This is a genomic window from Pseudoduganella buxea, assembly GCF_009720835.1.
In the GTDB taxonomy this organism is placed as follows: domain Bacteria; phylum Pseudomonadota; class Gammaproteobacteria; order Burkholderiales; family Burkholderiaceae_D; genus Rugamonas; species Rugamonas buxea.
The window spans coordinates 1-55,161 of record NZ_WNKZ01000037.1; the positions used below are offsets into that span (position 1 = coordinate 1).

The 55,161-nt window shown below is 64.3% G+C and carries 48 protein-coding genes, 1 tRNA gene and 1 pseudogene; 7 read left to right on the plus strand and 43 right to left on the minus strand.

Annotated elements, in window-relative coordinates; genetic code table 11:
• The 28 genes from GM672_RS14030 to GM672_RS14160 all read right to left on the minus strand — a co-directional run.
• Positions 1-364: IspD/TarI family cytidylyltransferase (locus tag GM672_RS14030; RefSeq protein ID WP_155471158.1), on the minus strand; the 364-nt coding region annotated here is incomplete at its 3' end.
• A gap of 53 nt (positions 365-417) precedes the next feature.
• A complete protein-coding gene (locus GM672_RS14035) occupies positions 418-1,125 on the minus strand; it encodes a hypothetical protein (RefSeq protein WP_155471159.1) in 708 nt (235 codons plus the stop codon).
• Position 1,126: 1 nt separating this feature from the next.
• The gene (locus GM672_RS14040) at positions 1,127-1,687 is read right to left on the minus strand and encodes an NUDIX domain-containing protein (RefSeq protein ID WP_155471160.1); all 561 of its coding nucleotides are present in this window, start codon (positions 1,685-1,687) and stop codon (positions 1,127-1,129) included.
• 95 nt (positions 1,688-1,782) lie between these two features.
• The gene (locus GM672_RS14045; RefSeq protein ID WP_155471161.1) at positions 1,783-2,109 is read right to left on the minus strand and encodes a DUF2818 family protein; all 327 of its coding nucleotides are present in this window, start codon (positions 2,107-2,109) and stop codon (positions 1,783-1,785) included.
• Positions 2,109-3,596 (minus strand): NADH-quinone oxidoreductase subunit NuoN, encoded by a 1,488-nt coding sequence (gene nuoN, locus GM672_RS14050; RefSeq protein WP_155471162.1) that lies wholly within the window; start codon positions 3,594-3,596, stop codon positions 2,109-2,111. The genes GM672_RS14045 and nuoN overlap by 1 nt, the downstream gene beginning before the upstream one ends.
• 22 nt (positions 3,597-3,618) lie before the next feature.
• Positions 3,619-5,121, minus strand: a complete 1,503-nt coding sequence (locus GM672_RS14055) for an NADH-quinone oxidoreductase subunit M (protein WP_155471163.1) — start codon at positions 5,119-5,121, stop codon at positions 3,619-3,621.
• 25 nt (positions 5,122-5,146) lie between these two features.
• Complete coding sequence (gene nuoL / locus GM672_RS14060) at positions 5,147-7,246, minus strand: NADH-quinone oxidoreductase subunit L (RefSeq protein ID WP_155471164.1); 2,100 nt, start codon at positions 7,244-7,246, stop codon at positions 5,147-5,149.
• Positions 7,247-7,283: 37 nt separating this feature from the next.
• Positions 7,284-7,592 (minus strand): NADH-quinone oxidoreductase subunit NuoK, encoded by a 309-nt coding sequence (nuoK, locus tag GM672_RS14065; protein ID WP_028104269.1) that lies wholly within the window; start codon positions 7,590-7,592, stop codon positions 7,284-7,286.
• Positions 7,589-8,230, minus strand: coding sequence for an NADH-quinone oxidoreductase subunit J (locus GM672_RS14070; protein ID WP_155471165.1), 642 nt, complete (start codon positions 8,228-8,230; stop codon positions 7,589-7,591). Before GM672_RS14070 ends, nuoK begins: the two co-directional genes overlap by 4 nt.
• Positions 8,231-8,258: 28 nt before the next feature.
• On the minus strand, positions 8,259-8,747 hold the full coding sequence (gene nuoI, locus GM672_RS14075; protein ID WP_155471166.1) for an NADH-quinone oxidoreductase subunit NuoI: 489 nt from the start codon (positions 8,745-8,747) through the stop codon (positions 8,259-8,261).
• 12 nt (positions 8,748-8,759) lie between these two features.
• The gene (gene nuoH / locus GM672_RS14080) at positions 8,760-9,839 is read right to left on the minus strand and encodes an NADH-quinone oxidoreductase subunit NuoH (RefSeq protein WP_155471167.1); all 1,080 of its coding nucleotides are present in this window, start codon (positions 9,837-9,839) and stop codon (positions 8,760-8,762) included.
• Positions 9,839-12,181: an NADH-quinone oxidoreductase subunit NuoG gene (nuoG, locus tag GM672_RS14085; protein ID WP_155471168.1), complete on the minus strand. Its 2,343-nt coding sequence runs from the start codon at positions 12,179-12,181 to the stop codon at positions 9,839-9,841. Before nuoG ends, nuoH begins: the two co-directional genes overlap by 1 nt.
• A 9-nt stretch (positions 12,182-12,190) precedes the next feature.
• Entirely contained in the window at positions 12,191-13,489 is a 1,299-nt protein-coding gene (gene nuoF, locus GM672_RS14090) for an NADH-quinone oxidoreductase subunit NuoF (protein ID WP_155471169.1), read from the minus strand.
• On the minus strand, positions 13,486-13,962 hold the full coding sequence (gene nuoE / locus GM672_RS14095) for an NADH-quinone oxidoreductase subunit NuoE (protein ID WP_155471170.1): 477 nt from the start codon (positions 13,960-13,962) through the stop codon (positions 13,486-13,488). The genes nuoF and nuoE overlap by 4 nt, the downstream gene beginning before the upstream one ends.
• 16 nt (positions 13,963-13,978) lie before the next feature.
• On the minus strand, positions 13,979-15,232 hold the full coding sequence (locus tag GM672_RS14100) for an NADH-quinone oxidoreductase subunit D (RefSeq protein WP_155471171.1): 1,254 nt from the start codon (positions 15,230-15,232) through the stop codon (positions 13,979-13,981).
• The gene (locus tag GM672_RS14105) at positions 15,232-15,825 is read right to left on the minus strand and encodes an NADH-quinone oxidoreductase subunit C (protein ID WP_155471172.1); all 594 of its coding nucleotides are present in this window, start codon (positions 15,823-15,825) and stop codon (positions 15,232-15,234) included. Before GM672_RS14105 ends, GM672_RS14100 begins: the two co-directional genes overlap by 1 nt.
• 17 nt (positions 15,826-15,842) lie before the next feature.
• Positions 15,843-16,319, minus strand: coding sequence for a NuoB/complex I 20 kDa subunit family protein (locus tag GM672_RS14110; RefSeq protein WP_107143097.1), 477 nt, complete (start codon positions 16,317-16,319; stop codon positions 15,843-15,845).
• Positions 16,320-16,322: 3 nt separating this feature from the next.
• Positions 16,323-16,682, minus strand: coding sequence for an NADH-quinone oxidoreductase subunit A (locus tag GM672_RS14115; RefSeq protein ID WP_107143098.1), 360 nt, complete (start codon positions 16,680-16,682; stop codon positions 16,323-16,325).
• A gap of 175 nt (positions 16,683-16,857) precedes the next feature.
• A tRNA-Leu gene (locus GM672_RS14120) sits at positions 16,858-16,942 on the minus strand.
• A 96-nt stretch (positions 16,943-17,038) separates the two neighbouring features.
• Entirely contained in the window at positions 17,039-17,470 is a 432-nt protein-coding gene (secG, locus tag GM672_RS14125; protein WP_155471173.1) for a preprotein translocase subunit SecG, read from the minus strand.
• Between the two features lie 74 nt (positions 17,471-17,544).
• Complete coding sequence (gene tpiA / locus GM672_RS14130) at positions 17,545-18,294, minus strand: triose-phosphate isomerase (RefSeq protein WP_155471174.1); 750 nt, start codon at positions 18,292-18,294, stop codon at positions 17,545-17,547.
• Positions 18,295-18,388: 94 nt separating this feature from the next.
• A complete protein-coding gene (locus GM672_RS14135) occupies positions 18,389-19,375 on the minus strand; it encodes an NAD(P)H-quinone oxidoreductase (protein ID WP_155471175.1) in 987 nt (328 codons plus the stop codon).
• A gap of 73 nt (positions 19,376-19,448) precedes the next feature.
• On the minus strand, positions 19,449-19,715 hold the full coding sequence (locus GM672_RS14140) for a PAAR domain-containing protein (RefSeq protein ID WP_155471176.1): 267 nt from the start codon (positions 19,713-19,715) through the stop codon (positions 19,449-19,451).
• 3 nt (positions 19,716-19,718) lie between these two features.
• Entirely contained in the window at positions 19,719-20,825 is a 1,107-nt protein-coding gene (locus tag GM672_RS14145) for a T6SS immunity protein Tli4 family protein (RefSeq protein ID WP_155471177.1), read from the minus strand.
• A complete protein-coding gene (locus tag GM672_RS14150; protein WP_155471178.1) occupies positions 20,822-22,234 on the minus strand; it encodes a T6SS immunity protein Tli4 family protein in 1,413 nt (470 codons plus the stop codon). The genes GM672_RS14145 and GM672_RS14150 overlap by 4 nt, the downstream gene beginning before the upstream one ends.
• Complete coding sequence (locus GM672_RS29225) at positions 22,231-22,800, minus strand: hypothetical protein (RefSeq protein ID WP_229417734.1); 570 nt, start codon at positions 22,798-22,800, stop codon at positions 22,231-22,233. Before GM672_RS29225 ends, GM672_RS14150 begins: the two co-directional genes overlap by 4 nt.
• A 27-nt stretch (positions 22,801-22,827) precedes the next feature.
• Entirely contained in the window at positions 22,828-24,000 is a 1,173-nt protein-coding gene (locus tag GM672_RS14155) for an esterase/lipase family protein (RefSeq protein WP_229417735.1), read from the minus strand.
• A gap of 35 nt (positions 24,001-24,035) precedes the next feature.
• Positions 24,036-26,786 (minus strand): type VI secretion system Vgr family protein, encoded by a 2,751-nt coding sequence (locus GM672_RS14160; RefSeq protein WP_188915853.1) that lies wholly within the window; start codon positions 26,784-26,786, stop codon positions 24,036-24,038.
• A 99-nt stretch (positions 26,787-26,885) separates the two neighbouring features.
• Here GM672_RS14160 and GM672_RS14165 point away from each other — a divergent pair, with 99 nt between their 5' ends.
• A complete protein-coding gene (locus GM672_RS14165; protein WP_155471179.1) occupies positions 26,886-27,614 on the plus strand; it encodes a hypothetical protein in 729 nt (242 codons plus the stop codon).
• A gap of 508 nt (positions 27,615-28,122) precedes the next feature.
• Here GM672_RS14165 and GM672_RS14170 read toward each other — a convergent pair.
• Both GM672_RS14170 and GM672_RS14175 read right to left on the minus strand, forming a co-directional pair.
• Positions 28,123-28,722, minus strand: coding sequence for a tetratricopeptide repeat protein (locus tag GM672_RS14170; RefSeq protein WP_229417736.1), 600 nt, complete (start codon positions 28,720-28,722; stop codon positions 28,123-28,125).
• Between the two features lie 94 nt (positions 28,723-28,816).
• Complete coding sequence (locus tag GM672_RS14175) at positions 28,817-29,575, minus strand: GIN domain-containing protein (protein WP_155471181.1); 759 nt, start codon at positions 29,573-29,575, stop codon at positions 28,817-28,819.
• Between the two features lie 381 nt (positions 29,576-29,956).
• On the opposite strand from GM672_RS14175, the gene GM672_RS14180 reads away from it, so the two are divergent.
• The gene (locus GM672_RS14180; protein ID WP_229417737.1) at positions 29,957-32,629 is read left to right on the plus strand and encodes a TonB-dependent receptor; all 2,673 of its coding nucleotides are present in this window, start codon (positions 29,957-29,959) and stop codon (positions 32,627-32,629) included.
• Positions 32,630-32,726: 97 nt separating this feature from the next.
• On the opposite strand, the gene axe2C is transcribed toward GM672_RS14180, so the two are convergent.
• From axe2C to fucP, 6 genes are all read right to left on the minus strand, one after another.
• Complete coding sequence (gene axe2C, locus GM672_RS14185; protein ID WP_155471183.1) at positions 32,727-33,779, minus strand: bifunctional acetylxylan esterase/glucomannan deacetylase AxeC2; 1,053 nt, start codon at positions 33,777-33,779, stop codon at positions 32,727-32,729.
• Between the two features lie 16 nt (positions 33,780-33,795).
• The gene (locus GM672_RS14190) at positions 33,796-34,530 is read right to left on the minus strand and encodes a GDSL-type esterase/lipase family protein (protein WP_211517368.1); all 735 of its coding nucleotides are present in this window, start codon (positions 34,528-34,530) and stop codon (positions 33,796-33,798) included.
• Between the two features lie 73 nt (positions 34,531-34,603).
• Positions 34,604-35,815, minus strand: a complete 1,212-nt coding sequence (locus GM672_RS14195) for a glycoside hydrolase family 27 protein (RefSeq protein WP_155471184.1) — start codon at positions 35,813-35,815, stop codon at positions 34,604-34,606.
• Positions 35,812-37,143, minus strand: a complete 1,332-nt coding sequence (locus tag GM672_RS14200) for a glycoside hydrolase 5 family protein (protein WP_155471185.1) — start codon at positions 37,141-37,143, stop codon at positions 35,812-35,814. The genes GM672_RS14195 and GM672_RS14200 overlap by 4 nt, the downstream gene beginning before the upstream one ends.
• A gap of 32 nt (positions 37,144-37,175) precedes the next feature.
• Entirely contained in the window at positions 37,176-39,395 is a 2,220-nt protein-coding gene (locus tag GM672_RS14205) for a glycoside hydrolase family 3 C-terminal domain-containing protein (protein WP_155471186.1), read from the minus strand.
• 84 nt (positions 39,396-39,479) lie between these two features.
• The gene (gene fucP / locus GM672_RS14210; RefSeq protein ID WP_155471187.1) at positions 39,480-40,814 is read right to left on the minus strand and encodes an L-fucose:H+ symporter permease; all 1,335 of its coding nucleotides are present in this window, start codon (positions 40,812-40,814) and stop codon (positions 39,480-39,482) included.
• A gap of 349 nt (positions 40,815-41,163) precedes the next feature.
• Here fucP and GM672_RS14215 point away from each other — a divergent pair, with 349 nt between their 5' ends.
• The 5 genes from GM672_RS14215 (at position 41,164) to GM672_RS14235 (ending at position 47,945) form a co-directional block, all read left to right on the plus strand.
• Complete coding sequence (locus tag GM672_RS14215; RefSeq protein ID WP_155471188.1) at positions 41,164-42,162, plus strand: LacI family DNA-binding transcriptional regulator; 999 nt, start codon at positions 41,164-41,166, stop codon at positions 42,160-42,162.
• Positions 42,163-42,410: 248 nt separating this feature from the next.
• Positions 42,411-43,616 carry an AGE family epimerase/isomerase gene (locus GM672_RS14220; protein WP_155471189.1) on the plus strand — a complete coding sequence of 402 codons (1,206 nt, stop codon included), beginning with the start codon at positions 42,411-42,413 and terminating at the stop codon, positions 43,614-43,616.
• Position 43,617: 1 nt separating this feature from the next.
• Complete coding sequence (locus GM672_RS14225; RefSeq protein WP_155471190.1) at positions 43,618-44,541, plus strand: carbohydrate kinase family protein; 924 nt, start codon at positions 43,618-43,620, stop codon at positions 44,539-44,541.
• 52 nt (positions 44,542-44,593) lie between these two features.
• On the plus strand, positions 44,594-45,997 hold the full coding sequence (locus GM672_RS14230) for a PQQ-dependent sugar dehydrogenase (RefSeq protein ID WP_155471191.1): 1,404 nt from the start codon (positions 44,594-44,596) through the stop codon (positions 45,995-45,997).
• A gap of 328 nt (positions 45,998-46,325) precedes the next feature.
• Positions 46,326-47,945: a methyl-accepting chemotaxis protein gene (locus tag GM672_RS14235; protein ID WP_155471192.1), complete on the plus strand. Its 1,620-nt coding sequence runs from the start codon at positions 46,326-46,328 to the stop codon at positions 47,943-47,945.
• Between the two features lie 29 nt (positions 47,946-47,974).
• Here GM672_RS14235 and GM672_RS14240 read toward each other — a convergent pair whose 3' ends face one another.
• The 7 genes and pseudogenes from GM672_RS14240 to GM672_RS28360 form a co-directional block, all read right to left on the minus strand.
• Positions 47,975-48,559, minus strand: a complete 585-nt coding sequence (locus GM672_RS14240; RefSeq protein WP_155471193.1) for a PEP-CTERM sorting domain-containing protein — start codon at positions 48,557-48,559, stop codon at positions 47,975-47,977.
• Positions 48,560-48,714: 155 nt separating this feature from the next.
• On the minus strand, positions 48,715-49,776 hold the full coding sequence (locus GM672_RS14245; protein WP_155471194.1) for a zinc ribbon domain-containing protein: 1,062 nt from the start codon (positions 49,774-49,776) through the stop codon (positions 48,715-48,717).
• Positions 49,773-50,858: an AAA family ATPase gene (locus tag GM672_RS14250; RefSeq protein ID WP_155471195.1), complete on the minus strand. Its 1,086-nt coding sequence runs from the start codon at positions 50,856-50,858 to the stop codon at positions 49,773-49,775. Before GM672_RS14250 ends, GM672_RS14245 begins: the two co-directional genes overlap by 4 nt.
• On the minus strand, positions 50,855-52,204 hold the full coding sequence (locus GM672_RS14255; protein WP_155471196.1) for a phenylacetate--CoA ligase family protein: 1,350 nt from the start codon (positions 52,202-52,204) through the stop codon (positions 50,855-50,857). The genes GM672_RS14250 and GM672_RS14255 overlap by 4 nt, the downstream gene beginning before the upstream one ends.
• 13 nt (positions 52,205-52,217) lie before the next feature.
• A complete protein-coding gene (locus GM672_RS14260; RefSeq protein WP_155471197.1) occupies positions 52,218-52,802 on the minus strand; it encodes a hypothetical protein in 585 nt (194 codons plus the stop codon).
• On the minus strand, positions 52,799-54,595 hold the full coding sequence (locus GM672_RS14265; protein WP_155471198.1) for a VWA domain-containing protein: 1,797 nt from the start codon (positions 54,593-54,595) through the stop codon (positions 52,799-52,801). The genes GM672_RS14260 and GM672_RS14265 overlap by 4 nt, the downstream gene beginning before the upstream one ends.
• A pseudogene (locus GM672_RS28360) lies at positions 54,592-55,161 on the minus strand (hypothetical protein); the annotation flags it as partial. The pseudogene GM672_RS28360 and the gene GM672_RS14265, both read right to left, overlap by 4 nt.

Here is a 55,161-nt window from a genome sequence, read left to right on the forward strand (position 1 = left end):
GGCGCGCGGCGTCGTGCACCAGCACGCGGTCATGCGGCGCCACGGCGCCCTGCATGGCGCGCAGGCCGTTGCGGATCGATTCCATGCGCGTGGCGCCGCCGCAGCGCAGCACCGTCGCGCGCGCGCCGCAGTCGGCAACGACGGCATCGATATAGCCGTCGTCGACACTGACGACGACATAGGTGTGCACCACCAGCGGACTGTCGAGGAAGGCCTGCAGGGTGTGGCGCAGCATGGGGCGGCCCGCCAGCGGCAGGTACTGTTTCGGGCCTGCCGCGCCCATGCGGGCCCCGACGCCGGCGGCAGGGATCAGGGCAAAATAGCGGGGAGCCGCGCGCGGGGCGGATTGTGTCGGATCGGTCATGTTTGCAACCAGGGGCTGGGATCGAGGGTGCCGAGTGCAGCAAAACCGGCAACTTAACGCAGTGCGCGCGTCCTGACAAGCACCTTCTGGATCTCGCCGCCGCACACCTTGCCCAGCCGGGCGTATTCGGCCGGCGAGTCGATCTGCGCCTGCACCGCTTCCACCTTGGCCATTTCCGCCTTGATGTAGGGCAGCCAGCCGCTGTCGATCTCGAAGGACAGGGCCGAACGGGCCGTGCCGGCCGGCGCGTACAGGGGTTTGCCCTCGAAGCGCTTCGCCAGCGCGGCCGACACGGTCTTTTCCACCTTCGGCAGGTGCGCCATGTAGGCCTGCATATGGCGCATCTCGTGCGCCAGGATCTCGTTGTAGCCGCAAGTCCCGACCGGGAACTCGCTGCCCACGTACACCTTCACGGGCGCATAGGTCAGCTCCACGGAGATCTTCGGCGCCACGCATTCGTAGCCCGTTACGGGGTCCTGCAGCATGGGGCCGGCCAGGCCGATCTGCACGCGCGATTCGGTGCGCGTCAGCCCCAGCACGAACTGGTTGCGCGAGGCCACGCCCTTCATCGCCGTCAGCATCTTGTACGACAGCTGGGTATTGATGGTGTAGCCGTTCTGCCGGGCCGACAGCACCGAGATGGTCTTGCTGATCGAATCCTCGCAGCGCACCTGGAACGGCGTGCGGGCCGCCGGTGCAGCTTGTGCGGCGATGCCGGCAAGGCAGCCCAGCACGCCCAGCACGGCCCGCGACGGCTTCATGTCAGGCCAGCTTCCAGTCGTTGCGGCGCAGCTTGTCGAGCCAGAAGGTGCCGATGATGGTCTTCACGTCCGTGATGCGCCCCGCCTGGACCCAGTCCAGCATCTCGTCCAGGGTGGCCGTGAAGCACTCGACGAATTCGCCTTCGTCCAGCCGCGCCTCGCCCGCCACCAGGCCCTTGGCCAGGTACAGTTCCAGGTGCTCGTCCGAATAGGCGATGGCGTTGTGGATGGTGGTCAGGTAGTGCCATTCGCGCGCCGTGTAGCCCGTCTCCTCGACCAGCTCGCGCTTGGCGCAGGCCAGGTGGTCCTCGCCCTCGTCGATCTTACCGGCGGGGAATTCGATGAAGACCTGTTCGTTCGGGTAGCGGAACTGGCGCTCCAGCAGGATGCGGCCATCGTCCAGCACGGGCAGGATGACCACTGCGCCGGGGTGGCGGATGTACTCGCGGTTGGTGATGCTGCCGTTCGGCAGCGTGACGCGGTCCTTGTGGACCTTCAGGAAGCCGCCGTCGTAGGCCAGGGCGCCGTCCACTTTCGTTTCCTTCAGGTGCGCATCGCTCATGCACGCTCCAATCAAAAAACGTCAGTGTAACAGCGCCGGGGCGTTGTTGCAGTTGCAACGGCGCCGGGGTCGGCGCTGGGTTCAGCGTGGGGGAATCAGTGGCGCTTGCGCAGGTAGCGGAAGACGAAGCCGGGGAAGGCCAGCACCAGGAACAGGCAGGCGCTGATGGCGTAGAACTCCCACGTTTGCGGGAAGACGGTGCCGATGCGCCCTTCCAGCGCCAGGCCGGCGAAGCCGACCAGGAAGTACAGCACCGCCAGTTCCGCGAAGCGCAGGATGAAGGGCTTGCGCCAGCCATCCGGGTGCTTGCCCGCCCCGCCTCGCAGCGGGACCAGGGCAAACACCTTGTCGTTCAGGAACGGCAGGTTGGCGCCGGCCAGCGCCAGGACAATCACCAGCCAGGCCGCAGCGCCGACGTCCATCAGGAAGCGAGCGTGGTGCGCATCGCCGTGATGCACGCGTCCAGCAGCGGGCCGGGCATCACGCCCAGCACGATCAGCAGCGCTGCGTTCAGGCCCAGCACGACGTTCTTGTCCAGCGCGACCTTGATCGGCGCGGTGTCGACAGGCTCGTCGAACCACATCGTCTTGATGACGCGCAGGTAGTAGAACGCGGCCACCAGCGAGGCCATGACGGCGAACACGGTCAGCCACAGCTGGCCCGTGGCCAGCACGCTTTGCAGCACGGCCAGCTTGGCGGCGAAGCCCATCAGCGGCGGCACGCCGGCCAGCGAGAACATCAGCATCGTCATCACCAGGGCGAACCACGGCGAACGCTTCGACAGGCCCTTGAAGTCGGCCAGTTCTTCCGCTTCATGGCCGGCACGCGACAGCACCATGATCAGGCCGAAGGTACCCAGCGTCGTCAGCACGTACGTGATCGAGTAGTACATCGCGGCGCTGTAGGCTGCCGGTGCGTTGGTGCTGTCGCCGCCCGTGACGCCGGCCATCAGGCCGAGCAGCACGAAGCCCATCTGCGCGATGGTCGAATAGGCCAGCATCCGCTTCAGGTTGGTCTGGGCGATCGCCGTCAGGTTACCCACCACCAGCGACAGCACGGCCAGGATCATCAGCATCTGCTGCCAGTCGAAGGCCAGCGGCAGCAGGCCTTCCACCAGCAGGCGCATCGTGATGGCGAAGGTCGCCAGCTTCGGCGCGGCGCCCAGCAGCAGGGTGACGCTGGTCGGCGCGCCCTGGTAGACGTCCGGTACCCACATGTGGAACGGCACGGCGCCCAGCTTGAAGGCCAGGCCGGCGACGATGAATACGACGCCGAACACGAGGATCTGCGGATTGATCGAACCGCTGGCGATGGCCTTGGCCATGACCGTCAGGTCCAGCGTGCCGGTGGCGCCGTACAGCATCGACATCCCGTACAGCAGGAAGCCGGAGGCCAGCGCGCCCAGGATGAAGTACTTCATCGCCGCTTCGGTCGACATCGAATGGTCGCGGCGCAGGGCCACCAGGGCGTAGGTCGCCAGCGACATCAGTTCCAGGCCCAGGTAGATGGACAGGAAGTTGTTCGCCGAGATCATCACCATCTGGCCCAGCATCGAGAACAGGGCCAGCACGTAGAACTCGCCGCCGAGCGAGCCGCCCAGCATGCCGCGCTCGTGGGTGTACTGGCGCGAGTAGATGAAGGTGACGCCGACGGTCAGGTAGGTAAACAGCTTGAGCAGGTTACCCATCGGGTCGGACACGACCATGTTGTAGAAGGTGTACGTGGTCGTGCCCGCGCTGAAATCGGCGAAGGTGAACCAGGCGCAGCCCACCAGGGCCAGCAGCGACATCGCATACGTGATGCCGCGCTTGGCCTCGGACAGGAACATGTCGATCAGCAGGATCGCCGAGGTGGCGACCACCAGGAAGATCTCTGCATAGATCGGGATCAGGTTGGGATTCTCGGTCATGAAACTAGGGTCCTATCTGCGATCATTGTGCAATGGCGAGCTTGCTCTGGGCGACATGCTTGAGCAGGTCGGCCACGGAGGTCTGCATCGTGTCGGTGAACGGCGCCGGATACAGGCCCATCACCAGCACCGCGATCGCCAGGATGCCCAGCATCAGGAATTCGCGGCTGTTGATATCGGTCAGCTCGGCCACGTGGTGGTTCGTCACCTTGCCGAAGATGACGCGCTTGGCCATCCACAGCGAGTAGGCGGCGCCCAGGATCAGCGCGGTCGCGGCCAGGATGCCCGTCACGAAGTTGAACTGCACGGCGCCCAGGATCACCATGAACTCGCCGACGAAACCGGAAGTGGCCGGCAGGCCGCAGTTGGCCATAGAGAACAGGATGAAGAAGGCGGCGAAGCGCGGCATCTTGTTGACGACACCGCCGTAGTCGGCGATCTGGCGCGAGTGGGCACGGTCGTACAGTACGCCGATGCACAGGAACATGGCGCCGGAGACGAAGCCGTGCGAGATCATCTGCATGATCGCGCCCTGGGTGCCCATGTCGTTGAACATGAAGAAGCCCAGCGTGACGAAGCCCATGTGGGCAATCGACGAGTAGGCCACCAGTTTCTTCATGTCCTGCTGCACCATCGCCACCAGGCCGACGTAGATGACGGCGATCAGCGACAGCACGATGACGACGGGCGCCAGGTAGTGCGATGCGTCCGGCACGATCGGCAGCGAAAAACGCAGGAAGCCGTAGGCGCCCAGCTTCAGCATGATGGCGGCCAGCACGGCCGAGCCGCCCGTGGGTGCTTCGACGTGGACGTCCGGCAGCCACGTGTGGACGGGGAACATCGGCACCTTGACGGCGAACGCCATGAAGAAGGCCACGAAGATGGCGATCTGCTCCGACATCGTCAGCGGCAGCTGGTGCCACGTCAGGATGTCCCAGCTGCCCGACTTGTTGTACAGGTAGATGGCGGCCACCAGGGTCAGCAGCGAGCCGAGGAAGGTGTACAGGAAGAACTTGAACGCCGCGTAGACGCGGTTGGCACCGCCCCAGACGCCGATGATGATGTACATCGGGATCAGGGTCGCTTCGAAGAAGAAGTAGAACAGCAGGCCGTCCATCGCCGTGAACACGCCGATCATCAGGCCCGACAGGATCAGGAAGGCACCCATGTACTGGGCCACGCGTTCCTGGATCACTTCCCAGGCCGAGATGACGACGATGATCGTGATGAAGGCCGTCAGCGGCACGAACCACAGCGACAGGCCGTCGATACCGAGCGAGTAGAAGATATTGAAGCGCTCGATCCACGGCGCCTTCTCGACGAACTGCATGCCGTGGGCGGCATTGTCGAACTGCGTGAACAGCGGGATCGTCGGCAGCAGCGAGACGATCGAGCCGACCAGGGCCAGCACGCGCACCAGCCCGGCACGCGAGTCACGGCCGATCGCCAGGATGATCAGCCCGAACAGGACCGGCAGCCAGATCGACAGGCTCAGGTAAGGAGTGATAGTTGTTGTTGACTGCATCTTTTATCTCTTTTGCGTGTCGGTGTTAGGCATGCCAGAACGGCAGGAAATACACCAGGAAGCCCAGGATGCCGATGATCATCACGAATGCGTAGTGATAGATGTAACCGGTCTGGCCCAGGCGTGCCAGCGACGAGAACCAGCCCACCAGCTTGGCGCTGCCGTTGACCAGGAAGCCATCGATGATGGTCCGGTCGCCGACCTGCCACAGGCCGTTGCCCAGCACGCGGGCACCCTTGGCGAACACGGCCTGGTTGAACGCGTCCATGTAGTACTTGTTGTCCAGCAGCGTGTGCAGGAACTTGAACTTGTCGTAGAACCAGGCGGGAACGCGCGGGTTGACCATGTAGCAGTAGTAAGCCGCGACCACGCCGCCCAGGGCCAGCCAGAACGGTGCCGTCATCAGGCCATGGATCGCCATCGCCAGCGGGCCATGGAACTCGGCCGCCAGTTCGCGCATCGCGTGGTGGCTTTCGCCGACGAAGATGACGTTCTTGAAGAAGTCGCCGTGCAGCATCGGGCCGATGGCCAGGAAGCCGATGATCACCGAAGGAATCGCCAGCATCACCAGCGGGAACCAGACGACGAACGGCGACTCGTGCGGTTTCTCGCCCGGGGCCAGGCCGTGGTGGCCGTGGTCATCGTCTTCCTCTTCATGGTGCGCATCCGAATCGTGCAGCGCGTGCGGGTCGCCATGGGCGGCCTTGGCCGGCGCATGGTGATCATGATGGTCATGCGCGTGCGCCTGGCCGAAGCGCTCCTTGCCGTGGAAGACGAGGAAGTACATGCGGAACGAGTAGAACGCGGTGACGAACACGCCTGCCAGCACGGCGAAGTTGGCGAAGCCGGCACCGGCGATATGGGTCGCGTGCACCGCCTCGATGATCGAGTCCTTCGAGTAGAAGCCCGAGAACAGGGGCGTGCCGATCAGGGCCAGGGAACCGAGCAGCGACGTGATCCACGTGATCGGCATGTACTTGCGCAGGCCGCCCATGTTGCGGATGTCCTGGTCGTGGTGCATGCCGATGATGACTGAGCCCGCGCCGAGGAACAGCAGCGCCTTGAAGAAGGCGTGGGTCATCAGGTGGAACACGGCGACCGAGTAGGCCGACGCGCCCAGCGCGACGGTCATGTAGCCCAGCTGCGACAGGGTCGAGTACGCGACGACGCGCTTGATGTCGTTCTGGATGATGCCCAAAAAGCCCATGAACAGCGCCGTGATCGAACCGATCACCAGCACGAAGGACAGCGCCGTGTCGGACAGCTCGAACAGCGGCGACATGCGCGCCACCATGAAGATGCCGGCCGTGACCATCGTCGCCGCGTGGATCAGTGCGGAGATCGGGGTCGGGCCTTCCATCGAGTCGGGCAGCCACACGTGCAGGGGGAACTGGGCCGACTTGCCCATGGCGCCGATGAACAGGCAGATGCAGGCGACCGTGATGAGCATCCAGTCGGTGCCCGGCAGGGTCAGGGTGGCCAGCTGTTCGCGCTTGGCGAACACTTCCTGGTAGTCCATCGTGCCGGCGTAGGCCAGCAGCAGGCCAATGCCGAGGATGAAGCCGAAGTCGCCCACGCGGTTGACGAGGAAGGCCTTCATGTTGGCGAAGATGGCCGTCGGACGCTTGTACCAGAAGCCGATCAGCAGGTACGACACCAGGCCGACCGCTTCCCAGCCGAAGAACAGCTGCAGGAAGTTATTCGACATCACCAGCATCAGCATCGAGAAGGTGAACAGCGAAATATAGGAGAAGAAGCGGTTGTAACCTTCATCCTCAGCCATATATCCAATGGTGTAGATGTGCACCATCAGCGACACGAAGGTCACGACGCACATCATCATCGCCGTCAGCGAGTCGATCTGGAAGCCGACCACCAGGTCGATGCCGGCCACCGTCATCCAGCGGTACACGGTGCCGTTGTAGGTGGCACCGTCCATCACCTGCATCAGGGTCTGGAACGAAATGAGGAACGCGACCAGCACGCCCAGGATGGTGGCCACTGTCGATACCTTGCGGCCGGCCACGTTACCGAAGAACTTCGTGCCGAACAGGCCCGCGATCGCGGAACCTGCCAGCGGCGCAAGCGGAACGGCAAGAAGAAGGTTAGGGTTAAGCCCCGTCATGATGAACCTTGTCTGTTTATTATTCGAGGGTTAATAACTAGCCTTTGAGGCTGTCGAGGTCTTCTACGTTGATGGTGTCCAGGTTACGGAACATCACCACCAGGATTGCCAGGCCGATCGCCGATTCGGCGGCCGCCACGGTCAGGATGAAGAAGACGAAGATCTGCCCGGCCGCATCGCCCAGGTAGTGCGAGAACGCGATGAAGTTCATGTTCACTGCCAGCAGCATCAGTTCGATGGCCATCAGCAGCACGATGACGTTCTTGCGGTTCAGGAAAATACCCACGATCGAGATCGCGAACAGGATCGCGCCCAGGACCAGGTAGTGTGCCAGCGATAAAGTCATGGTGCCTCCTTCGTTGCGGCAGCTTCGGCCAGCAGTTTCGCGTCCGTTTTCACCGCGTCCATCTTGACGATCTTCAGGCGGTCATTGCGCTTGACGCGCACGGCCTCGCCCGGATCGAAGTACTTGATGTCCTTGCGCTTGCGCAGGGTCAGCGCGACGGCGGCGACGATGGCCAGCAGCAGGATCACGGCGGCGATCTCGAACGCATAGATGTACTGCGTGTAAATGAGCTTGCCCAGTTCCTTGGTGTTGCCGATGGTGCCGGCAGCTTCCGGTGCCTGGGGACCGGCCACGCCGTAGGTACGCCACAGCACGGAGGCCATTTCCAGCACGATGATGCCGCCGATGATGGAGGCGACCGGCAGGTAGTTCCAGAAGCCGGCACGCAGCTTCTCCTGGTCGATGTCGATCATCATGACGACGAACAGGAACAGCACCATGACGGCGCCGACATACACCAGCACCAGCACGATGGCCAGGAACTCGGCTTTCAGCAGCATCCAGATGCCGCCGGCCTGGAAGAAGGCCAGCACCAGGAACAGTGCCGCCGTCACGGGGTTGCGCGCCGTGATCACGCGTGCAGCGGCCACCACCATGATGGTCGAGAACACGTAAAACAATACGGTTATAAAGTCCATAAACAATCCTGATCAGTTTCGGGGGCGATCAGCGGTACGCCGCGTCGGCCGCGCGGGCGGCAGCAATGTCGCCCTCGTAGCGGTCGCCGACGGCCAGCAGCATCTCTTTGGTGTAGTACAGATCGCCGCGTTTCTCGCCGTGGTATTCCAGCACGTGCGTCTCGACGATCGAGTCGACCGGGCAGGATTCCTCGCAGAAGCCGCAGAAGATGCACTTGGTCAGGTCGATGTCGTAGCGCGTGGTACGGCGGGTGCCGTCGTCACGCTGCTCGGACTCGATCGTGATGGCCATGGCCGGGCACACCGCTTCGCACAGCTTGCAGGCGATGCAGCGTTCTTCGCCGTTCGGATAGCGGCGCAGCGCGTGCAGGCCGCGGAAGCGGGGCGACATCGGCGTCTTCTCTTCCGGGTACTGCACGGTGATCTTGCGCGAGAACATATATTTGCCCGTCAGCGCCATACCCTTGAACAGTTCGGACAGCAGCAGGCTGCCGAAAAAGTCTTTTACTCGTTCCATTTTGCGCTTCCCTTACTTCCAAATGTTCCAGGACGTCTGCATCCAGGCGGCGACAACGACCAGCCAGAACAGCGTCAACGGAATGAATACCTTCCAACCCAGACGCATGATCTGGTCGTAGCGGTAACGCGGGAAGGTACCACGCACCCAGATGAACACCGAGACGATGAAGAAGGACTTGGCGAACAGCCAGAAGAAGCCACCGAAGCCGCCCCAGAATTCGAGGAACTTGAACGGTGCCTGCCAGCCGCCCAGGAACATGATCGAGGCGAGCGTACCGATCAGGATCATGTTGGCGTATTCGGCCAGCATGAACATCGCGTACGACATGCCCGAATATTCGACCATGTGACCGGCGACGATCTCGGACTCGCCCTCGACGACGTCGAACGGGTGGCGGTTGGTCTCGGCCAGGCCGGACACCAGGTAGATGACGAACAGCGGCAGCAGCGGCAGCCAGTTCCACGACATGAACGACACGCCCATGTCGGCGAAGTAGCCGCGGCCCTGGCCGTTGACGATGTCGATGAAGTTCAGCGAACCGGACACCATCAGCACGACCACCAGCGCGAAGCCCATCGGGATTTCATACGAAATCATCTGGGCCGACGCGCGCATGGCGCCCATGAACGAGTACTTCGAGTTGGACGACCAGCCGGCGATGATGATGCCGTAGACTTCCATCGACGTGATCGCCAGCAGCAGCAGCAGGCCGGCGTTGACGTTGGCCAGCACCGCTTCCGGGCCGAAGGGCACCACCGACCAGGCGGCCAGCGCCGGCATGATGGTCATCACGGGACCGATCACGAACAGGCTTTTCACGGCCTTGGTCGGGATGACGATTTCCTTGAACAGCAGTTTCAGCGCGTCGGCGATGGGCTGCAGGAGGCCCATCGGACCGACCCGGTTCGGGCCGATACGGATCTGGATCCAGCCGATCAGCTTGCGCTCCCACAGGGTGGCGTAGGCGACCAGGCCCATCAGCGGCAGCAGCACGCACAGCAGCTTGATCATGGTCCAGGCAAACGGCCACACGGGGCCGAGCAGCTCGGCGCCATTGGTGTTGATGGTGTTGACGAATTCCAGCGCCATTATTTGCCCTCCCCTGCTTTGGCAACCGAGATCGGGCCGAACATGTCGCCCAAGGTTGCCGTCGATGCGTGGGCCGCCGGTACGCGTACCACGTTGGCCGGCAGCGCCGCGTCGACACGGGCCGCCAGGATCGCGGAACCGGCGCCTTGCAGCACCTGCAACATGTCGCCGCTCTTGACGCCGATCTGCTCGGCCAGGGCCGTGGAGATGTGCGCCACCGGCGGGGCCGCGTCAGGCGTGGCCTGCAGCGGTGCCGAACGGCGCACCAGCGCGTCGGCGAAGTAGATCGGCACGTCGGTGACACGTTCCAGCTTGTCGCCGGCACCAAAAGCGGCGGCGGTAACGGCCAGTTTCGTCTTGTTCGACAGCTTGGCCGACAGGTCGGCAACGCCGGCACCCAGCACTTCGTCGCGCACGCTTTCCGACGTTTCGTAGTCGAAGCCCGGCAGGCCGAGGATGTTGCCCAGCACGCGCAGCACCTTCCACGCCGGACGTGCTTCGCCCAGCGGCTTGACGGTGCCGTTGAAGCTTTGTGCCCGGCCTTCGCAGTTGACGAAGGTACCCGAGGTTTCGGCGAACGGCGCGATCGGCAGCAGCACGTCGGCATAGTCCGCGCCGTGCTTGAAGGCCGACATGACGACGACCATCTCGGCGGCCTTCAGCGCGGCGACGGCGGCCTGCGGGTTGGCCGCATCCAGTTCCGGTTCGGCGTTCAGCAGCAGGTACGCCTTCTTCGGCGCGGAGAATGCGGGAGCTGCCTTCGGCGCGACGGCGCCGACCAGGTAGCCGCCCACCGTGTTGGCCGCTTCCGTCAGCACGCCCAGGGTGGCACCCGTGGCCGTGGCGATCCACTGCGCGGCGGCGTGGATCTGCGACGCCTGCGGGTGGTGCACGGCGGCGTTGCCCAGGAAGACGGCATGGTTGCGCGTTTCCGCGTCACCCGACAGCAGGCCCGCGGCGACGGCCTTGGCCGCGTCATTCGCTTCCACATTGTCGAAGCCTGCCGGTGCCGGCTCGCCCTTGGCTTGCGCGACGGCGGCGACGATACCGGACAGCACGGCCAGCCAGTCCGACGGCGCGGCCACGATGCGGCGGCTCACGTTGATCAGGCTGTCGTCGCCGGTGGCACCCACCAGCGCGATCTTGGCGCCGTTCTTGGCGGCAGCGCGCAGGCGCGTGGCCAGCAGCGGATGATCCTTGCGCAGGAAGGAGCCGATCACCAGCGCGCCGTGCAGGTTGCTCACCTGCGCGACGGGCATGCCCAGCCAGGGCGTGACTTCGCCGTCCAGCGCGAAGTCGCTCTGGCGCAGGCGGAAGTCCACGTTCTCGGAACCGACGCCGTGCACCAGCTTCTTCAGCAGGGCCAGCTCTTCGACCGTCGAATGGGCCGTGCCGTAGGCGGCGATCGCATCGGCGCCGTGTTCATGCTTGATGTTCTTCAGGCCGTGCGCCACGTATTCCAGTGCCGTCTGCCAGTCGACCTCTTTCCAGGCGCCGCCCTGCTTCAGCATCGGCTGCGTCAGGCGTTCGGCGCTGTCCAGGGCCTCGTACGAGAAGCGGTCCTTGTCGGAAATCCAGCACTCGTTGATGGCTTCGTTTTCCAGCGGCAGCACGCGCTTGACCTTGCCCTGCTTGACCTGGACGATCAGGTTGGCACCGAGGCCATCGTGCGGCGACACGGATTTGCGGCGCGACAGTTCCCACGTCCGGGCGCTGTAGCGGAACGGCTTCGACGTCAGCGCGCCCACGGGGCACAGGTCGATCATATTGCCCGACATTTCCGAGCTGACCGCTTCGCCGACGAAGGTGGTGATCTCCGCGTGTTCGCCGCGGCCCAGCATGCCCAGTTCCATCACGCCGGCCACTTCCTGGCCGAAACGCACGCAACGGGTGCAGTGGATGCAGCGGCTCATTTCCTTCATGGACACGAGCGGGCCGGCATCCTTGGGCACGACGACGCGCTTGTCTTCCTCGTAGCGCGAGCTGTTCTTGCCGTAGCCGACCGCCAGATCCTGCAGCTGGCACTCGCCGCCCTGGTCGCAGATGGGGCAATCGAGCGGGTGGTTAATCAAGAGGAATTCCATGACGCTCTTCTGCGCCTGGACCGCCTTCTCGCTGTGCGAACGCACGATCATGCCCGCCGACACCGGCGTGGCGCAGGCTGGCAAGGGCTTCGGCGCCTTTTCCACTTCAACCAGGCACATCCGGCAGTTCGCCGCGATCGACAATTTCTTGTGATAGCAGAAGTGCGGGATATACGTCCCCAGTTTGTTGGCAGCGTCCATCACCATGGAACCCGGTGGGACTTCTACCTTCTTGCCGTCAATTTCGATTTCAACCATGATGATCACTTAGAAAGCCGAGACAGGCACCAGGCAGTGCTTGTGCTCGACGTGATATTCGAATTCTTCGCGGAATTGCTTGATGAACGCGCGGACCGGCATCGCCGCCGCATCGCCCAGCGCGCAGATGGTGCGGCCCTGGATGTTGTCCGCGATCGAGTTCAGCATGTCCAGGTCGGTCTGGCGACCCTGGCCGTTTTCGATGCGGTGGATCATCCGGTACATCCAGCCCGTGCCTTCACGGCACGGCGTGCACTGGCCGCACGATTCCTCGTAGTAGAAGTAGGACAGGCGCTCGAGCGCCTTGACCATGCAGCGCGTCTCGTCCATGACGATGACGGCACCCGAGCCCAGCATCGAGCCGGCCTTGGCGATCGAATCGTAGTCCAGGTCGGTCTGCATCATGATCTCGCCACGCACCACCGGAGCGGACGAACCGCCGGGAATGACGGCCTTGATCTTTTTGCCGCCGCGCATGCCACCGGCCAGCTCCATCAGCTTGGCGAACGGAGTACCCAGCGGCACCTCGTAGTTGCCCGGACGCTCGACGTCGCCGGAGATCGAGAAGATCTTCGTGCCGCCGTTGTTCGGCTTGCCCAGGCCCAGGTAGTTCTCGGCGCCGATGTTCAGGATGAACGGCACGGCCGCGAAGGTTTCCGTGTTGTTGATCGTGGTCGGCTTGCCGTACAGGCCGAACGAGGCCGGGAATGGCGGCTTGAAGCGCGGCTGGCCTTTCTTGCCTTCCAGCGACTCCAGCAGCGCCGTTTCCTCGCCGCAGATGTAGGCGCCGTAGCCATGGTGGGCGTGCAGCTGGAACGAGAACTCGCTGCCCATGATCTTGTCGCCCAGGAAGCCGGCGGCACGCGCCTCTTCCAGCGCTTCCTCGAAGCGCAGGTAGTCCTGGAAGATCTCGCCGTGGATGTAGTTGTAGCCCACGGTGATGCCCATCGCATACGCGCCGATGGCCATGCCCTCGATCAGCGAGTGCGGGTTGTAGCGAATGATGTCGCGGTCCTTGAACGTGCCCGGCTCGCCTTCGTCCGTGTTGCAGACGAGGTATTTCTGGCCCGGGAACTGGCGCGGCATGAAGCTCCACTTCAGGCCCGTGGGGAAACCGGCGCCGCCGCGGCCGCGCAGGCCCGACGTCTTCAGGTCGGCGATGATGGCTTCCGGCGTGATCTTCTCTTCCAGGATCTTGCGCAGCGCGGAGTAGCCACCGCGCTTGACGTAGTCTTCCAGGTGCCAGTTTTCGCCGTTCAGGTCCTTCAGGATCAGCGGATTGATGTGACGGTCGTGCAGGGAAGTCATTTCTTCAGTTCCTCCACGAGGGCGTCGATCTTGTCGTTGTTCATGAAGCTGCACATGCGGTGGTTATTCACCAGCATCACGGGTGCGTCGCCGCAGGCGCCCATGCACTCCCCTTCCATCAGGGTGAATGCGCCGTCGTCGGTGGTGCCGCGGTAGTCGATGCCCAGCTTGTGCTTCAGGTGCTCACCGGCCTTCACGCCGCCCGACAGGGCGCATGGCAGGTTGGTGCACACGGTGATCTTGTGCTTGCCGACGGGTTTCAGGTTGTACATGTTGTAGAAGGTGGCCACTTCCTGCACGGCGATGGCCGGCATGCCGATGTAGTCGGCCAGTTCCTTCATGGTTTCCGGCGAGACCCAACCCAGTTCCACCTGGGCGTGGGCCAGCGCGGCCATCACGGCCGACTGGCGCTGGTCGGCCGGGTACTTGGCCAACTCACGGTCGATTTTTTTATAACACTGCTCAGATAACATAATTCTTTCCGCCTCTTTATCGGTCGATACTGCCGAAAACGATGTCTTGCGTGCCGATGATGGTCACGGCGTCGGCAATCATGTGGCCGCGCGCCATTTCATCCAGGCTTTGCAGGTGGGCATAGTCCGGGGCACGAATCTTCAGGCGGTAGGGCTTGTTGGCACCGTCGGAGACGATATAGATGCCGAATTCGCCTTTCGGGTGTTCCACGGCGGCATACGCTTCGCCCGGTGGCACGTGGAAGCCTTCCTGGAACAGCTTGAAGTGGTGAATCAGCGATTCCATGTTGGACTTCATGTCCACGCGCGACGGCGGCGCGATCTTGCGGTTGTCCGTGATGACGGGACCGGGATTATTGCGCAGCCACTCGATGCACTGCTTGATGATGCGGTTCGACTGGCGCAGTTCTTCCACGCGCACCAGGTAGCGGTCGTAGCAGTCGCCGTTGGTGCCGATCGGCACGTCGAAGTCCATCAGGTCGTAGACCTCGTAAGGCTGCTTCTTGCGCAGGTCCCACTGCACGCCCGAGCCGCGCAGCATGGCGCCCGTGAAGCCCATGGCCAGCGCGTCTTCCGGCGACACGACGCCGATACCGACGGTACGCTGTTTCCAGATACGGTTGTCGGTCAGCAGGGTTTCGTATTCGTCGACGTAGGTCGGGAAACGGTTCGTGAACGCTTCCAGGAAGTCCAGCAGGGAGCCCTGGCGGTCTTCGTTGAGCTTGTTGATTTCCTTCTTGCTGCGAATGGTCGACTCGCGGTGCTGCGGCATCGCATCCGGCAGGTCGCGGTAGACGCCGCCTGGGCGGTAGTAGGCCGCGTGCATGCGCGCGCCCGACACGGCTTCGTAGCAGTCGAACAGGTCTTCACGGTCGCGGAAGCAGTACAGGAACGGACCCATGGCACCGACGTCCAGCGCGTGCGCGCCCAGCCACATCAGGTGGTTCAGGATACGGGTGATCTCGTCGAACATGACGCGGATGTACTGGGCGCGCAGGGGCACTTCCAGGCCCAGCAGCTTTTCGATGGCCATCACGTAGCCGTGCTCGTTGCACATCATCGACACGTAGTCGAGACGGTCCATGTACGGCACGTTCTGCAGGTAGGTCTTCTGTTCGGCCAGCTTCTCGGTGGCGCGGTGCAGCAGGCCGATATGGGGGTCGGCACGCTGGATCACCTCGCCGTCCAGCTCCAGCACCAGGCGCAGCACGCCGTGCGCGGCCGGGTGCTGCGGACCAAAGTTCAGGGTGTAATTCTTAATCTCAGCCATTATTTCATCCCGTATTTTTCTTCACGGATCACACGCGGCACGTTTTCGCGCGGCTCGATCGTTACCGGCTGGTACATCACGCGCTTCTGCTCGGCGTCGTAACGCATTTCCGTGTAACCGGACACCGGGAAGTCCTTGCGGAATGGGTGGCCGATGAAGCCGTAGTCGGTCAGGATGCGGCGCAGGTCGCTGTGACCTTCGAACAGGATGCCCAGCAGGTCGAACGCCTCGCGCTCGTACCAGTTTGCAGCACGCCAGATATCGGTGACGCTTTGCACGATCGGCATGTCGTCGTCCGGGCAGAACACGCGTACGCGCACGCGCCAGTTGTGCTTGACCGACAGCAGGTGCGAGACGGCCGCGAAGCGCGGGCCTTCCCACGTGCCTTCGCCGTAGGTGGAATAGTCGACGCCGCACAGGTCGATCAAAGTGTCGAACCCCAGTGCGGCATTGTCGCGCAGCGTCTGCATGACGGCGTGATAGTCGTTGGCCTTGACGACGAGGGTGATTTCACCCAGCGCGGTCGTCGTGGCGACGCGCTCCCCCAGGACGCCGGCCAGGGCGCCCTGCAATGCTTCCAGATGTGTTGTCATATTTTTGCGCGCCCCGTTTAACGTGCGATCGTATTGGTGCGCTTGATCTTGTTTTGCAGCTGCAGGATGCCGTACAGCAGTGCCTCGGCGGTCGGCGGGCAGCCCGGCACGTAGATGTCGACGGGCACGATGCGGTCGCAACCGCGCACCACCGAGTACGAGTAGTGATAGTAGCCGCCGCCATTGGCGCAGGTGCCCATCGAGATGACCCAGCGCGGCTCGGACATCTGGTCATACACCTTGCGCAGTGCCGGTGCCATCTTGTTGCACAGCGTACCGGCGACGATCATCACGTCGGACTGGCGCGGCGATGGGCGGAACACGACGCCGAAGCGGTCCATGTCATAACGGGCAGCGCCCACGTGCATCATTTCGACCGCACAGCAGGCCAGACCGAACGTCATCGGGAACATCGACCCGGTACGCGCCCAGTTGATCAGCTTGTCGGCCGAGGTGGTGATGAAACCTTCGTTTAATACGCCTTCAATAGCCATGGCTTATTCCCAATCAAGGGCACCTTTCTTCCAGATATACCAAAAACCGACAACGAATTCGGCGATGAACACCATCATCGTCACGAAGCCCTGCCAGCCCAGTTCGCGCATGGAGACGCCCCACGGGAAGAAGAATGCAGTTTCCAGGTCGAACAAAATAAACAGGATCGCGACGAGGTAGTAACGCACGTCGAACTTCATGCGTGCGTCTTCGAAGGCTTCGAAGCCGCACTCGTAAGGGGAGAGTTTCGCCGCATCGGGCTTGTGGGGCCCGAGCAGACGGCCAAGCACCTGGGGCACTACGCCGACACCGAGGCCGACGAGCAGGAACAGAAGTACGGGGAAGTAATTTTCGAGGTTCACGGTAGGATCACAGCTGTTGTTGAACGATCGTCAGGACAGTGCTGTACCTGACGGTACAGCCAACGCTCGACCCCAATCAAACGCTGAGACCAGGATCAAACGACACATCCTCGTAAAAAAACCAGCTGCAGGCATGAGGGCAACTCAGGCGCCTTGTGCTGGCTTCTCAAATCTATGGTGCCGACGACGAGACTCGAACTCGTACAGCTTGCGCCACTACCCCCTCAAGATAGCGTGTCTACCAATTTCACCACGTCGGCATTAAGGCCGCTATTCTACTCGTCTTTACGCATTTTGTTAATCGCGTTTGCGTCAAATCAAGAAGAAAAGCGGAAGAAACTCAATACTTATTAGTTTTACTTCGGAATCGTGTTCGCTGGCGCGCCATTGGCCGGCGCCGGGGCGGCTGGCGTCGTCGCTGGAGCGGCTGGCGTCGTTGCAGGCGCGGCAGGCGTCGTGGCCGGTGCCGGCGCATTCGCGGCAGGGATCGCGGCCGAACCGGTGACGGGCACCGTGATGTTCGACAGCACGCCGCCGGTACCGGCGGTGCGCTGCGTGGCCAGCACCGAGATACCCAGGGTAGCGGCGAAGAACACGGTGGCCGCCACGGCCGTCATCTTGGACATGAAGTTCGATGAGCCGGTGGCGCCGAACAGGCTGCCGGATGCGCCGGAACCGAAGGCGGCGCCCATGTCGGCGCCTTTGCCGTGCTGCAGCAGCACGAGGGCGATGATGGCCAGTGCAGACAGGACCTGAACTACGACGACCAGATTGAACAAGGTGTTCATGCTATTCCAATTCTCAGTTGATGCTTGGTTGATACCCGGGCTTTTGGCCTGGTTAAGCTTGGTTAAATGATTCTTTACTCGGCCGCATGCACGATGGCGAGGAAATCCGCCACCTTCAGGGCCGCGCCGCCGATCAGGCCGCCATCGATGTCGGCCTGCGCCAGCAGCTCGCGCGCATTCTCCGGCTTCATGCTGCCGCCGTACAGGATCTGCAGGTTCGCCGCCGCCACCGGATTGCGCTCGGCCACCAGCTTGCGCAGCATCGCGTGCACTTCCTGGGCCATGGCCGGCGTGGCCGTCTTGCCCGTGCCGATGGCCCAGACCGGCTCATACGCCAGCACGATCTTTTCCACCGCCGCCGCTTCCAGCACATCCAGCACGGCTTGCAGTTGCGCACATACAACAATATTGGTCCGCCCTGCTTCGCGCTCGGCCAAAGTCTCGCCCACGCAAACGACCGGCGTCAGGCCGGCATTGTGCGCCGCCAGCACCTTCTGCGCCACGACTTCGTTGGTTTCGTGATGGTACGCGCGCCGCTCGGAGTGACCGCACAGCACGTAGCGGCAGCCGAAATCCTGCAGCATCGACGCCGCCACCTCGCCCGTGTAGGCGCCGGCGGCATAGGCGGACACGTCCTGCGCCCCCCAGGCCACGGGCGTTCCCGTCAGCTCGGACTGGCATTGTGCCAGATATGGCGCCGGGGCGCAGACGCCGCAATCGGCATTCTTCGCGGCATAGCCGGCCACGATGCCGCGTAATAATACCGAATTCGCGGCAAGGCTGCCGTTCATTTTCCAGTTGCCGATGACCAGTTTGCGACGCATATTACTCCGGGCGGGTTGATAAAACGTTAAACCCGCAATTGTAACGTGGCCGGCAAAGCCGGGTCAAACCGGCAACGTCGCCGGGCCCGCCAGCCTAGGGTTTGATCACCTGCAGCATGATCTTGCCGACGTGGGTCGACGCCTCCATCAGCGCGTGCGCGTCGGCCGCCTGCTCCAGGGGGAAGCTCTCGTAGATGACGGGCTTGATGCGCCCTTCGCCGAACAGGGGCCACACTTTCTCCTGCAGCTGGCGGGCAATCGCGCCCTTGAAGGCCACCGAACGGGGGCGCAAGGTGGAACCGGTGACGGTCAGGCGGCGGCGCAGCACTTGTCCCATGTCCAGGGTGCCCTTGGCGCCGCCCAGCAGCGCGATGATGGCGATGCGGCCGTCGTCGGCCAGGCAGTTGATTTCCCGTTCCAGATAGTCGCCACCGACCATGTCGAGGATGACGTCGACGCCATTGTCGCCCGTCAGCTGCTTGACGACGGCGGCGAAGTCCTCGTGGCGGTAATTGATGCCCCGCTCCGCGCCCAGCTGCTCGCAGGCCCGCGCCTTGTCCTCGCTGCCGGCGGTGGCGAACACGCGGTTGCCCATCGCATGGGCCAGCTGGATGGCCGTGACGCCGATACCGGACGTGCCGCCCTGCACCAGCAGCGACTCGCCCGCCCCCAGCCGCGCGCGGTCGAACACATTGCTCCACACGGTAAAGTAATTCTCCGGCAGCGACGCCGCCTCCAGCGGCGACAGCCCCTGCGGCACGGGCAGGCACTGCGCGATGGGCGCCGTCACGAACTCCGCATAGCCCCCGCCCTGCACCAGCGCACACACCATGTCGCCCGCCTTGAAGGGCGAATTGGCCAGGTCGCCATCGAGGATCTCGCCGGCCACTTCCAGCCCCGGCAGATCGGAAGCCCCCGGCGGCGGCGCATAGTTGCCCATCCGCTGGAACACGTCGGGCCGGTTGATGCCGGCCGCATGCACGCGGATGCGCACTTCCCCCGCCTTCGGCTCCGGCATCGGGCGCTGGCACAGCCGCAAGACTTCCGGTCCGCCCGGCTTGGTGATCTCGATCGCGCGCATGGTTGTCCTTTCGTTAAAGGATTGATTTTAGCGCAAGGGCGGGATTTTGCGCGGGCGCGCAGGCGGATGGAATCTAGGCGCCGCGAAAGTCCTTCGTCGAGGCCAGGAGGGTTGCGCCGCACGTGGTTTTATGGCCGTCGTAGGCCACCGCGACGCCGTTGATGACGTGATGGGGATCGCCCTCGGCGATGGTGCAGACGTCGTGACCCTTGATGGGACAAGTGCACTTGTCCCCGACACAGGCGACAGCGATGCCGCCGACCGTGAAGTGCTTCGCCTTCACACTGACCACCTTGCCGCCGTGGGAGGTGGCATCGCCAAGCCGGATTACATTTGGCATCGTCTAGCCTTTGTCGTTTGCATTGGAGGGAGCCGAGCTGGTGGGACGCACGCGGATCGAGCTGGTGATCCTGTCCCACACTGCCACGGCTTCTTCGTCGGTCAGGGTGGGTTTGATGGCTCCGGCGGTATTGCCTTTGATACCGGTTTGCATCTGGATGTTCGCGTAGGGTTTGTAGACATCTTTGGGGACGCCCCGAACGTGCATGACAAATTCGTGGGTGCCGTGAAACCCATCCCGGTCTGGCGAGCGCGACACTGCCTCCCAGCCGTTCAGCCATTGATGGATTTTCCGTTCACCTCTGCGGAAATATTTTGTTTGCAGTAGCGGATGATTTGGGTCCTCCGCTCTCTGCCGCTCCTCCAGGCGTGCGAGCTGCCACTCTAGTGAGTTTCCTTCTGAATAGTGAGGATTGGATGGACCGATATAGATCGACAAATGCGTATCCGGAAATTCTTTCAAGCGGAAGCCGATACGAACATGTTCAATTGGTGTCTTATTGCCAGTCATCGACTTATCCGCCAGGAACGCATATTCCAAGCAGTTTCCTGCTTCCCTAGGAACCTCATTTTCATCCCGACGACGAAGCCGCCGAACAATACTTTTCATTTCAGCAATCGTATCCGCTCGATCTTCCCGCAGCGGTCGTGCTGAGATGACCAGTCCTTCGCCTCCCCACCGAAAGTATCCTTCAATCTTCAACCCGTTTATTGCATCAAACCCCTCCAGCCCAGATATGATCGTTCCTGGTGGCTGAGTTATTTCTTCTTCAGCCAGAAAAATGGGGATATTATCCAGATGGATAGCATGCGTATTTTTAAGATTTTCCGAAAACGCCTTTGCCATATCCATTACCTGATTTGCGCCCGCTGGATAGAAATCCACACCTAGCTCCATAGAGGCATGTCCCCAGACCACGGCAGCAGATGCCGGGACATCAACAAGAAACCGTCCAAAGCAGACACTTTTCATTTTTTCGAAGGAGACCTGCAGGCGGGGCGCGAGCGTACTCATATCAGGCGCATTGAGACTACGCTCATGCTCGCAGCCGGAAAGCACGAGGCTTGTAGTCACAAGTAAAATGGCGCTCAGCCGGCCGGCGGGTCTCATGCACCGGCTCCGCGATCCGCTGGACTCACAGCGGTGCCTTGCGCCGACGAAGCCTGTAATGCTGCAGGCTCGTCGTCGTAGCCAACCAGCTTCCATACGCCCGCCACCTGGAAGGTCGGCCGTTCTCCCTTGATCTTCTGCCACAGCGTTGGAGTAGCGGCAACAACCACGGGAGGCATGGCATCGCCCGTCTTGAACCGCTGGCGGCGACCGGCTTGTAGCAAGCCCGGTGCACTGGACTCCCACCAGCCTCCGAGCGGACAGGCGTTTCCTGTCGCCACTTTCTCTCCAAGCGGAAGCCGTGGCGCGGTGCCCGTCTTGGCTGGAGCTGCACTTGTCGGGCGAACGCGGATTGAGCTGGTGATTTTGTCCCAGACGGCAATTGCTTCTTCATCGGTCAGGCTGGGTTTGACGGCGCCAGCAAGATTTCCTTTGACGCCGGTTTGCATCCTGATATCTGCATAAGGCTTGAAAACATCCGTGGGCACGCCTTTTACATCCAGAACAAAGTCGTGAATGCCATACGTTCCCGGCTGGTCTGGCGAACGCGACACTGCTTCCCAGCCGTTTATCCAGTCGTGAATCTGACGCGGGCCTCTACGGAAATACTTCGTATGCAATAGTGGGTGAGTCAGGCTCTCAGCTCTGTGCTCTTTTTCTCGACGTGCGAGTTGCCATTCGAGAGAATTGCCCTCGGAATGGTAGGGATTTGATGGGCCGACGAAAATCGACAGATGTGTATCTGGGAATTCCCTTAAGCGGAAACCGATACGAATATGCTCAATCGACGACTCTACACTTGCTTCGGGCCGATCCGCAAGAAAAGCATGCTCGAGACAATTGCCAGGACCTGAAGGAATTTCATCTTGGCGGCGGGGGCGAAGGCGCTCGGCGATACTTTTTATCGTAGAAATAGCTCGGCCGCGATCTTCCTGCAATGGACGGGCATCGATAACAATTCCATCGGCATCCCAATTGAAATACCCATTAATCACCAAGCCGTTGACGGCATCAAAGCCTTCATAACCAGTTATGATTTTTCCCGGCGGATGAGCAATGTGCTCTTCAGACAAAAACAATGGGATGTAGTCGTGGTAAATCGCCTTTGTATTCTTGAGCTCATCAATGAATTTGTGCGCTGCCTCGTTAGTCTTGGTCGCATCGCCTGGATAGATCGCTATCCCAAGGTCAACGGAAGACTCACCCCAAGCTACTATGGCGGATTCAGGCACATCGACCACGAACCGGCCAAAGCAGACGGTCTTCGTCTTTTCGAACACCACTTGCAAGCGGGGCGTGAGCGCGGTCATGTTTGGAGTCCTATATTCTGGTGAGTCATGGTTACAGCCGGCAAGAGTGATACACAGCGCTGCAAAATAGTAAAGAGAGAGTTTTTGGATCAGATTCATGCAAGGAGTTCCTTTACGCAAACCCACTTCGCCTGCTGCGCAATACGAACGATGCAGTAGAGTGTAGAAGCAATGACGTCTTTATCCTCATAGCTGGATTGGTGTTCGTAGCCGGTTTGGCGAAATACGCCCTTGAATTTTCCACTGCGTAGTTGGTGATCGGCAGAACGGACAGGAACGGTTTGGTCTCCAGGCGCTGTAGCTGACTGTAGCGTTGCATAGATCGAGGCTGGTTTTCCAAACGTCATTCCTTTCGAAAATGGCATATTGGATTGATTTTTCTCCCACCTTGCGACTTCGAGCCTGCCCTGCCGCGTGTCATAGACAATAGGCCATTCCTGCCACCCGGTCGTGTCTGCGCAGTAATCGCTGATTTCCCAAACCACCTCACCGTAGCTGGCGTGCTTGGCATCCGCGCCGTAGTGAGCATAACTGTTGGGATGAAACGTATTAACAATTTTATTGTGAAGAAATTGCGCCTTGTCTAGATAGTCGCTGGTCCGCTTGAAGGAGCCACCGCCTTTGTCGGGCGGCAGCCCGCTTGGGTTGATCCACTCCTTGCGCAACAGCGAATACCATTTACCTTCGGTCTTTTAGATCTCAGCATATGGATTTCCGTTCTTCGGCCAGGTATCCAGGTCTCGTCCCTTGTGTACGACCCGCAACCAGCCGTTGCCGTACGCTTCTGTGGGCAACAGCTCCAGTCCTCCGCGAGAATTTGCCAGTACGGCAGTAACTTCATCGCCGTAATTGCCGGCCACCTTCGCGCCGATGCTACCTTTGGGAGCTCTCAGCAGGCCCGGATCTTCAAATCCCGCCCTGATGCGCTTGTAGGCTGCAGGGGCGCCAATTGCCGGCATCACGCCATGGACTATCCCTGCGACGCTGTCTTTAAGGTTGCCGAAATCAGGGTGAACCAGTGCGCGCCCGACCAGCCCACCCATCGAGTGGGTAACGATGATGACTTGGTGACACTCGTACCCGTTTTTCCACAGCCCCTCGATTACCCCTTTGATTCGCTTCGCAATAAACTGGGCGCTGAGGCCATTCGACTGCAGCCAGTTATATCCAAACGCGTAGACAGGAAACCAGCACCCGCTTACGACTTCCTTGAACTCCTCTTCAGTCAGCTTGGCCTGCGGAAGTTCGGGCACCGGCCACCAATCCTTTGTGTCCGCTCCCACGACGTCACGCCATTCCTCCCTGAGCTTACCGTCATGGAAAGTATTGTTGAGACGTGACTCCATATGCTGCAACAGCTGGCCATAACTTTTGAAATACACTTCACCCCAGCCGCGCGACCTGGCCTTTTGCACCGCGGTACGCCCATTTTTTACATTGGACGGGTCGTCGATTAGCAATGGAGATGGGTAGTCGCTGTCCAGCTCCACATTCTCGTGACGCCCATCACCACTGATTCCAGGCGGGCCGGATGGATCATAAATATCCACGGTCGTGCATTGCGGGTCCAGCGCCAGTTGGCGATCTTGCGGTCTTTCGTTAGAGGCACCGTATGCGTCCGTGGCTCCGAGCGTGTCGGGACGCCAGGCGATATTGTCTTCTTTCTTCAGCATCGCCTGCCGCTCCGCACTCATCCGCAAATTCGAGCCCATAATCCCGGGCAGGAAAATAACCGGCAGCACACGCTTCGGAAGAAATCTCGCGCATTGCGGTTTCTGGTCCTGCTTCGGCGTTGCGAAGCCTTCGGCCTTGCGCGCCGCGTTGGTGTTTTGCTGCGCCGGCAGCGGGTGTTCAGCTTTGGTCATGTGTGCGGTCCTTATACGATGCGGTCGCCGGAGTATCAGTCGTCAAGTGCCTCGACGGTATAGCTACCAAAAGCAATGCTGTGCTCGAACCGCTCCGTCAAACCGCCGTTGTCGGTACGGCCTTCAATCGTGCGGCCATCCTCCGTCGTGATGCGGTAACGCTGGTTCTTCATCGGTTCGTCCGTTCCCACCCACCGCAGCACGATTTGCTGATCGTGGACCGCCTTGGTGCTGGGCAGTTCGACGTCAGGAACCTCGCCGTCACCGGCGCCGAGATGAGCGAATTTGGATGACTTGATCGTGTGCTCGCCGCTGCTTTGCTGGGTAATGCTGCCGCCGCCCATGTCGACTTGCACGCCTTGCGCCACGAAGCGCAGCTTCGGCGCCTGCAGCACGATTTCGTCGATGGCGGTCAGCACAAGACGTTTCGCGGACGTGATTTCGATATCGCCGCCATGCGTTTGCAGGTCGAGCTTGCCGCTGGCGGCAACCAGCTTGATGCCGAGCTTGTGGGCGAACAGGCTGATGCTGTCCGATACGCGCGCCAGCAGTTTTTTGCCGACCGACAGTTGCATGTTGCCCATGCTGACCAGGTCGACCTGGGTTTGCGCACCCAGGGCAACGTTGGCCTGGCTCGTCAATGCCAAGCCAGCCGGCGCCGACACGGCCACGACAGGTTGACAGCCTTCGCCCTGCCCGTCGCGTTCGGCATTGCTGCCTGCGGCCCATTGCTCAAGGTTCAGGCCCAGCTGCTTGAGTCCTGCGTTGTCGGTACCTTCGGCGTGGTGCGCGGTCGACAATTCGGCCAGGTGCTGCTGGATGCCATGCAACACTTCCAGCAAGCTTGTCAGCTCAGCACGGTCCAGCTGATTGCCACCGGCGCCTGCACTGCCGGCAGCGCTGATCAGGACGCCATGCGCGCCCCTTATCGCGACGGCTTGATCGCTGCGCAACTCGGCACCCTCGCCGCGCGCCGTGCCTTTGCCTTCGCTGCGGGGGTGCGTCAGCCAGCCCAGGTTCAACTGGCTGTGTCCGTGCTCGGAAGAAAGCTGGGCATTGATCTGGCCTGGTGTGTCGTCGAGTCGCAACTGGTTGCAGCGAGAGCCTTGCACTTCCCGGCTTTTGATACCCGCCACAAATCTGTTGCCCGGCAACGTGCCGGTATGGCTGAAGGCGGGTGGCGGGGTCATGCCGCCGTACACCCGTGCAACAATGATCGGCTTGTCCGGGTCGCCGCCGAGGAAATCGATGATGACCTCGTCACCGACGCGCGGCAGCGCTATGGCGCCGCAGCGGTCGCCGGCCCAGTTGCTGGCCACCCGTACCCAGTCCGAGTCGCGATCGCTATCGCTGGCTCCTGCATCGCCGGCATGGCCGTGGTCCTGCGGCCTCGTGCCCGGAAAGCGAACCTTGACGTCGCCATTTTCGTTACAGTGCACCTCCTCGCCAGGCGGCCCGACAACGACAGCACTTTGCAGCCGGGGCCGTGGCAGGTCGGTGCGGGGGTCGAATGCGGGAACGATCGGTATGCCCCTGCGTACGCAGGAAAAACGATTGGTATATCGCATGCCCCTCTCGCGACTGGCCTGTTGCAAGCCATCGACGCCTGCAAAGCCTTCCCACCGCGTGATGGCAAACAGCCGCTGGATGCGTTCGTTCAGTGCCTTCGGCAGGTTGTTCTCGGCATCAACCTCGAGCTGGGTGACGACGAACTGGCGCTCGTGCTCCGGGTGGGTATCGATCTCCGGATGGCCTGCCAGACTCACCCACTGGCCGACGCACAGTGCGCGCACGCTGCTCTCGCCATGAAAACACTTCGATTCGAACTCATGTCGTTTCATGCGCAAGTCACCCAGTTGGCGGTAGTCCTCGCCGTCATGACCAGCCTGGGGCATGTCGATCAGGTAATCGTCCAGCCCCAGCGCAAACTCATTGCCGAGCAGGCCCTGATCGATACACGAAGGCGTGGCGCTGTGGCTCAATTTCGCCTGCGCGTGATTCCAGCTGTTGCGCGTGACGTTGCCGGGTCTGAGGGTACGAACGGGGCTCCACGCGGTCACGGTGTCTTGTTCTTCGGTGCCGGCATCCCGGTGATAACGAATGGTGCCGGCAAGGTTTTCCGCGAGGCTGTGAGCGTCATCGAACAACACCAGCGTATGAGCCGGCGTGCTCTGGTCTGTCGACTCGCTGGCTTTACCCGGCTGGATGAACCATGCGATGCCGCGCCGTTTCCACAGACGGCGCAGGAAATGGGCATCGGACTCGTTGTGCTGCATCGTGAACTCGCGCGCCGGGTAGCTGCCGGTCAGATGCGACCAGTCCACATCGAAGGCCATCGCCAGCAGCGAATTCTTCTGGCGCCATTCATCCAGGATGATCCTGGAAATATCGAGCTCGTCGCGGTTGCGGAAGATGCGGGTGTTGGTGCGATGCTCCATCAAGGCCAGACCGTCACGCAGAACCAGCTGGTAGGTGGCCAGCCCGCCGTCGCTCTGGCCAGCGGCAGCTTGCGCGACAATCCCACAGACAGCGCGCAAATCGCCCCGGTCGGTCACGAACTGCAGTTCCACCGGTGCGGCGATAAACTGTTTCAAAGGTAGATCGGCACGGGCCGAAACACACAGGAGCCGATATTCCAGTCCGCCGCACAGGGTTTCGGCACCGCTCACCCGCTGGACCATCAGGACATCGTCGAAGACCTCGTTCCCCTGCGATAGTCGCAGGCGGATGGGCCGGTTCGACTCCGATAAGCCTGCGATCGCTTCTGTCAGATCCATCAGATTCATTGGTACACCTCCACCGGAGCGCATGCAGGCGAGCAGGCGAAATTGCCTTCTAGCAATTACTCAAAGAATCTATTATGTCGAGGGAGGGAATGGGGGATATTGATACTCGTCAGTTCCAGTCTGACGGGGCGCTTCCCTGCTTTTCCGTCATGCGTTCGACGACGGCAGCACGTTGCCCGGCTCGTTGGCGTTGCGGCTGGCGGCGGTCAGGGTCCACAGCATGCAAGCGATAATGTTATCCTGCGGCGTGCTGCCGAGGTGATAACGGTGTATTGCCCTGGAACCTGCTGGGCCTGCTCGGCAGCTTTAGTATTGATTTGCAAAGATGATGTTCCGGCCAACATGTTGGAGCATTATCTTTGGAATAATCTTTATACTTTCTCTGTTATAGTCGATCAAAAATCCATGGCGACGTCTCAGGCTTCAAAAACATATCAAATTTCCATGAAACATCACACAGTCATACTTTTCACCACGATAATTTTATTTGTCGGCGTTGCTGACGCGCAAACCCTTCAGCGGCCCACAAGCGAACTCTCCTGCCCTCCCGAGAAAAATGAATCACGCAGAGAATTCAATGGCGGGCACGGCCTGGGAATATTGGAAATCACACCCGCATCGATGCCTCGGCGGTACACAGGTTGTAAGCGCATTTATTCCGACAACGAATTAATTATTACATACGAGTTTACTGCAGGAGTTCTTTCCAAAGCCGAATTAGGTGGCCCCAATAATAAGCCAACTTTGTGTCGCTATGACACAAAAGAACAAGGCGTTGCAGACTCCAGCGGAGAGTGCAAAATATTAAAAGAGATGTCGGTTTATTAAAGTTATCGAGGTTGGGTTGGAGGGCGTTTCCCCAGCTCGTTCTCAGCACTGCGTATCCGGCGAGGCGGGCATGGGAAATCAATCCGCCTCGTTCGCAGAGTAATCAATCAATAGCCTTAGCTAGTACAGCATCGGTAAACGCAGTCTAGTTCCGAAGCGTTGCCGATACTACGCGCAAGGCGCGCCTGTTAAATGGCAAGGATGACTGGCCGGCACGCTTCACCCAGCGGGCCAGGCACATCATTCGCAGGAAGGAGAGCGTGCTCCGCATCATGCCTTCCATCCTGAAAGGCGGCCAGATGAAGGTGCCGTTTGCCAAAGCGGCATCGGCAAGGATGTCCGAATAGCCTTGCTAGACGCAAATGGTAGTGTCGTCGTAAGTGGCCCGAATCTCGCGTTCCGTGAGGGCAGACGCCGTATCGGCATGACTGTTCTGCACCACGCAGGCTGATTGTTCGAAGTGTTCAAAGAATGGCGGCGGCGAGGTCACGCGCCGCCGCCATTTCCCTTACCCGCCCCCAGTCCGCGAACTGCGCGGCAGCGGCTTCCCGGGCTTCCACGCGGCCGACAAGGCCTGCCCTTCCTCGATCTGCTCCTCCGTCATGTGCTTGACGACGGCGGCGCGCTGTTCGGCGGCGTTGGCGTTGCCGCTGGCGGCGGCCAGGTTCCACAGCATGTAGGCGATGACGTTATCCTGCGGCATGCCGCCGATGTGATAACGGTACATCAGGCCAAGCACCTGCTGCGCCTGCGGGTGGCCCTGCTCGGCGGCCTTGCGGAACCAGCCCACGGCCTGCTTGTGGTCCTGGATCACGGCGTTGCCCGTGTAGTACATGGCGCCCACGACATATTGCGCGTCGGCCTTGCCCTGCTGGGCCGCGCGGCGGTGCCAGGCCAGTGCCTGCTTGTAGTCCTGCTGCACGCCCCGGCCCATGTAGTACATCAGGCCCATCAGGTGCTGGGCATCGGCATTGCCGGCCCGTGCCAGCGGCAGGATTTCCCTGTAGGCCACGGCGTAGTTGCGATTGTTGTACGCGGTGGCGCCTTCGGCGAAGCCGGCCAGTGCGCTGCCCTGCAGGGCCAGCGCGATGCCGATCGCCACGATCATTCGTCCTAGTATTTTCATTTGCGAGAGTTCGTTTTCGATGTTTTTGTACTCGTCTGCCTTGGGCAGTCGCTTGTTCGCTCAGCTCATTGTCTGGTCATTTCCAGCTCACGCGGCCCAGGCCGTCGACGCTGACATTGCGGTTCAGCGGCTTGCCGTAGACGGTCACGGAGCCCATGCCGGACAGGTTCAGGTTGGCGTTGGTGCGGGCATTGACGGTGGCATTGCCCAGGCCCGACAGGTCGATGTCGACCGAGTCGGCCTGGAACTGCTGGGCGTTCAACCCGCCCAGGCCGCCCAGCGACGCGCGCAGAAGGCGGCTGCGCCCGCCGATCGTCACGTAGCCGGCGCCGTGCAGGTCCAGCTCCACGTCCTCGCTGTCGGCCACCCACACGTGCATGCTGCCCACGCCGCCCAGGTTGGCCCGCAACCTGCGGTACTCCGCCACCACCTTCATGTTGCCTGCGCCGTCCAGCGTGATCTCCAGTTCCTCGCCCTTGAAGCCCGATATTTCCGACGAGCCCAGGCCCTCCGACACCAGTTCGCGCAGGCGCGGCAGCACCAGCTCGGCGCGCAGCGACGGCCGGCCCAGCCGGGCGCCGTGGATTTCCGTGTCCAGCGCCAAGGTGTCGCCCGTCTGCACGGCCGTGACCTTGTCGACGAAGCGCTTCTCGCCGCTGATCTTGAGCGACGGTACGTCGCCCTGCCGCACGCGCAGGTCGAGCAGGCCGTCGAGCCGCACCCGTACCACCCGCTCGTCCACGGCCCGCGTGTCGCTGGCCTCCTGGGCGGCGACCCTGCCGAACAGCAGGCAGAACATGGTGAACAGGAACGAAAGCGGGAGCAGTTTTTTCATGGGGTACCTTTTTCTGTGCGATGCATTGGCCTGCGTGACATGCGCAGTGCCCGATGCTGGCATCTTAGCGGCCTGCCGCCGGCATGGGCGGGAAATGCGACGAACTGCAAGAATGCGCGGCCAGGCCGTCGTTTGCCCGCCGTTTCACGAAACGCCGGCGCCGGCCGCAAGCGGCGTGCCCCGGCCCTTTCCCCGGGTCCGCCCCGCCATTTCGGGCCAGGGATGGCATGTTTAGTAAAACGGGATAAACTGCGCCGCGTTTTTTCGAATCGCTTGATCTTGGTATTTTTGAAATGCAATACTCGTCCCGCTGAAAGAGTGGCCCGCAGTGGCCGACCATTCCAACAAGGAGACGAAATGCATCCGACCAAGAGAAGCTTGATGAGCCTGGCCGTCGCCAGCGCCTGCAGTTTGGTAGCGCTATCTGCTCACGCACAACAAGGCGGCCCCGATGCCGCCGTCGCGGTACCCGCAGCCGCGGAAAGCGCCGCCGGCGCCCCCACCACGGGCGGCGACCAGATCCCGGAAGTGAAGGTTACGGCCACCCGCTATTCCACTTCGCTGCTGAAAACGCCGCTGGCCGTGTCGGCCTTCAACCAGGAGCAGCTGTCACGCAAGGGCGCCACCAGCCTGAAGGACCTGACGGGCGAAATCCCCAACGTCGTCATCGAAAGCACGGGCCTCGATTCGGCCGTGCAGATCACCATCCGCGGCATCACGTCGACCAATTTCACGGAAACGGGCGACCCCGCCGTCGGCTTCCACGTGGACGGCATGTACTCGCCCCGCCCGCAGGGCGCGCAGGCGCTGATGTTCGACATCGAGCAGGTCGAGGTGCTGCGCGGCCCGCAGGGAACACTGTTCGGCCGCAACTCCACGGGCGGCTCCGTCAACGTCATTTCGGCTAAGCCCGATTTCGGCGGCAACTACGGCAAGGCCGAAATCGATATCGGCAACTACCGCAAGAAGCAGGTCACAGTGGTGCAGAACGTCAAGGTCAACGACCAGCTGGCCCTGCGCGGCACCTTCATGAAGGTCAAGCGCGACGGCTACGCCAACCAGATGCGCGACCTGTCGGAAGCGAACGCGCCGCAGCTGGGCTGGGTCCCGGACGGCCTTCCCGATGTCGACCAGCGCTTCAACAAGGTGATCGGCAAGGACAAGTTCTATACCAACCAGGACCAATGGGCCGCGCGCCTGTCGGCCGCGTATAAGGTCAACAGCGACGTGATGCTGCGCGCCGCCTACGAGCACTTCCAGGACGACGGCGCCGGCGGTGCCTCGTTCCGCGACTGCGATGCCACGGCCGGCACGCGCTACACCTGCGCACCGGGTACGGGCAAGTGGGACCTGCTGGTCAATGTGCCGGGCCAGGTCGACATGCAGATCCGCACCCTGCGCACTGGCCTGTCGTGGACCATCAATCCCACCACCACCTTCGACTACACCTTCCAGGTGGCAGACCAGAAGCGCTCCGAGATCACCGACGACGACATGGGCATGCAGCACAATGCGCCCTTCCAGATCGACGGCGCCTACCCGAATACGCCGGATGGCAATTGGGGCCGCTGGCCGCTGACGGACTCGTTCCACCGCACGCTGTCGTCGCGTTACGTATCGACCGTGCACGAGGCCCAGCTGAAGCAGAACGTCGGCAACCTGCAGTACGTGGCCGGCCTGTTCTGGATGCACGAGCGTAACCGCATCGACTACGAACAGACCCATACCATCCAGAAGCCGTACGGCGATGTCGGCTCGGTACTGTACAACCAGCCGAACCGCCAGGTCGACGCCAAGGCCGTCTTCGCCCAGGCCGACTGGAAGTTCATGCCGACATGGACCGGCACGCTGGGCGCCCGCTACAGCAGCGACAGCAAGGAAGACAAGGGCGGCAAGGTGTACGGCGCCAACTGGAAGGGCGACCCGGCCTACTACAATGGCCTGTTCAGCCAGGGCACGCCGGGCACGCCGGGCTTCCGCGTCCACAACGGCACCGACCTGACCGACGCCATGGGCGGCAGCGTCGCAGCCTACCGCCTGTACGGCGCGCCGACGTCGAACGACCACAAGGAAACGTGGAAGAAGGTGACGTGGCGCGTGGGCCTGCAGAAGCAGATGACGCCGAACCAGATGGCGTATGCCTCCGTGTCGACCGGCTACAAGGCCGGCGGCTTCGCCGACAAGTCCGACAGCTGCAACTACCACCTGTGCGCGGACGGCAAGCCCGGCGTCGTCACCTTCATGCCCTACGGTCCCGAGCAGGTCACCAACTATGAGCTGGGCTACAAGGGCAAGTTCCTCGACAATACGCTGTCGCTGTCGGCCACCGCCTTCTTCATGAAGTACAAGGACATGCAGCTGACGGGCACCTACTTCGTCAACCAGATCATTCCCGACAACGGCCTGCCCTGCCCGGCCGACCAGCCCAAGTGCGACGTGTACGAAAGCTGGCGCACCATCAACGTCGGCAAGGTCGACATCCCCGGCCTGGAACTGGAATGGGACTGGCGTCCATGGCGCGGCGCCCGCCTCGGCGGCGGCTTCGCCTACATCAACACGGAAGTGAATGACTTCCGCGAGTTCTCGGATGACTACCAGTGCGACGTGCGCACGGAACTGGGCCTGCCGCCCTGCCCGTCCGCCTACACGGGCGACGACAAGGCCCTGCTGGGCCGCCGCCTGTACAACATCGACGGCAATCACCTGCCGAACACGCCGAAGTACCAGGTCAACCTGAACTTCTCGCAGGAGTTCACGCTGGCCAACGGCTACCGCATCACGCCGTACATCAAGGTGAACTGGCGCGACAAGGCCTACTTCGACCTGCGCAACTCGGACTTCGCCCACATCGGCCGCTACCAGAAGGCCTATGCGATGGGCGACGTGTCGGCCCGCCTCGATGCACCAAGCGACAAGTGGCACGCCGAGGTGTACGTTCGTAACGTGGCCAACAGCCACGCCGCGCTGAACCGCGAATCCGTCAACGGCGGCTTCATGAAGGCCCACTACGTCGAACCGCGCATGTTCGGCTTACGCATCGGCGCGGAATACTGATCCACCGGGTTCTCCTTGGACGCCGCGTACCCGCCCGGGACGCGGCGTTTTTTATATTGCCTGGAAAATGGGGACAGACCCCATTTTTCAGGCAACATTACCAGCCCATCACGGACCGGAGCTGCGGCACCAGGTCGGCCGCCATCCGCGCGTGCTGGGCGCGGGTCGGATGGGCGTCGGCGGCATCGCCGGGGTAGTGCTTCGATACGACGCTGCCCACGCGGGCATCGCCCACGCGCCGGATCGTCTCGTCGATATAGTCGCGCAGCGCGGCCTTCTTTTCGCCGTCCAGGATGGCCCCTTCCGTCAGCACGACGCGCGCCTGCGGGTGGTCGCGCAACAGCGTTCGCACCAGCGCGACGTATTCGTTGACATAGGCCTCGCGCACCGGAATGCCGGGCGTGAAATCGTTGGTGCCGATGGCGCTGACGATCAGGTCCGGCGCATAGCGGCGCTGGTCCCATGGCACCGGCCGGGCCGGATCGGCGATCGCCAGCTGGTACAGGCGCCCCAGGTTGAATTCGTCCGTCTTGCCGTTCCAGCTGCGCACGAGGCCACGCCCGCCGTGGCAGACCAGGTGCACCTGTGCCTGCAGCGCCTGGCCGGCCAGCATGCCGTAGGACAGGCGCGGGTTCCACCACACGGGGTCCTTCTTGCCGGGCGGCGTGCGGTCCAGCGCCTCGCCGCACGTGACGGAGTCGCCCAGGAACATCAGCCGGCGCGCCGGCAGCGCGGGCGGCGCGGCAAAGCGCCCTTCCGTCGTGAAGCTGCGCGCGGTCACGGTGCCCTGCCACGTCTCGGAGCGGTGCAGCACCTGCACCGTGCGCCGCGCCGCCGCCTTCCTGTCGACCAGCACGACGCGGCTGCGCCCCGGCGCCAGGTGCACCGCGCGCACCCGGCCGTCGACAACGACATCGAGCCAGCTCTTCTTGCCCGTGCTGGCCACGTCCAGCACCAGCTTCCGGCCGTCGAAGCGCAGGAATGCACTGACACCAGGATAGGCAAAGCTGGCAGCGCCGTCGTCGACGACGGTGCGGCCCATCCACGCCACGCGCCCGTCGGTGGCGGCGATGGTGTCTGCCGCGCCGGCCTGGCCCACGACGAAAAACGCGGCCGAAGCCGCGTTGAGTAGAAGGTAGGGGAGTCGCATCGTCAGTCCACCCGGTTCAGTTCAGCAGCCGGGCGATATCGGGCTGCAGCGCGTCGCCCCAGCTGCGGTAGGCGCCCGGCGTCAGGTGCAGGAAGTCCGGCATGGTCTGCGGCGAGATGGTGCCGTCCGGCTGGAGAAATATGGGGCCGTAGTCGCGGTAGAACACGCGCTTGCCGTCGTCCAGGGTGGCGACCTGCCGGTTCAGCGCCGCCACGTTGGTGCGGCGCGGATGGTCGGGCTGCTGTTCCACCGGCAGCACGGCGTTCAGCAAGATCTTCGCATCCGGATACAGCTGGCGCAGCGACGCCACCACGGACTGGATGCCGGTGTAGACCTGCGCCGGGCTTTCGCCGCACAGGCCGAAGTTGTTGGTCCCGATCAGCAGCACCACCACCTTCGGGCGCAGCTTGTCCATGGCCCCGTTCTGCAGGCGCCACAGCATATTGCCCGTATGGTCGCCGCCGATGCCGAAGTTGGCCGCCTTGAAGCGTCCGAAGTGGCTGTCCCACTCGGCCTTCGGCCAGCCTTCCGTGATCGAGTCGCCCAGGAACAGCACGTCGATATTGCCCCGTGCCGCCAGGGCCGCCTGTTCCCGGTGCATCTGCTGCCAGCGCGCGATCGACATCCACGGGTACTCCACGCTGCGCGGCTCCACCGTCGTCGCGCACTGGCGCACCTGGCCGTCGGCCTGGGCCAGGGTGGCGACGCACAGCAGGACCGCCGATGCCATCATCTTCATTCGCATGTTCATCCTCTTTCCAGTCATGTCACTGCGCCGTCGGCGACGGCCGGCACCGTGCATTGTACCGGCCATCGCGGGCGCATCAAGTGCCCTGCCGCGGCGTCAGGCGCAGCATCGTCACGCCGTGCGGCGCCAGCTTCAGTTCCAGCGGCTTGCCCGTGTCGCCCGTTTTCTGCTGCCACAGGTCGGTCCAGCCGAAACCTTCCTTCTTCAGGTCGGCCGAGCGCTTGCTGAGGTCATCGCTGAGGGGCTGCTTGGTCCAGTCGTAGCTGCGGACAAGCGTCGTCTCGCCCCGGTTCAGGAACAGCACGGCCCAGTCCTTGCCGGCAAGGGGCTTGATCCACACTTCCAGCGGGCCGTCGGTCAGCATGCGCAGGCCCTGTACGCCCAGCCTGTCCTGGTTGACGGCGATGACCTGCCGGTTCGTCAGCACCTTGCGCACCGATTCTGGCATCTTGCGCAGGTCGTTCCCGGAGATCAGCGGCGAAGCCATCATGGCCCACAGCGAAAAATGCGAGCGGTCTTCTTCCGGCGACAGGCCGTTGCCCACTTCCAGCATATCCAGGTCGTTCCAGTGGCCGGGACCGGCGAACTTGCGCAGCGCCAGCGACTTGTCGACGATCTTCATCACGCCGAAGGTGGACCAGGAACCCAGCGACACCTCGCAATCCCAGCAGGCGTAGATGTCGCCCGTGGTGCGCCAGGAATGGCCGATGGGGGCTGCCCAGTCCCACGGCTTGTTGTCGCCCCATTCGCAGATGGACAGCAGGATCGGGCGCCCGGCCGCGCGCAGTGCGTCGCGCATCGTCGTGTACGCGCCTTCCGCGTTCAGGCCCTTGGTATCGCACCAGTCGTACTTGACGTAGTCAACGCCCCAGGCGGCATAGGTGCGGGCGTCCTGGTATTCGTGGCCCCGGCTGCCGGGCCGGCCGCCGCAGGTGGTGGCGCCGGCGTCCGAATACAGGCCCAGCTTCAGGCCACGTGCGTGCACGTAGTCGGCCAGCGCCTTGATCCCCGAAGGGAAGCGCACCGGGTCGGCCTGGATATTGCCGTCCTTGTCGCGCTGGCCGTGCCAGCAGTCGTCGATATTGACGTACTGGTAGCCGGCATCCTTCATGCCCAGCCTGACCATGGCGTCGGCGGTCTCGCGGATCAGTTGCTCGTTGATCTCGCAGCCGAACTTGTTCCAGCTGTTCCAGCCCATTTGCGGCGTATCGGCCACGCCCTCGAACTTCTGCGCGTGGGCGGCCCCCGCCAGCAGCAGCGCGCTGGCGGCGACGGCGGCATGCTTCATTGTTTCACCTCCAGCGCCTTGAGCTTGGCGGCCGTGGCGCGGATCAGCGCGATCGTGCTGGCATCGCTGTCGAACACGGAGTACAGGCCCTGCTCTTCCTGCGGCGGGTCGCCCATCAGGTCATTGCCTTCCTTCCACCAGTAATCGGCATTGGCGGCGCGGCCGGCACCGCCCCAGGCCCAGAAGTTGAAGCCGGCGATGGGGTCGCCCTTGGCCGCGCGCGTCGTGACGACGTCGAACACGACGCCGTAGAAGCGGTCGCGCACCGTGGTGGGGGCCTTGATGTCGAACGAGGCGCCGTCGCGGTCCATGCCGAATTCCTCCAGCACGATGGGCTTGCCCACTTTTTTCGCGTAGTCGATATGCACGTTCAGGTAATGGCGGCTCTTTTCCAATGCGCCGTCCCACGTCTGCGCCACGTTCCTCGAATCGATCCAGCCCCAGTTCTTCGGCCACAGGTGGTAGGTGAGGTAGTCGATATGGGGGCTCTGGTGGGCCTTCATGAACAGCTCCCCGTCCTGGGCCGAACCGGCCAGGCCTTCGCTGCCGCTGCTGACCAGGTGATTCTTGTCCAGGCTGTGGATGTAGGCGGCCGTGTCGGCGATCCATTTCACGTAGACGGCCTTATCCTCGGCCGTGCTGCTGGCGTTGCCGGGGCGGGGCTCGTTGGCCAGCTGCCACGACATGACGGCGGGGTCCTGCGCATACGGCTTGCCCGTGACGGTATTGACGCGCTGGACGATCTTGCGGATGACGTTGCGGTACTCGGCCTGCGCCTTCGGGTTGCGGTAGAAGCGTGCCGTCTTGGCCATGTAGTCTTCGTAGTCCTTCGTCACGTTCGGGTCGAGGGCCTTGGTGCCTTCGAACCAGTTCAGGTACTGCGTCATGCCGCCCGACCACTGCCAGAAATTGTTCAGGTAGATCACGGCCGTCATGTCCCGCTTGGCCAGTTCGGCCATCATGAAGTCCAGGCCCACCAGCAGCTGCTCGTCGTACTGGCCCGGCGCGGCCGTCGTGGCCGGGCGCACGGCACTGGCCATGTCCGTCTTCTCCGATACGGCCAGCACGCGCACGTTGTTGATGCCGGCAGCCTTCATCGTGTCCAGCTCCTTCAGCAGGCGGCCGCGGTCGCCCACCTTGCTCGGTGCGCCCAGGTAGGCGCCATACCAGAAGTTGGCGCCGGCGATGTAGTAGCGCTGGCCGCCCTTGGCGAAGTGGGTCTTGTTCACGGTGACGAAGCCGCTGGTAGCGGTATTGGCGGCGGCGGTGCTCATCGGCAGCGCGTGCATCAGCATCAGGCTGGCGGCCAGGGTGATCATCTTTTTCATGTCGGTCTCGCTTATGGTTTTATGGAGGTGGATTACTTCGTGGCCGGCTTGCCGGCCAGGTTCAAGGTCCAGGACGGCAGCCGGATCGTGACTCTCTGCGGCGCCGCATCCCCGGCATGGCGCGCCAGCAGGATGTGGTACTGCCCGGGCGCGACCTGCCACGTCTTCGCGCCCTTCTTCATCATGCCGAACAGGCGTGGATCGATGGCGATGTCGACCTGCGCCGAAGCACCAGGCGCCAGTTCGACCTTGTCCCAGCCGGCCAGGCGCTTCGGCGCTTCCCAGCGGGCATTGACGGGTGCCACGTACACCTGCGGCACGTCCCTGCCCGGCACGCCGCCCGTGTTGACGACCTGGAAGCGCACCCGCACCTCGCCATCCTCGACCGAGGCGGCGAGGCCGCTGTAGCCGAACCGGGTGTACGACAGGCCGAAGCCGAACGGGAACAGGGGCTTGTGGCCCTTCAGGTCGAACCATTTGTAGCCGACCGCCGCGCCCTCGTGGTAATCGACGGCGAACTGCATCTCGGGCTGGGCGGGATCGCCGTCCAGCTTCGGCCGGGGCAGCTGCCCTTCGGACGCGGGGAACGTGGCCGGCAGCCGGCCGGACGGATTGACTTCGCCGAACAGCACGCGGGCAATGGCTTCGCCGCCCCGCGTGCCGGGGTACCAGGCTTCCACCACTGCCGCGACGCGGTCCAGCCACGGCATCAGCACGGGGCCGCTGTTTTCCAGTACGACGGCCGTGCGCGGATTGGCCGCCGCCACGGCGGCGATCAGTGCGTCCTGGCCATCGGGCAGCGCCAGCGACGTCGCATCGAGCGCCTCGCCCACCCACTGCGTGGCAAAGACCAGCACCACGTCCGCATCGGCGGCCAGCCGGGCCGCCCGGGCCGGATCGGCGCCGCTGTCGAACACCACCTGGGCGACGCCGGCGCGGGCCTGCACCGCCTTCAACGGCGAGGACGGGTAGTACATCACGGGGCCGGGCCACGTGGCCGGCAGCAGGTTCGGCACGGCATTGCCGCCCACCGGATACACCAGCGACGAGCCGCCGCCGGCCAGCACGCCCACATCCGCATGGCCGCCGATGACGACGATCTTCCCGGCGCCGGCCCGCAGCGGCAGCAGGCCGCCTTCGTTCTTCAGCAGCACGATGGCTTCCTCGGCGTCCGCCTGGCTGATGGCGCCGTGGGCGGCGAAGTCGATAGCGCTACCTTCCTTGACGGGATGATCGACGACGCCCTTGGCGAACATCGTGCGCAGTACGCGGAAGGCGATATCGTCCAGGCGCTTCTGCGGCACGTGGCCGTTCTTGACGGCTTCCTCCAGCGCGCCGCCGAAGTAGTTCGACTTGTCGAATTCGCCGCCGGACTGCTGGTCCAGGCCGGCGTTGGCGGCGGCCACCGTGCTGTGGGTCGCGCCCCAGTCGGACATCACGTAGCCCTTGAAGCCCCAGTCGCCCTTCAGTACTTCGTTGAGCAGCCACGGGTGCTCGCAGCTGTAAGGGCCGTTGACCCGGTTGTAGGCGCACATGAAGGAACCGGCACCGGACTGCTCCAGCGCGATCTGGAAGGCCAGCAGGTCGGACATGCGCGCGGCCGTCGGGTCGATGCGGGCATCGAGCTCGAAGCGGCCCGTCTCCTGCGCGTTCAGCGCGAAGTGCTTGATGGTGGCGATGACGTGGTTCGACTCGATGCCCCTGACCTGCTCGGCCACCATCAGGCCCGCGTGCAGCGGGTCTTCGCCGGCGTATTCGAAGTTGCGGCCGTTGCGGGGCTCGCGCAGCAGGTTCACGCCGCCGGCCAGCATCACGTTGAAGCCCGAGGCGCGCGCCTCGGCACCGATCATCTTCCCGCCCTCGAAGGCCAGCTTGCGGTTCCACGTGGCGGCCGTGGCCAGGCCCGACGGCAGCGCCGTGCGCTCGCGCGGCGTCTTCGTGTACTGCGTGGCCACGCCGATGCCGGCATCCGTTTCGAACAACGCGGGCAAGCCCAGGCGGGGCACGCCGGGGATATAGCCGGCCGAGAAAGGCAGCGCCGCCTCGATCTTCTTCGTCTTGTTGCCGGCATGGTCGGCGCCGAAGTAGCCGTAGGCCCAGTTCAGCTTTTCCTTCTGCGTCATTTCCTTCAGCACCAGCGCGGCGCGCCGGTCCGGATCGAGGGCCGTATCCATCCACGGCCTGGTGTCGGCCGCCAGGGCCAGGCCGGGCAAGGCTGCGATGGCAAGTGCCAGGTACTTGGTGTGCTTCATCGGGAATCCTTCAACAGGGCGCGAAAGGTCCTTCCGCGCCGGGACGGTGCATGCAGGCCCGCGACGCGGGCATGCGTTGAAAAATCAGACGGCCTTGATCTCGTCCACGTACATCGCGGCGTAGCGCAGGCCGAAGTACAGGATGAAGACGTAGCAGGCGGCCGGCACGAGGAAGGACAGCTGCAGGCCGAGCGTGTCGGCGAACAGGCCCTGGGCAAACGGCACGATGGCGCCGCCGACTATGGCCATGCACAGGATGCCGGAGCCCTGTCCCGTCTGCGGCCCGAGCCGGTGCAGCGCCATGCTGAAGATGGTGGGGAACATGATGGAATTGAACAGGCCCACGGCGATCAGCGACCACATTGCCAGCGGCCCCTGGCCGAACACGGCCACCAGCACCAGCGCGATGGTGGCGGCCGAGTTGAAGGCCAGCGCCTTGCCGGGGCTGACGTGGCGCATGACGAAAAAGCCGATGAAGCGGCCCACCATGGCGCCGCCCCAGTAGTAGCTGACGTAGTTGGCAGCCGTGGCGTGGGGCATGGCGGCGATGTGGGCTTCGCCCAGGAAGTTGATCAGGAAGCTGCCGATGCTCACTTCCGCGCCCACGTACAGGAAGATGCCGATGGCGCCCAGCAGCAGGTGGCGGTGGCGCAGCACGGGCGCCGAACCGGGAGCGCCGGGCACCGCTTCGTCCTCGCCGATCTTCGGCAGCCGCACGATGGCGAACAGCACGGCCAGCGCCAGCAGGGCCCCGGCCAGCGCCAGGTACGGACCCTGCACGGCGGCCGCCTCGCTGGCGCGCCGGGCCAGCTGTTGGGCCTCGGAGAGGCGCGCTGCGTCAATGACGGCCGGTGCCTGCGTCAGGATCAGCAAACCGCCCAGCGCGGGGGCGATGGTGGTGCCCAGCGAATTGAAGGCCTGCGTCAGGGTCAGCCGGCTCGATGCAGTGGCGGGCGGACCCAGTACCGTGACAAACGGATTGGCCGCCACCTGCAGGATCGTGATGCCGGCGGCCAGCACGAAGAAGGCGAACAGGAACAGCGCGTACCCGCCCATCGCGGCCGGATAGAACAGCGCGCAGCCGGCGGCGGCCACCACCAGGCCCGTGACGGCGCCGCGCTTGTAGCCGATGCGCCGGATCAGCATGCCGGCCGGCAGCGACACGATGAAGTAGGCGCCGAAGAAGCAGAACTGCACCAGCATCGCCTGCACGTAGGTCAGGGTGTAGACGGCCTTCAGGTGGGGAATCAGCACGTCGTTCAGGGAAGTGAGCAGGCCCCACATGAAAAAGAGGATCGTGATGATCACGAATGGGCCCGTGTGGCTTTGCGCACTGGCCTGAGGTGGGGCCTGAAGCGTGGCCTGGGCGAGGTGGGGCGCCAGCGGCGCCGTGGGCGCCGCGGGGGTGGAATGATCCATGTCGTCTCCTTGGTGGTCCGGCGGGCCGGCTTTTGTTGTGGACCGATTGTGCATGGATCGCGCCGGCCGGGTCAAACCCCGCCGCTTTTTCAGGCACCAGTTTAGTGCCGTTCACTAAACACGCTTGCCCCGGGGTCCTGCATGCATCGCCGGCGGTCTCGGGCGGTGCCAGACGGCTGTTTAGTAAATCGGACTAAACTGCCCTGCAAACCCGGCCCGGCGTTTGACCATGGCCCGAACGGTATGGGAGACTGCGGTCACAGATACAGCGCCCGGCTCGAGGCCAGGATGCGCTGTCGGGACAACAACGGAGGAGATCCATGTGCAAGCTTCATGCGGGAGTGGTCCCATGACGGCCGCCGCCCCCGGCAATGTGACGATCCGCGATATCGCCCGTGCCGCCGGCGTCTCAGCCGGCACCATTTCGCGGGCCCTGAAGAACGAACCGGGGCTGACGGAATCGACGCGCCAGATGGTGCTGAGCACGGCGCGCGACCTGGGCTACGATTTCTGCAAGCTGCGGCCGAAACGCCTGCGCCGCCTGACCTTCCTGCTGCATCGCCAGCACAACACGGCATCGAGCAGCCCCTTCTACTCGCCCGTGCTGCATGGCGCCGAGGAGGCCTGCCGCCGCCAGGGCATCGTGCTGTCGTTCATGGCCGTGGGCCCGGCCGACGGCCTGGCCGACCAGCTGCGCATCCATGCGCCGGACGCCATCGTCTGCGCCGGCTTCTTCGAGCCGGAACTGCTGACGGCCCTGCGCGGCACGGGCAAGCCGATCGTGCTGATCGACATGAAGCTGCGCGGCTACAGCTCCGTCAATCCGGACAATATGATGGGCGGCTACCTGGCGACGAAACACCTGATCGACCGGGGCCGCGAGCGCGTGGGCTTCATCTGCGGTTCGCTCAGCCACTACAGCATCCGCGAACGGGCACGGGGGTACCGCCAGGCCCTGTACGAGGCGCAGATCCTTGCCGATCCGCGCCTGGAAGCGAGCCTGCCGGACGGCGTCGACCTGGAAACGGGGGCGTGGGAAGCGACGGAAAGCCTGCTGGCCCTGCCCAAGCCGCCGGACGCGCTGTTCTGCTACAACGACAGCGCCGCGCTGGTGGCGATGCGCTGCTGCCTGGCCAGAGGCCTGAAGGTACCGCACGATATCGCCATCGTCGGCTTCGACGATATCTCGACGGCCGTGCTGGGCCATCGGCCGCTGACGACCTTACGCATCAACAAGAAGGAACTGGGGGCCATGGGCGTGGAATTGCTGCTGGCCAGCCGGACGGGCGACGTGGAGGAAAAAATCTCCCCGGTGGAGCTGGTGGTGCGGGCCAGCACGGTGTGCTGATGCGCCGACCGCCCGACTCGATGTAACAGAGGTGCCATGCCAGGCCAGACGCGATCGGTTCGCCGACCGCGAGGGGTCTGCTCGCGCCAAAAAAAAGCAAACAAAGCAAACAAAGCAAACAAAGCAAACAAAGCAAACAAAGCAAACAACGCAAACAAAGCAAACAAAGCAAACAAAGCAAACAAAGCAAACAAGCTCCGGATTCGTTGCCGCGAACCGGCCGCCTCTACCCTGACAACGGACGATTCATGTTACCAGACTTTCATGCACGCGAAACCCTGCTGCGGCATATCCGCGACACCCGCAATTTCTACGATCCCCGTTCGGTCGATCCCAGCGGCGGCTTCTATCACTTCTACAAGGATGACGGCACCGTCTACGACGCGCACACGCGTCACCTGGTCAGCAGCACCCGCTTCATCTTCAACTACGCGATGGCCTTGCGCCAGTTCGGCGAGGAGGCCGACCGCCAGCGCCTGCGTCACGGCCTGGCTTTCCTGCGCGGCGTGCACCGCAATCCCGACACGGGCGGCTATGCGTGGGAACTGCAGTGGCGCGACGGCCGCGCCACCGTCACGGACAGCACCAACCACTGCTACGGCCTGGCCTTCGTGCTGCTGGCCTATGCCCACGCGCTGATGGCGGGCGAAAGCGAGGCACGCGACCACGTGGCCGAAACGTTCGAGCTGATGGAGCGCCGCTTCTGGGAACCGGGGCACGGCCTGTATGCCGACGAGGCCAGCGCCGACTGGCAGGTGTCCGATTACCGGGGCCAGAACGCGAATATGCATGCCTGCGAGGCACTGATCGCCGCCTTCGAGGCCACCGGCGAACAGCGCTACCTGCACCGTGCCGAAACGCTGGCCCACAATATCGCCGTGCGCCAGGCGGCCCTGGCCGGCGGCCTCGTATGGGAGCACTACCGCGCGGATTGGTCGGTCGATCCGGACTACAACCGGCACGACAGCACGAATATCTTCCGGCCCTGGGGCTACCAGCCGGGACACCTGACGGAATGGGCCAAGCTGCTGTTGATCCTGGAACGCCACCAGGCCCACCTGGCGGGACCGTCGGACTGGCTGCTTGCACGCGCCGTGCAGTTCTTCGACGCGGCGCTGGACAAGGCCTGGGATGCGCAGCACGGCGGTATTTTCTATGGCTTCGGCCCGGACGGCACCATCTGCGACGCCCACAAGTACTTCTGGGTGCAGGCCGAGAGCCTGGCCACGGCAGCGCTGCTGGCCGACCGTACGGGGGAAGCGCGCTTCTGGGACTGGTACGACCGGCTGTGGGCCTACAGCTGGGAGCATTTCATCGACCACCGGCATGGCGCCTGGTACCGCATCCTGGCGGCCGACAATGCCAAGCTGACGGACGAGAAAAGCCCGGCCGGCAAGGTCGACTATCACACGATGGGCGCCTGCTACGAAGTGCTGAACGTGCTGAAGGACTGACATGGCCACCAACGACTTTCCCCTGTTCGTCGCCGCCGGCGAGGCCCTGACGGACCTGATCGTGGCCGACCCGGCCCAGACGCGCTGGCACAGCGTCACGGGCGGCTCGACGTGGAACGTGGCGCGCACGATGGCGCACCTGGGCCTGCCCAGCGCCTTCGCTGGCGCCATCAGCCGCGACGTGTTCGGCGATGCGCTGTGGCGCGCCACCGAAGCGGCCGGGCTGGATGCGCGCTTCACGCAGCGGCTGGGCAAGTCGCCGCTGCTGGCCGTCGTGCACCGGCTCGACCCGCCCAGCTACTTCTTCGTGGGCGACGACAGCGCCGACCTGCATTTCGACGCGGCCCTGCTGCCGCAAGGCTGGCGCGAGCACTGCCGCTGGCTGCACTTCGGCGGCATCAGCCTGGCGCGCGAGCCGCTGGCGGCCAGGCTGCTGGCACTGGCGCGCGAGGCCCGGGCAGCCGGTATCGGCATCAGCTATGACCCCAACTACCGGCTGCTGATGGACGAGCGATACGACCCGACCTTGCGCGCGATGACGGCGCTGGCCGACGTCGTCAAGGTGTCCGAGGAAGACCTGGTGGGCCTGTTCCGCAGCCCGGACACGAAAGCGTCGTTCGCGCGGCTGCGCGGGTACAACCCCGCCGCGCGCTTCCTGTACACGAAAGGCGAGCAAGGCGCTGAACTGCACGTGGGCGATCAATCATGGCAGGTGGCCGCGCCCGGCATCGTCGTGCAAGACACCGTGGGCGCCGGCGACGCCAGCATCGCCGCCTTCGTTCACAGCCTGCTGCGCCAGCCGGATCGCACGCCCCTCGATCACCTGCGCTGCGCCGTGGCTGCGGGCGCCGCCGCCTGCCTGGGCGCGGGGGCGACGCCGCCTTCGCTGGCGCAGATCGACGCACTGATGGCGACGATGGCCTGAACGGCCCGGCCTGCTTTATGATGGCGCCCTTGTCCCTTGCGCCGGAGTGTTCATGAAGCTTGCCCTGCCCCTGCTGTCGATTCCCCTGTTGCTGAGCGTCGGCGCGGTCCACGCCGCGCCGGCCGCTGGCGCCGATGCCGCCCGCCTGTACCAGGCCCACTGCGCCCTGTGTCACGGCGCGAAACTTGAAGGCGCGGCCGGCCCGTCCCTGGCCGACAAGACGTGGCTGCACGGTCAGCCTACCCGCGCCAACCTGGTCAAGCTGATCGCCGCCGGCGTGCCGGACAAGGGCATGCCGGCGTGGTCGCAAACCCTGTCGAAAGCCCAGATCGCGCAACTGGCCGCCTATATCGAACCGGGGGCGCACCGCGCCGAAGCGCCCGCCGCTGCCGCCACCCCTGCCGCCCCGAAGACCGATGCCGCGCTGGCGCGCCTGACCTTGCCGAAGGGCTTTGCCATCGCCGTGTATGCCGAAGGGGTGGAATCGGCCCGCTCGCTGGCCGTATCCGGCAGCGGCATCGTCTATGTCGGCTCGCGCAAGGCCGGCAAGGTGTATGCCGTCGTCGACAGCAACGGCGACAAGGTGGCCGACAAGGTCGTCACCGTCGCCCAGGGCCTGAACAACCCGATCGGCGTCACCCTGCTGAACGGCGCCCTGTACGTGGCCGAGATCGGGCGCGTGATCCGCTTCGACGATATCGACCGCAGCTACGCGGCGAAGCCGGCCTACCAGGTCGTCAAGGCCGATCTGCCGGACGACAAATGGCACGGCGAGAAGGTCATCAAGGCGGGCCCGGACGGCAAGCTGTATATCCCCGTCGGCTCGCCCTGCAATACCTGCGACAAGGAAGACGAAGCCTATTCGAAGATCTGGCGCATGAACCCGGACGGTTCGGGCTGGGAGATGTACGCCGGCGGCATCCGCAACACGGTGGGCTTCGCCTTCCACCCGCAGACGAAGGACCTGTGGTTCACCGATAACGGCCCGGACGAAATGGGCGACAACACGCCGTCCTGCGAACTGAATGTGGCGCCGAAAAAGGGCATGCACTTCGGCTTCCCCTACTGCCACGGCGGCGTCATCGCCGATCCGAAATACGGCAAGGCCGACAGCTGCGCCGCCTACACGGCGCCGGTGGCCAAGCTGGGCCCACACGTTGCGCCGCTGGGACTGGCCTTCTACACGGGCACCCAGTTCCCGGCCCAGTACCGCAACCAGGTCTTCGTGGCCGAACACGGCTCGTGGAACCGCACGCAGAAGATCGGCTACAAGGTCAGCCTCGTGACCCTGCAAGGCAACCAGGAAGTAACGACGACGACCTTCATCGACGGCTTCCTGCAGGGCGACAGCGTGGTGGGCCGTCCCGTCGACATCGCCGTGCTGGGCGACGGCTCGATGCTCGTCTCGGACGATTTCGCGGGGCGCATCTACCGGGTCTTCTACCAGGGCAAATAAGCGCCGCGCTTGCTGTCGCCCTGTCAAGCCACTGATTGGATTGACCATTTTTGACACGGCCGTGCTTTTTCGTCGGTATTCCAGGCCGACGAAAAAGCATTAATTTATTGCTGTGCATCAATAGAGGTGATACTCTAGAGCCCTCGCTGAAGAAGTCGCGACGGCCCCAACCCCGTGCCCGTCCCTCCCCATGGCCCGCCCGGCGCCATCGGCCCTTCCGTCGGCAGTCCCGCGCCAGATCCTCGCGCATTTCGCTCCGCTGCACGGTGCAGCGGCGTCCTTACGCGCCAGGCCCTGCCCGGCCCTGCATTTTTTCGGAAGAACCGTCATGCTCAATCGCCTCACCATCCGTACCCGCCTGCTTGCCACGATGGCCATCCTCGGCCTCCTGATCATTCTCGTGGGCACATTGGGCATCCACGGCATCCGTTCCGTCAATGCATCGCTGGAGGATACCTACCGCAACCAGCTGGCCTCGTCGATGGCGATCGGCGACTCGAAGAATTTCATCAGCCGCGCGCGGCTGGTGCAGGACCGTGCCGTGTTCCACCCGGATGCGCCGGACATCGAAGCGCTGCTCAAGCGCGCCGACAGCTTCCTCGCCAAGTCCGACCAGGCCTGGAGCAACTACATGGCGCTGTCGCAGACCGCCGAGGAGAAGGTGCTGGCCGACGAAGTGGCGCGAACCCGCAAGGCGCTGGTCGAGCAAGGCCTGAACGGCGTGGCAGCCGCGCTGCGCGCCGGCGACAGGGAGCGCATGGACCACCTGGTGATGAAGGACATGCAGAAGCTGTTTACGGCCTTCAGCGACAGCTCGGAAAAGCTCGATGCCTACCAGTTGAACGCTGCGGGCGCGAGCTTCGCCGACAGCCAGAAGACGTACTCCACGGTGCTGAGCCTGTCGATCGGCGCCATCGCCTTCGGCCTGGTGCTGATCGCAGCCGCCAGCGTCAGCCTGGTACGCGCCATCATGCGTCCGCTGGGCGAAGCGCTGGCGCATTTCGACGCCATGTCGGCCGGCGACCTGTCGCGCACCGTCGACACGACGCGCCATGACGAAATGGGTATCTTGCTGAAGGGCCTGGACGCGATGCAGCGCCAGCTGGCCGTGACGGTACTGGCCGTGCGCGAAGGCAGCGGCTCGATCGCCGTGGCCAGCGCCGAAATCGCCGACGGCAATATGGACCTGTCGCGCCGCACCGAGCAGCAGGCCGCCAGCCTGGAGGAAACCGCGTCGTCGCTGGAGGAACTGACCGCCACCGTGCGCCAGAACGCCGACAACGCCCGCCAGGCCAACCAGATGGTGGACTCGGCGTCCACCGTCGCACGCCAGGGCGGCCAGCTGGTGGCACAGGTGGTCGACACGATGGGCACGATCACGGAGTCGTCGCGCAAGATCGTCGACATCATCGCCACCATCGACGGCATCGCCTTCCAGACCAATATCCTGGCGCTGAATGCGGCAGTCGAGGCGGCGCGCGCCGGCGAACAGGGCCGCGGCTTCGCCGTCGTCGCCTCGGAGGTGCGCAACCTGGCGCAGCGCTCGTCGGCCGCCGCCAAGGAAATCAAGGAACTGATCGACCGTTCGGTGGCCAATGTCGACACGGGTTCGGCCCTGGTCGACCAGGCCGGCGCGACGATGACGCAGATCGTCACCAGCGTGGCCCAGGTGGCGGACATCATGACGGAGATCATGTCGGCCAGCACCGAACAAAGTGCCGGCATCGACCTGATTCACAACGCCGTCGTGCAGATGGACCAGGTCACGCAGCAGAACGCGGCCCTGGTGGAAGAAGCCGCCGCCGCCGCGGGCGCCCTGCAGGAGCAGGCCGCCACGCTGGAAGAAACCGTCAGCGTGTTCCAGCTGGAGCGTTCGGCCGCCCCGGCTGCCAAAGCGCCATTGCGCCGCCCTGCACCGGCGTCATCGGCGCGCCTGGCGCTGGCCTGAGGCCAGCGCCAGGCGCGCCCTGCCAAAAATCAATGCTGGCGCCGGCGCCGCGCGATGGTCCCAACGGCAAGCAGGCCAGCGCCGAACATCGCATAGGTAGCCGGCTCGGGTACGGGCGCGGCGCTCAGCGTTACAGAGACGGTGGTTGCCGGGGTCCAGCGTATGCCGGAGGTACGGGAGGAAGTATCCTCGCCCGACGTATACTGGAAGCTGCTGTATGCATAGGCGCCGCTTTTCGCGTGGTTATAAAGCGAAGCATCGAAATCGCGGTAGCCCTCCCATGCCTCGAATGACAGGACAGTGCCGGCGGAATAAGAAAACGCTTCCAGGCACCAGCTCGAACCGTTGTCGTAACCACAACGCCCTTGGTATTGCATGCGGAAAGGATCGATATCCACGCCGGCGAAGGAAAACGAAGCTACTTCGTCCACGGTAAAGATACCGTCATTGTTTGAATCATTGACCACCGCTCGCAGCTCTTCCGACCGTGCGGGATCGAAAATGCCGGTGTTGTAATCGGCCAGGCCAGTGTAGACGGCAGTCAGGGTATAGGCTTCCGCCTGTGCAAGCGAACACGCTCCCAACGATGCCACCAGAATCAGTTTTTTCAGCATACGGCTTCTCCAGATTAGGATATATTAACTATTGAAATGATAGTTATATGTAGCCGATTAAATGTAATCATCGACGCACACATTATAATAATATTAATTTTATCCGTGCGATTAAAATGTAATGGATTATGGATAGGCTGCACCAGGCCGGACGGTTACGGTGCCGGCGCCTGCGCCGCATTGCCCGGGGTGCCGCACGAGAAGCAGAAGCGGGTGAACGCATTCTTGCGCGTGGCGCAGGCGCCGCAGCGGTTGAACAGGCCGATGCCGCAGTGGGGGCAGTAGTCGATCTTCGGGTCCTTCAGGTCGACCGGGCGCTCGCAGCCGGGGCAGACACCCTTGCCCATCCGCGTCAGCGCCGTATCGTAGTCCAGGCTCAGGCTCTCGCGCCGCTGCGTGTCCGGTAGTGCCTCGGCGGCCTTCTGCCGCTCCAGGTAGCGCTGCAGCGAAACGATGGCCTGCCGCCCCACCAGCACCGTCACCAGGATGCCGACGACATAGCGGATATAGCCGCCGTAGCTGGGCAGGTAAGGTACCAGCTCGACGAAGAAGGCAAACAGCGCGAAGAAGATGAAGCCCCACACGAAAGGCCACCACGTACCCTTGCGCTTGTGCTTCCACAACCATGCCGCGACCAGCAGCAGCGGCAAGGTCAGCGCCAGCCGGTAGCCGAACACGCGCAGCTCGCGCAGCTGCTCGGCCTTCTGGAAGCGGCCCTGGGCTTCCTGCTGCAGCGCGTACAGACGGTCGTGGGCGCGCCCGTTGGCCTGGCGCGCATCCAGGTGGCGCTGCTCCTGCGCCTCCACCGCCGCCAGCGCCTTGCGCTCCGCCGCCTTCAGCGCATCCAGCTGGCGCGTGCGTTCGATCAGTTCCGTATCCTGCTCCGGCCGCGCCGTGGCATGACGCGTGGACAGCCAGTTGTCGAAGGTCTCGCGCGCCGACTGGGTATTCGCGCTGGCCACCTTGTGCTGCTGCCGCGCCTGTTCCAGCGCGTCGCCCGCATCGCGCATGACCTTTTCCGCCGCATCCAGCTGGGCCTGGGCGGCCGGCCCCTGTCGCGGATCGACGAACTGGTCCAGGCTAAGTGGCGCCTCGACCAGGTTCATATTGTCGACCACCTTGCCGCCAAGGCCGATCAGAAAACCGGCGAACGCCAGCGCCACCAGCCACAAGCCGCGCTGGAACCATTTCTCGGACAATCGCAGGGCCTTGCTCATCTTTTCTCCTTGTTTGATAGGGGACCGTCGGTGGCCTCGATACTGGCCAGCGCCAGCGCCAGGCGCCGCGCCGGGCTGCCCGCCAGCGTTACGTATGGCACGCCCCGCGCCGCCAGCTGCTCCAGGTACCAGGCATGCTGGCGCAGCCGGAAGGCATCGCCGCGCCGGGTGCCGTCCTGCACGAAGGGAAAATCCGGCGCGCACAGGAACACGGCATCATAGCGCCGCTCTGCCAGTGTCTCCAGTGCGGGATCGGCGCGATCGAACAGGTCCCTGCTGTAGAACAGGGTGGTCATCGGCGACGTGTCGCAACTGAGCCAGTGCCGCGCCGTGCCGGCGAGCCGCTCCTCCGCCGCCACCTGTTCGCGCCCGATATGCAGCAGGTCGTCGAAGGCCAGCTCGCCGCGCCGGTGTTCCCACCACGTGCGACCGAATTCGGGCACGCAGGCGCTGCCGATGGCGGCGGCCAACGCTTCGGCCATCGACGTCTTGCCGCTCGACTCGCCGCCGAGGACGCAGGCGCGCCGCACGAAGTGGCCGTACACCGATGGCGCCAGCATGGCGCGCCGGCCGTGCACGTCGGCGCGCACGGCGGTGCCGGAGACGCGAACGGCGTGGCGGCCCGGATCGACGCTGACGTGCCGCACCGGGTGGCCGAACGCTGCTGCCAGCGCTTGCGCGAAGCCGTCGCCATAGCTTTCGCTGGTGAAGACGGCATCGACCGTGCGGCCCAGCAGGGCCGTGCAGACCCACGCGACGAACGCCCGGTGTTCGGCGTCCGGCGCGGCGTTGGCCGGCATCGTGCGGATGGGCAGGCCGAGGCGCCGGCAGTGACCGGCCAGCCGCTCGTCGTCCAGCACCACCACGGTTGCCTCGGGAAAACGCTCGCGCAACCACGTTTCGCGCAGCGCCGGCGGCATGCCGGGGAATTCGGGCTTGGTGTAGCTGATGACGAGCAGCGTGCCGCACTGCGCCGCCGCCTGCCCGATCAGCAGCTCGTGGCCCTTGTGCAGCGGGCAGAACTTGCCGACCACGAGGCCTGCCTTGAAGCCTGCCTGGAAGTTTGCTCCACTGCGCGTCATGCCGCCGCCCCTTCCAGCGCGGAGGTGTACTGCACTACCTTGTCCTCCTCGTCCAGCGGCGCGATATCGACCTGCACGGCACCGAATAACGCCTGCAAGGCCGCGCGCGCCTGCGGCGCCCACTGCCGGCCGTTGTCGTCCAGGCGCAAGGTGATGGCGCCGTCGGCCGCCTGGTGCACGGCGAAATGCGCCAGCGGCAGCGCCTGCAGCGCGTGCGTCACGTCGATATTGTTGACCCAGGCGCCGTCGGCCTTGCGGTAGCGCAGCGGCGCCCGGCCGGACAGGCCGCGCAGTACCACTTCGCCGCCGTCGAAGGCCAGCTCGGCGAAGTCGCCCGTGCGGTAGCGCAGCAGGGGCAGGCAGAAATTGAAGCCGCCCGTGACGGTGACTTCGCCACGCCCATCCGGCGGCACCGGCTGGCCGGCGCGGTCGAGGATTTCGACGAACAGCTCCGGCTGCAGCAGCACGTGGCCCTGCCGGCCCGCGTCGAACACGCCTACCGGTCCCACTTCGTTGAGTGAGTACAAGTCCAGTACGGGGCAGCCGAAGCGTTCTTCCAGCCGGTTTCTCAGGCCGGGCAGCAGCAGCATCGACACGGACAGCAAGGCGCGGGGGCGCCACGTCATCGGCAGCTTGAGCAGCTCGGCAAACGACAAGGGATCGCCTGAAATCACCTCGGGCGCCATCGCGTCCAGGTAGCGCGCGCGGTCGTCCGGATGGCGCCAGTCGACCGGGTGCAGATTAAGCTTGGCCAGGCCCGATTCGCCCATCGTCGGCGTGACGGAGACGTAGGTGAAGCAGCGCTGCTGGAAGCCCAGCAGCATGACGCCGACCTGGCCGGCGCCGTGGCGCAGCTCGATGCCGAAGCGACGCAAGGCGCGCTTGTGATACGCCAGGTAGCGCGCCGCCACCAGCGGGTGCGACGGCACCTGCAAGGGGTGGCCGGTGGTGCCGGTGGTGCGAAAGTTGAGCAGCCGCGCCAGGTCGACGTCGTCCGGCACGAAAGGCGTGACGTCGCGTGCCAGCTCGGCCCGGCCGATGGTGGGCAGCGCCGCGAGTTGTGTGGGCGCGCGGCCCATGGCGCGGTAATACGGCACGCGCCGGAACGTCTCGGCGATGAACGACCCCACCCAGTCGGGGGTGTGGCCGGGCAGCCAGCCCACGTGTGCCCGTCCGACCGCTTCCTCGAAGCTGCGCGCCGCTTCCACCTCGTGCGCCAGCAGCCGGTTGCCGCTGTGGTTGCGGTAGACCGGTGCGGCCGGGTGTTCGCGCAGGAAAGCCAGCATGCGCCGGCCTGCCTCTCCCAGGGTCGGATAGCGTTCAGTGTCGAGGATGTCGTCGCTCATCGGCAGGTGCCCTTCACTCGCGCGACCACTTGTCCGCCGCTTCCTCCGCGGCCTTGCGCGCCAGCGCCTCGCGGATCTGGCGCGCGCGCTGTTCGGCGGCGCGGCTGGCCTCCAGCAGCCGCCGCCGCTCCATGCCGCTGATCGCCGTCAGCCGGTCGGCCGCCTGTTCCGGCGTCTCGCCGGCCGGAACAAATCCGAGGCGGGCCAGCGCCACGCGCGCCAGTTCCTCGCGCCCTTCCGGTTCGGTCACGAACTGCTTCGCCCTGGCCGAACGGGCCAGTTCGCCCGCCGTCGTGTCCAGCAGCTCCAGAAGCTGCGCCATCGCCGGGCGCGCCGGGCCGGCGGCGACGAACCAGTCGTCGGCCAGCAGCCAGCACAGGATCGCGGCCACGGCCAGCCGGTTGGCGTCCTGCGGGCCGTCGGCCAGGAAGCGCGGCAGGCTGGCCGGCGGCAGGCGCGCGCCCAGGCGCAGGGCCACGTCGTTGCACAGCGCCGCCACGTGCAGGCTGCCCCGGTCCTGCACGCGGGGCGGCTCCAGGAACTCGGCCGGCGTGGCGGCCAGGCGCCGCGTCAGCACTTCCAGCTCCGGGCCCGTCATCGCGTGCCTCCTGCGTAGTGCTGCCGGCTGAAGCGGCGGGCGAAGTCGGTCAAGTCTTCCATGCGCGACAGCGCCGTGATCTGCCAGCCCTGCTCGCGCACGGCCCGCTGCAAGGTCTCCCAGCCTTCCAGCGGGTCGTCGCCCTGCCCGCGGCGCCACAGCTCCAGGGCCATCGTGCCGCCCGCGCCGCCGGCCGCCAGTGCGCTGGCCGCCACGTCCCAGCCGCTGTTGCGGCGCTCGTCCTTGTCGAACATGGTATCGATGCCGTTGTCGGAAATCATCAGGAGGTGGGTCGAGCGCGAGCGCGGAACCGGGTGCAGGCCGGTGCCGCAATAGGTGTCGCGCAACTGGTGGATGGGGAAGGCCGTGTTGCCGCCAAAAAAACCCGTCAGCACTTCCAGGATGGCGCGTTCGTCGCGCACGAAGCCTGGCGTGGTCAGTACCTGTCGCTTGCCGCTCCACAGCGTGACGCGCACGGCCGCGCCGGCGCGCAGGGCCGACAGCGCGATGATGGCGCCGGCCAGCGCCGGGTAGGACAGGGAAATGCGCGGGTTCGGCATCGAGGCGGAACTGTCGACGAACATGTCCAGGTCCACGGGCTCGGGGCGCGGCGCCATGGCCGGTTCCAGGCCGTAGCTGCGGCGCAGCGTGGTCAGGCCGGGAATGGGACGGGGCGACAGCATCACGCTGTGCAGCCAGTCGATTTCGTCCAGCGGGTCGCCCACGCTCCACGGCTCCAGTGCTTCCATCTGCGCTTCCGGCGCCTGGGGCATCGCACGAGTGGGAAACGGCACCAGGTAGGGCAATGCGAGCTCGCGGTAGTACCTGATCGCCACCTCGCTTTCGCTGAGACGGATGCCGGCCGCGCGCAGGATCTCGCCGAAATCGAAGGGTTCGCGACGCTGGCCGCCGCCCCGCTTTACGGCCGGTTCTTCTTCCGTCGCTTCCAGTCCGGTGATGGCACTGTCGCGCACGGGGTGGATGGCGCCGCCCTCTTCCCCCGCATCGATGCCGATGATGCCGGTGGGGTCGGCGCCTTCGCAGGCTTCGAGCGTGTCGAGCATGCTGCGCGCCGCCGGCGGCAGCGCCATGTCCTGCACCAGGTAAGGCAGCAGCAGCGCGGCAAAGCGGCCGGCGCCTTCGAGCCAGTCATTGGCGTACACGCGCACCACCCGCGCGCCCAGCCACGCATCGGTGGCCAGCGCCGCCTTCATGCGCGGGTCGACGCCCGTCGCCAGCTCTCCCGGGCGCTGCCACAGCTGTTCGCAGATGCCCAGGTAGAGCTGCCAGACGAGGCCCGTCCTGCGGGTGGCAGCCTTGCCGTCGCTCCGGCCAAGCCGCGCGAAGACGTCGGCCATGCGCAGCCCGGCCTGACGCTGCAGGCGGTCGTTGATCAGGAGGTCGGTGTACAGGTTGGCCACCAGCGGCGCATGCCGTTCCAGGGTGGGCAGCCCGCGGCGGATGCGCGCCAGCAGGCGCAGGTGATCGGTGACGCTGGCCGGCGCCAGCACGTGGTGGCCGATCTCATGCGCCAGGATTTCCACCTCCAGGCCCGCCAGGCCCAATGCCCGCGCAGCCTCCAGGTCGATGACGACGCGCTGGTCGGCCAGCCGGATCATGGCGAAGCTGCCCTGCAGGCCGGCATTGGCGGCGGCGACGGTGGTCTCGCACAGCTGCGGGGCGCTCAAGCGGGTGTAGCGGCTCCACGCTGCCAGCGCGCGGGGCCAGGCGGCCCGCCACGGTGCCAGGGCGTCGGCCGGTTCGGGGGATTCCAGGGATTCAGGCTCGGTCATGGCAGCGGCAGCAAACGGATGGTGTGCGTGAAGGGCGACGTGACGGCTACCGTGTCGGCATTGCAGACGACGCGCAGCCCGGCGGCCGGCAGGTCCAGGGAGACCGTGCGCGTGCCGACTTGCAGCGTGTCCCCTTCGAGCCGCACGGCCGGGTGGCCGCCCTGCGCCGGGGCCGCCTCGTATTCGGCGGCACTGGCCGCAAGCAGCACGGCGCCATGCCGGTCCGCCACCAGCAGGTGGTGGCGCGCGCCGCCGTCGACGAAGAAGCCGTCGTGCGCCGGCCTGACCTGCGGCGGCGCCATGAACGCGCCACCCAGGCCGGCGAAGGCACCCGTTTCGATGCCGGCGTCGGCGCGGCCGTCCGGTCCCCACCAGGGATCGGACGCCAGCGTCGCCACGGCATCTTCCCAGCGCATCGCCTCGGGCAGCTTCAGCGCGGCCAGCGCCAGCGCGGGCGGCAGGCCGGCGGCGGCAGTCAGCGCTCCGCGCCGGAAGTGGGCCAGGCCGGCACGCCAGGCTAGCAGCTGCCCCAGAACGGCCAGCTCGCGCGTGTCGGCGGCGCGGCC

Excerpts from the sequence above, each read along its gene's own strand:
- GM672_RS14035 (WP_155471159.1), bottom strand. The coding sequence starts at position 1,125 with ATGAAGCCGTCGCGGGCCGTGCTGGGCGTGCTGGGCTGCCTTGCCGGC.
- GM672_RS14040 (WP_155471160.1), bottom strand. The coding sequence starts at position 1,687 with ATGAGCGATGCGCACCTGAAGGAAACGAAAGTGGACGGCGCCCTGGCC.
- GM672_RS14045 (WP_155471161.1), bottom strand. The coding sequence starts at position 2,109 with ATGGACGTCGGCGCTGCGGCCTGGCTGGTGATTGTCCTGGCGCTGGCC.
- nuoN (WP_155471162.1), bottom strand. The coding sequence starts at position 3,596 with ATGACCGAGAATCCCAACCTGATCCCGATCTATGCAGAGATCTTCCTG.
- GM672_RS14055 (WP_155471163.1), bottom strand. The coding sequence starts at position 5,121 with ATGCAGTCAACAACAACTATCACTCCTTACCTGAGCCTGTCGATCTGG.
- nuoL (WP_155471164.1), bottom strand. The coding sequence starts at position 7,246 with ATGACGGGGCTTAACCCTAACCTTCTTCTTGCCGTTCCGCTTGCGCCG.
- nuoK (WP_028104269.1), bottom strand. The coding sequence starts at position 7,592 with ATGACTTTATCGCTGGCACACTACCTGGTCCTGGGCGCGATCCTGTTC.
- GM672_RS14070 (WP_155471165.1), bottom strand. The coding sequence starts at position 8,230 with ATGGACTTTATAACCGTATTGTTTTACGTGTTCTCGACCATCATGGTG.
- nuoI (WP_155471166.1), bottom strand. The coding sequence starts at position 8,747 with ATGGAACGAGTAAAAGACTTTTTCGGCAGCCTGCTGCTGTCCGAACTG.
- nuoH (WP_155471167.1), bottom strand. The coding sequence starts at position 9,839 with ATGGCGCTGGAATTCGTCAACACCATCAACACCAATGGCGCCGAGCTG.
- nuoG (WP_155471168.1), bottom strand. The coding sequence starts at position 12,181 with ATGGTTGAAATCGAAATTGACGGCAAGAAGGTAGAAGTCCCACCGGGT.
- nuoF (WP_155471169.1), bottom strand. The coding sequence starts at position 13,489 with ATGACTTCCCTGCACGACCGTCACATCAATCCGCTGATCCTGAAGGAC.
- nuoE (WP_155471170.1), bottom strand. The coding sequence starts at position 13,962 with ATGTTATCTGAGCAGTGTTATAAAAAAATCGACCGTGAGTTGGCCAAG.
- GM672_RS14100 (WP_155471171.1), bottom strand. The coding sequence starts at position 15,232 with ATGGCTGAGATTAAGAATTACACCCTGAACTTTGGTCCGCAGCACCCG.
- GM672_RS14105 (WP_155471172.1), bottom strand. The coding sequence starts at position 15,825 with ATGACAACACATCTGGAAGCATTGCAGGGCGCCCTGGCCGGCGTCCTG.
- GM672_RS14110 (WP_107143097.1), bottom strand. The coding sequence starts at position 16,319 with ATGGCTATTGAAGGCGTATTAAACGAAGGTTTCATCACCACCTCGGCC.
- secG (WP_155471173.1), bottom strand. The coding sequence starts at position 17,470 with ATGAACACCTTGTTCAATCTGGTCGTCGTAGTTCAGGTCCTGTCTGCA.
- tpiA (WP_155471174.1), bottom strand. The coding sequence starts at position 18,294 with ATGCGTCGCAAACTGGTCATCGGCAACTGGAAAATGAACGGCAGCCTT.
- GM672_RS14135 (WP_155471175.1), bottom strand. The coding sequence starts at position 19,375 with ATGCGCGCGATCGAGATCACCAAGCCGGGCGGACCGGAAGTCTTGCGG.
- GM672_RS14140 (WP_155471176.1), bottom strand. The coding sequence starts at position 19,715 with ATGCCAAATGTAATCCGGCTTGGCGATGCCACCTCCCACGGCGGCAAG.
- GM672_RS14145 (WP_155471177.1), bottom strand. The coding sequence starts at position 20,825 with ATGAGACCCGCCGGCCGGCTGAGCGCCATTTTACTTGTGACTACAAGC.
- GM672_RS14150 (WP_155471178.1), bottom strand. The coding sequence starts at position 22,234 with ATGAATCTGATCCAAAAACTCTCTCTTTACTATTTTGCAGCGCTGTGT.
- GM672_RS14155 (WP_229417735.1), bottom strand. The coding sequence starts at position 24,000 with ATGACCAAAGCTGAACACCCGCTGCCGGCGCAGCAAAACACCAACGCG.
- GM672_RS14160 (WP_188915853.1), bottom strand. The coding sequence starts at position 26,786 with ATGAATCTGATGGATCTGACAGAAGCGATCGCAGGCTTATCGGAGTCG.
- GM672_RS14170 (WP_229417736.1), bottom strand. The coding sequence starts at position 28,722 with ATGATCGTGGCGATCGGCATCGCGCTGGCCCTGCAGGGCAGCGCACTG.
- GM672_RS14175 (WP_155471181.1), bottom strand. The coding sequence starts at position 29,575 with ATGAAAAAACTGCTCCCGCTTTCGTTCCTGTTCACCATGTTCTGCCTG.
- GM672_RS14180 (WP_229417737.1), top strand. The coding sequence starts at position 29,957 with ATGAGCCTGGCCGTCGCCAGCGCCTGCAGTTTGGTAGCGCTATCTGCT.
- axe2C (WP_155471183.1), bottom strand. The coding sequence starts at position 33,779 with ATGCGACTCCCCTACCTTCTACTCAACGCGGCTTCGGCCGCGTTTTTC.
- GM672_RS14190 (WP_211517368.1), bottom strand. The coding sequence starts at position 34,530 with ATGAACATGCGAATGAAGATGATGGCATCGGCGGTCCTGCTGTGCGTC.
- GM672_RS14195 (WP_155471184.1), bottom strand. The coding sequence starts at position 35,815 with ATGAAGCATGCCGCCGTCGCCGCCAGCGCGCTGCTGCTGGCGGGGGCC.
- GM672_RS14200 (WP_155471185.1), bottom strand. The coding sequence starts at position 37,143 with ATGAAAAAGATGATCACCCTGGCCGCCAGCCTGATGCTGATGCACGCG.
- GM672_RS14205 (WP_155471186.1), bottom strand. The coding sequence starts at position 39,395 with ATGAAGCACACCAAGTACCTGGCACTTGCCATCGCAGCCTTGCCCGGC.
- fucP (WP_155471187.1), bottom strand. The coding sequence starts at position 40,814 with ATGGATCATTCCACCCCCGCGGCGCCCACGGCGCCGCTGGCGCCCCAC.
- GM672_RS14215 (WP_155471188.1), top strand. The coding sequence starts at position 41,164 with ATGACGGCCGCCGCCCCCGGCAATGTGACGATCCGCGATATCGCCCGT.
- GM672_RS14220 (WP_155471189.1), top strand. The coding sequence starts at position 42,411 with ATGTTACCAGACTTTCATGCACGCGAAACCCTGCTGCGGCATATCCGC.
- GM672_RS14225 (WP_155471190.1), top strand. The coding sequence starts at position 43,618 with ATGGCCACCAACGACTTTCCCCTGTTCGTCGCCGCCGGCGAGGCCCTG.
- GM672_RS14230 (WP_155471191.1), top strand. The coding sequence starts at position 44,594 with ATGAAGCTTGCCCTGCCCCTGCTGTCGATTCCCCTGTTGCTGAGCGTC.
- GM672_RS14235 (WP_155471192.1), top strand. The coding sequence starts at position 46,326 with ATGCTCAATCGCCTCACCATCCGTACCCGCCTGCTTGCCACGATGGCC.
- GM672_RS14240 (WP_155471193.1), bottom strand. The coding sequence starts at position 48,559 with ATGCTGAAAAAACTGATTCTGGTGGCATCGTTGGGAGCGTGTTCGCTT.
- GM672_RS14245 (WP_155471194.1), bottom strand. The coding sequence starts at position 49,776 with ATGAGCAAGGCCCTGCGATTGTCCGAGAAATGGTTCCAGCGCGGCTTG.
- GM672_RS14250 (WP_155471195.1), bottom strand. The coding sequence starts at position 50,858 with ATGACGCGCAGTGGAGCAAACTTCCAGGCAGGCTTCAAGGCAGGCCTC.
- GM672_RS14255 (WP_155471196.1), bottom strand. The coding sequence starts at position 52,204 with ATGAGCGACGACATCCTCGACACTGAACGCTATCCGACCCTGGGAGAG.
- GM672_RS14260 (WP_155471197.1), bottom strand. The coding sequence starts at position 52,802 with ATGACGGGCCCGGAGCTGGAAGTGCTGACGCGGCGCCTGGCCGCCACG.
- GM672_RS14265 (WP_155471198.1), bottom strand. The coding sequence starts at position 54,595 with ATGACCGAGCCTGAATCCCTGGAATCCCCCGAACCGGCCGACGCCCTG.